This window comes from Streptomyces sp. NPDC033131 (assembly GCF_055578365.1).
The window spans coordinates 168,549-224,477 of the sequence record NZ_JBVIPA010000007.1 but is presented as its reverse complement, the minus strand read 5'-3'; the positions used below and the strand labels follow the sequence as shown (position 1 = coordinate 224,477).

General features: G+C 69.6%; 54 protein-coding genes, 1 tRNA gene and 2 pseudogenes (2 of these 57 running past the window's edge). 34 read left to right on the top strand and 23 right to left on the bottom strand.

Translation table 11 applies throughout. The features are described 5' to 3' along the window. The 4 genes in view from ACZ5XS_RS12855 to ACZ5XS_RS12840 are tightly spaced (at most 5 nt apart) and all read right to left on the bottom strand, a layout consistent with a single transcriptional unit that may run on beyond the window. Positions 1-758, bottom strand: partial view of a hypothetical protein gene (locus ACZ5XS_RS12855; RefSeq protein WP_468650541.1) — the 5' portion only. The gene continues 73 nt to the left of window position 1, outside the view; only the first 758 of its 831 coding nucleotides appear in the window; it begins with the start codon at positions 756-758; its stop codon lies beyond the left edge, outside the window. After that, positions 755-1,786: an ABC transporter permease gene (locus ACZ5XS_RS12850; protein ID WP_468650601.1), complete on the bottom strand. Its 1,032-nt coding sequence runs from the start codon at positions 1,784-1,786 to the stop codon at positions 755-757. The genes ACZ5XS_RS12855 and ACZ5XS_RS12850 overlap by 4 nt, the downstream gene beginning before the upstream one ends. Before the next feature lie 5 nt (positions 1,787-1,791). After that, positions 1,792-2,682 carry an ABC transporter ATP-binding protein gene (locus ACZ5XS_RS12845; protein ID WP_468650539.1) on the bottom strand — a complete coding sequence of 297 codons (891 nt, stop codon included), beginning with the start codon at positions 2,680-2,682 and terminating at the stop codon, positions 1,792-1,794. Next, on the bottom strand, positions 2,679-3,065 hold the full coding sequence (locus tag ACZ5XS_RS12840; RefSeq protein ID WP_217241456.1) for a GntR family transcriptional regulator: 387 nt from the start codon (positions 3,063-3,065) through the stop codon (positions 2,679-2,681). Before ACZ5XS_RS12840 ends, ACZ5XS_RS12845 begins: the two co-directional genes overlap by 4 nt. 111 nt (positions 3,066-3,176) lie before the next feature. On the opposite strand from ACZ5XS_RS12840, the gene ACZ5XS_RS12835 reads away from it, so the two are divergent. Genes ACZ5XS_RS12835 through ACZ5XS_RS12815 form a run of 5 tightly spaced genes read left to right on the top strand, consistent with a single transcriptional unit; the run spans position 3,177 to position 7,722 of the window. Further along, positions 3,177-3,719 carry an RNA polymerase sigma factor gene (locus ACZ5XS_RS12835; RefSeq protein ID WP_468650537.1) on the top strand — a complete coding sequence of 181 codons (543 nt, stop codon included), beginning with the start codon at positions 3,177-3,179 and terminating at the stop codon, positions 3,717-3,719. Positions 3,720-3,750: 31 nt separating this feature from the next. Further along, entirely contained in the window at positions 3,751-4,587 is an 837-nt protein-coding gene (locus tag ACZ5XS_RS12830; protein ID WP_468650535.1) for a cupin domain-containing protein, read from the top strand. Beyond that, entirely contained in the window at positions 4,584-5,447 is an 864-nt protein-coding gene (locus tag ACZ5XS_RS12825) for an ABC transporter ATP-binding protein (protein ID WP_468650532.1), read from the top strand. The genes ACZ5XS_RS12830 and ACZ5XS_RS12825 overlap by 4 nt, the downstream gene beginning before the upstream one ends. Positions 5,448-5,455: 8 nt before the next feature. Further along, positions 5,456-6,976: an ABC transporter permease gene (locus tag ACZ5XS_RS12820; RefSeq protein WP_468650530.1), complete on the top strand. Its 1,521-nt coding sequence runs from the start codon at positions 5,456-5,458 to the stop codon at positions 6,974-6,976. Between the two features lie 41 nt (positions 6,977-7,017). Further along, complete coding sequence (locus ACZ5XS_RS12815) at positions 7,018-7,722, top strand: ABC transporter (RefSeq protein ID WP_468650529.1); 705 nt, start codon at positions 7,018-7,020, stop codon at positions 7,720-7,722. Positions 7,723-8,028: 306 nt separating this feature from the next. Here ACZ5XS_RS12815 and mshD read toward each other — a convergent pair whose 3' ends face one another. Then, complete coding sequence (gene mshD, locus ACZ5XS_RS12810; protein WP_468650527.1) at positions 8,029-8,955, bottom strand: mycothiol synthase; 927 nt, start codon at positions 8,953-8,955, stop codon at positions 8,029-8,031. Between the two features lie 158 nt (positions 8,956-9,113). Between mshD and ACZ5XS_RS12805 the strand changes: the two genes are divergently transcribed. Next, positions 9,114-10,928 (top strand): bifunctional metallophosphatase/5'-nucleotidase, encoded by a 1,815-nt coding sequence (locus ACZ5XS_RS12805; protein ID WP_468650525.1) that lies wholly within the window; start codon positions 9,114-9,116, stop codon positions 10,926-10,928. An 81-nt stretch (positions 10,929-11,009) separates the two neighbouring features. Further along, positions 11,010-12,206, top strand: a complete 1,197-nt coding sequence (locus ACZ5XS_RS12800; RefSeq protein WP_468650523.1) for an LmeA family phospholipid-binding protein — start codon at positions 11,010-11,012, stop codon at positions 12,204-12,206. Here the strand turns inward: ACZ5XS_RS12800 and ACZ5XS_RS12795 are convergent, their stop codons facing one another. Next, positions 12,207-12,638, bottom strand: a complete 432-nt coding sequence (locus ACZ5XS_RS12795; protein ID WP_468650521.1) for a hypothetical protein — start codon at positions 12,636-12,638, stop codon at positions 12,207-12,209. It abuts the gene before it with no gap. Between the two features lie 44 nt (positions 12,639-12,682). Between ACZ5XS_RS12795 and ACZ5XS_RS12790 the strand changes: the two genes are divergently transcribed. The 3 genes and pseudogenes from ACZ5XS_RS12790 to ACZ5XS_RS12780 all read left to right on the top strand — a co-directional run. Continuing rightward, on the top strand, positions 12,683-13,678 hold the full coding sequence (locus tag ACZ5XS_RS12790) for an MFS transporter (RefSeq protein ID WP_468650519.1): 996 nt from the start codon (positions 12,683-12,685) through the stop codon (positions 13,676-13,678). 157 nt (positions 13,679-13,835) lie between these two features. Beyond that, positions 13,836-14,696, top strand: coding sequence for a helix-turn-helix transcriptional regulator (locus ACZ5XS_RS12785; protein WP_468650517.1), 861 nt, complete (start codon positions 13,836-13,838; stop codon positions 14,694-14,696). 36 nt (positions 14,697-14,732) lie between these two features. Next, positions 14,733-15,902 (top strand): annotated as a pseudogene (locus ACZ5XS_RS12780) (beta-ketoacyl-[acyl-carrier-protein] synthase family protein); the annotation flags it as partial. Positions 15,903-16,014: 112 nt separating this feature from the next. Here the strand turns inward: ACZ5XS_RS12780 and ACZ5XS_RS12775 are convergent. After that, positions 16,015-16,131, bottom strand: a pseudogene (locus ACZ5XS_RS12775) (DUF488 family protein, N3 subclade); the annotation flags it as partial. Between the two features lie 1,099 nt (positions 16,132-17,230). Between ACZ5XS_RS12775 and ACZ5XS_RS12770 the strand changes: the two are divergent. Further along, complete coding sequence (locus ACZ5XS_RS12770; RefSeq protein ID WP_468650515.1) at positions 17,231-19,132, top strand: tetratricopeptide repeat protein; 1,902 nt, start codon at positions 17,231-17,233, stop codon at positions 19,130-19,132. Between the two features lie 160 nt (positions 19,133-19,292). On the opposite strand, the gene ACZ5XS_RS12765 is transcribed toward ACZ5XS_RS12770, so the two are convergent. Then, entirely contained in the window at positions 19,293-20,540 is a 1,248-nt protein-coding gene (locus ACZ5XS_RS12765; protein ID WP_468650513.1) for an XRE family transcriptional regulator, read from the bottom strand. Positions 20,541-20,698: 158 nt separating this feature from the next. Continuing rightward, positions 20,699-21,079 (bottom strand): GntR family transcriptional regulator, encoded by a 381-nt coding sequence (locus tag ACZ5XS_RS12760; protein ID WP_468650511.1) that lies wholly within the window; start codon positions 21,077-21,079, stop codon positions 20,699-20,701. A gap of 464 nt (positions 21,080-21,543) precedes the next feature. On the opposite strand from ACZ5XS_RS12760, the gene ACZ5XS_RS12755 reads away from it, so the two are divergent. The 14 genes from ACZ5XS_RS12755 (at position 21,544) to ACZ5XS_RS12690 (ending at position 32,344) form a co-directional block, all read left to right on the top strand. Beyond that, positions 21,544-21,834 carry a hypothetical protein gene (locus ACZ5XS_RS12755; protein WP_468650509.1) on the top strand — a complete coding sequence of 97 codons (291 nt, stop codon included), beginning with the start codon at positions 21,544-21,546 and terminating at the stop codon, positions 21,832-21,834. Then, on the top strand, positions 21,831-22,817 hold the full coding sequence (locus tag ACZ5XS_RS12750) for a DUF2637 domain-containing protein (RefSeq protein WP_468650507.1): 987 nt from the start codon (positions 21,831-21,833) through the stop codon (positions 22,815-22,817). The genes ACZ5XS_RS12755 and ACZ5XS_RS12750 overlap by 4 nt, the downstream gene beginning before the upstream one ends. Next, complete coding sequence (locus ACZ5XS_RS12745) at positions 22,817-23,188, top strand: RRQRL motif-containing zinc-binding protein (protein ID WP_468650505.1); 372 nt, start codon at positions 22,817-22,819, stop codon at positions 23,186-23,188. Before ACZ5XS_RS12750 ends, ACZ5XS_RS12745 begins: the two co-directional genes overlap by 1 nt. Positions 23,189-23,442: 254 nt before the next feature. Continuing rightward, the gene (locus tag ACZ5XS_RS12740) at positions 23,443-25,671 is read left to right on the top strand and encodes a cell division protein FtsK (protein ID WP_468650503.1); all 2,229 of its coding nucleotides are present in this window, start codon (positions 23,443-23,445) and stop codon (positions 25,669-25,671) included. Between the two features lie 140 nt (positions 25,672-25,811). Continuing rightward, positions 25,812-26,072 carry a hypothetical protein gene (locus ACZ5XS_RS12735; protein ID WP_468650501.1) on the top strand — a complete coding sequence of 87 codons (261 nt, stop codon included), beginning with the start codon at positions 25,812-25,814 and terminating at the stop codon, positions 26,070-26,072. Between the two features lie 14 nt (positions 26,073-26,086). Further along, positions 26,087-26,281 (top strand): hypothetical protein, encoded by a 195-nt coding sequence (locus tag ACZ5XS_RS12730; protein ID WP_073492950.1) that lies wholly within the window; start codon positions 26,087-26,089, stop codon positions 26,279-26,281. A gap of 12 nt (positions 26,282-26,293) precedes the next feature. After that, positions 26,294-26,755, top strand: a complete 462-nt coding sequence (locus tag ACZ5XS_RS12725; RefSeq protein ID WP_468650499.1) for a hypothetical protein — start codon at positions 26,294-26,296, stop codon at positions 26,753-26,755. Between the two features lie 138 nt (positions 26,756-26,893). Further along, the gene (locus ACZ5XS_RS12720; protein WP_468650599.1) at positions 26,894-27,601 is read left to right on the top strand and encodes a DNA methylase; all 708 of its coding nucleotides are present in this window, start codon (positions 26,894-26,896) and stop codon (positions 27,599-27,601) included. Then, positions 27,598-28,488 carry a bifunctional DNA primase/polymerase gene (locus ACZ5XS_RS12715; RefSeq protein WP_468650497.1) on the top strand — a complete coding sequence of 297 codons (891 nt, stop codon included), beginning with the start codon at positions 27,598-27,600 and terminating at the stop codon, positions 28,486-28,488. The genes ACZ5XS_RS12720 and ACZ5XS_RS12715 overlap by 4 nt, the downstream gene beginning before the upstream one ends. Next, a complete protein-coding gene (locus ACZ5XS_RS12710) occupies positions 28,485-28,841 on the top strand; it encodes a hypothetical protein (protein ID WP_468650495.1) in 357 nt (118 codons plus the stop codon). The genes ACZ5XS_RS12715 and ACZ5XS_RS12710 overlap by 4 nt, the downstream gene beginning before the upstream one ends. Then, complete coding sequence (locus ACZ5XS_RS12705; RefSeq protein WP_468650493.1) at positions 28,838-30,013, top strand: DUF3631 domain-containing protein; 1,176 nt, start codon at positions 28,838-28,840, stop codon at positions 30,011-30,013. Before ACZ5XS_RS12710 ends, ACZ5XS_RS12705 begins: the two co-directional genes overlap by 4 nt. 216 nt (positions 30,014-30,229) lie before the next feature. Further along, entirely contained in the window at positions 30,230-30,439 is a 210-nt protein-coding gene (locus ACZ5XS_RS12700; RefSeq protein ID WP_468650491.1) for a helix-turn-helix domain-containing protein, read from the top strand. Between the two features lie 74 nt (positions 30,440-30,513). After that, positions 30,514-31,695 (top strand): site-specific integrase, encoded by a 1,182-nt coding sequence (locus tag ACZ5XS_RS12695; RefSeq protein WP_468650489.1) that lies wholly within the window; start codon positions 30,514-30,516, stop codon positions 31,693-31,695. Positions 31,696-31,780: 85 nt separating this feature from the next. Continuing rightward, a complete protein-coding gene (locus ACZ5XS_RS12690) occupies positions 31,781-32,344 on the top strand; it encodes a hypothetical protein (protein WP_468650487.1) in 564 nt (187 codons plus the stop codon). A gap of 119 nt (positions 32,345-32,463) precedes the next feature. Here the strand turns inward: ACZ5XS_RS12690 and ACZ5XS_RS12685 are convergent. From ACZ5XS_RS12685 to ACZ5XS_RS12675, 3 genes are all read right to left on the bottom strand, one after another. Beyond that, positions 32,464-32,537, bottom strand: a tRNA-Pro gene (locus tag ACZ5XS_RS12685). A 34-nt stretch (positions 32,538-32,571) separates the two neighbouring features. Further along, positions 32,572-33,327: a Pr6Pr family membrane protein gene (locus tag ACZ5XS_RS12680; protein WP_468650485.1), complete on the bottom strand. Its 756-nt coding sequence runs from the start codon at positions 33,325-33,327 to the stop codon at positions 32,572-32,574. A 266-nt stretch (positions 33,328-33,593) separates the two neighbouring features. Next, positions 33,594-34,520, bottom strand: a complete 927-nt coding sequence (locus ACZ5XS_RS12675) for a metallophosphoesterase (RefSeq protein WP_468650483.1) — start codon at positions 34,518-34,520, stop codon at positions 33,594-33,596. Between the two features lie 94 nt (positions 34,521-34,614). On the opposite strand from ACZ5XS_RS12675, the gene ACZ5XS_RS12670 reads away from it, so the two are divergent. Continuing rightward, positions 34,615-35,079 (top strand): GatB/YqeY domain-containing protein, encoded by a 465-nt coding sequence (locus ACZ5XS_RS12670; protein WP_217241408.1) that lies wholly within the window; start codon positions 34,615-34,617, stop codon positions 35,077-35,079. Positions 35,080-35,228: 149 nt separating this feature from the next. On the opposite strand, the gene ACZ5XS_RS12665 is transcribed toward ACZ5XS_RS12670, so the two are convergent. Further along, positions 35,229-37,493 carry a transglycosylase domain-containing protein gene (locus ACZ5XS_RS12665; RefSeq protein ID WP_468650481.1) on the bottom strand — a complete coding sequence of 755 codons (2,265 nt, stop codon included), beginning with the start codon at positions 37,491-37,493 and terminating at the stop codon, positions 35,229-35,231. 408 nt (positions 37,494-37,901) lie between these two features. Here ACZ5XS_RS12665 and wblA point away from each other — a divergent pair, with 408 nt between their 5' ends. Next, a complete protein-coding gene (gene wblA, locus ACZ5XS_RS12660) occupies positions 37,902-38,240 on the top strand; it encodes a transcriptional regulator WblA (protein WP_217241406.1) in 339 nt (112 codons plus the stop codon). Between the two features lie 41 nt (positions 38,241-38,281). Here wblA and bagB read toward each other — a convergent pair whose 3' ends face one another. Next, the gene (gene bagB / locus ACZ5XS_RS12655; RefSeq protein WP_468650479.1) at positions 38,282-39,661 is read right to left on the bottom strand and encodes an ATPase BagB; all 1,380 of its coding nucleotides are present in this window, start codon (positions 39,659-39,661) and stop codon (positions 38,282-38,284) included. Positions 39,662-39,743: 82 nt separating this feature from the next. Beyond that, on the bottom strand, positions 39,744-40,721 hold the full coding sequence (locus tag ACZ5XS_RS12650; RefSeq protein WP_217241404.1) for an ATPase BagA: 978 nt from the start codon (positions 40,719-40,721) through the stop codon (positions 39,744-39,746). 106 nt (positions 40,722-40,827) lie between these two features. Between ACZ5XS_RS12650 and ACZ5XS_RS12645 the strand changes: the two genes are divergently transcribed. From ACZ5XS_RS12645 to ACZ5XS_RS12630, 4 genes are all read left to right on the top strand, one after another. Continuing rightward, positions 40,828-40,986, top strand: coding sequence for a DUF4177 domain-containing protein (locus ACZ5XS_RS12645; RefSeq protein ID WP_020129281.1), 159 nt, complete (start codon positions 40,828-40,830; stop codon positions 40,984-40,986). After that, positions 40,983-41,450, top strand: coding sequence for a RidA family protein (locus ACZ5XS_RS12640; RefSeq protein WP_468650477.1), 468 nt, complete (start codon positions 40,983-40,985; stop codon positions 41,448-41,450). Before ACZ5XS_RS12645 ends, ACZ5XS_RS12640 begins: the two co-directional genes overlap by 4 nt. Before the next feature lie 280 nt (positions 41,451-41,730). Next, complete coding sequence (locus ACZ5XS_RS12635; protein ID WP_468650475.1) at positions 41,731-42,612, top strand: NUDIX hydrolase; 882 nt, start codon at positions 41,731-41,733, stop codon at positions 42,610-42,612. Further along, entirely contained in the window at positions 42,609-43,439 is an 831-nt protein-coding gene (locus ACZ5XS_RS12630; protein WP_468650473.1) for an MBL fold metallo-hydrolase, read from the top strand. Before ACZ5XS_RS12635 ends, ACZ5XS_RS12630 begins: the two co-directional genes overlap by 4 nt. Here ACZ5XS_RS12630 and ACZ5XS_RS12625 read toward each other — a convergent pair. Together ACZ5XS_RS12625 and ACZ5XS_RS12620 are read right to left on the bottom strand one after the other, a co-directional pair. After that, positions 43,436-44,275: a nucleotidyltransferase domain-containing protein gene (locus tag ACZ5XS_RS12625; RefSeq protein ID WP_468650471.1), complete on the bottom strand. Its 840-nt coding sequence runs from the start codon at positions 44,273-44,275 to the stop codon at positions 43,436-43,438. The two genes, ACZ5XS_RS12630 and ACZ5XS_RS12625, sit on opposite strands and share 4 nt — an antisense overlap. Positions 44,276-44,401: 126 nt before the next feature. Further along, on the bottom strand, positions 44,402-45,076 hold the full coding sequence (locus ACZ5XS_RS12620) for a Crp/Fnr family transcriptional regulator (RefSeq protein WP_030043265.1): 675 nt from the start codon (positions 45,074-45,076) through the stop codon (positions 44,402-44,404). Between the two features lie 276 nt (positions 45,077-45,352). On the opposite strand from ACZ5XS_RS12620, the gene nth reads away from it, so the two are divergent. The 3 genes from nth to ACZ5XS_RS12605 all read left to right on the top strand — a co-directional run bounded on the left by nth (position 45,353) and on the right by ACZ5XS_RS12605 (position 48,275). Continuing rightward, positions 45,353-46,237: an endonuclease III gene (nth, locus tag ACZ5XS_RS12615; RefSeq protein ID WP_468650468.1), complete on the top strand. Its 885-nt coding sequence runs from the start codon at positions 45,353-45,355 to the stop codon at positions 46,235-46,237. 88 nt (positions 46,238-46,325) lie between these two features. After that, complete coding sequence (locus ACZ5XS_RS12610; protein WP_468650466.1) at positions 46,326-47,027, top strand: NUDIX hydrolase; 702 nt, start codon at positions 46,326-46,328, stop codon at positions 47,025-47,027. A 48-nt stretch (positions 47,028-47,075) separates the two neighbouring features. After that, on the top strand, positions 47,076-48,275 hold the full coding sequence (locus tag ACZ5XS_RS12605; RefSeq protein WP_468650464.1) for a MarP family serine protease: 1,200 nt from the start codon (positions 47,076-47,078) through the stop codon (positions 48,273-48,275). 61 nt (positions 48,276-48,336) lie between these two features. Here ACZ5XS_RS12605 and ACZ5XS_RS12600 read toward each other — a convergent pair whose 3' ends face one another. The 6 genes from ACZ5XS_RS12600 to ACZ5XS_RS12575 all read right to left on the bottom strand — a co-directional run. After that, on the bottom strand, positions 48,337-48,519 hold the full coding sequence (locus tag ACZ5XS_RS12600) for a hypothetical protein (RefSeq protein ID WP_254402370.1): 183 nt from the start codon (positions 48,517-48,519) through the stop codon (positions 48,337-48,339). 141 nt (positions 48,520-48,660) lie between these two features. Beyond that, positions 48,661-49,599, bottom strand: a complete 939-nt coding sequence (locus tag ACZ5XS_RS12595; protein WP_468650462.1) for an alpha/beta fold hydrolase — start codon at positions 49,597-49,599, stop codon at positions 48,661-48,663. After that, on the bottom strand, positions 49,596-50,090 hold the full coding sequence (locus tag ACZ5XS_RS12590) for a phage holin family protein (protein WP_468650460.1): 495 nt from the start codon (positions 50,088-50,090) through the stop codon (positions 49,596-49,598). Before ACZ5XS_RS12590 ends, ACZ5XS_RS12595 begins: the two co-directional genes overlap by 4 nt. A 63-nt stretch (positions 50,091-50,153) precedes the next feature. After that, the gene (nhaA, locus tag ACZ5XS_RS12585) at positions 50,154-51,590 is read right to left on the bottom strand and encodes a Na+/H+ antiporter NhaA (RefSeq protein ID WP_468650458.1); all 1,437 of its coding nucleotides are present in this window, start codon (positions 51,588-51,590) and stop codon (positions 50,154-50,156) included. Positions 51,591-51,764: 174 nt separating this feature from the next. Beyond that, on the bottom strand, positions 51,765-53,726 hold the full coding sequence (gene acs, locus ACZ5XS_RS12580) for an acetate--CoA ligase (RefSeq protein ID WP_468650456.1): 1,962 nt from the start codon (positions 53,724-53,726) through the stop codon (positions 51,765-51,767). A gap of 499 nt (positions 53,727-54,225) precedes the next feature. Further along, positions 54,226-55,929 carry the 3' portion of a bifunctional SulP family inorganic anion transporter/carbonic anhydrase gene (locus tag ACZ5XS_RS12575; protein WP_468650454.1) on the bottom strand. It continues 693 nt past the right edge of the window, so only the last 1,704 of its 2,397 coding nucleotides appear in the window; the start codon falls outside the window, past its right edge; the stop codon is at positions 54,226-54,228.

Sequence of the window (55,929 nt, the reverse complement as noted above, 5' to 3'; positions counted from 1 at the left end):
GTCTCGACGAGGTGCAGCGGCCAGAAGTGCGACGGCGGGTGATAGGTGCCGTCGCGCACCAGCCACCAGTCGTCGTTCACCTCGGACCGGCCGGTGGAGGCGCCGGTCACCGTCGGCCAGAGGTCCTCCCGGTGCCGTTCCAGGTACTGGTTGAGCATGACCATCACGGCGACGGAGACGCCGAGCGCGGGCAGCGAGCGGCGCAGGAGCAGCGCGGTGAGCGTGCCGACGGCGAGGGCGCACAGGCCGTACGCCACCACCGCCGGGCCGCGGGCGGCGAACACGTCGGAGAAGCTCCAGTCGTCGCCCATCAGATCCCGGTTCGCCGACCAGGCCCACCGGTAGACGGGGACGAAGACCGCGCCGCCGAGGACGATCACCAGGGCGGGCAGCGCGAGCTTGACCGCCAGCCAGCGGGTGGGCGTCACGCCCTGCGTCCAGGCGAGCCGCGCGGTGCCGCTCTCCAGTTCGCGGCCGATCAGTGAGCCGCCCGCCCAGGCGGCGACGGCCCAGAAGCTGTAGTACACGAGGGTGCTGATCCAGCCCGTCGGCCCGCTGTAGGCGAGGCCGGCCCGGACGGCGCCGCACAAGCCGGTGCTCCCGGCGCAGCTGTCCAGCGTGGCGCGCACCGAGTCCGCGGTGACCTCGTTCAGCCACACCAGCGAGGCGACGGCGGCGAGGACGAAGACCGCCCACACGATCCCGGCCGTGCGGTGCAGGCGCAGCACCGTGCGCGGCAGGCCCCCGACGGCGGTCATACGGCGGCTGCCTTGCGGCCGGCGGTCCGGTGCCGCAGCACCCGGAACGCCGACACGGTCAGCAGCGCGGTGACGGCGAGGAGGACGGCGGTCGCCATGAGCTGCAGGGGCCAGTAGTGGGACTCGGGGTGGTAGTCCTTGTAGAAGCCGACGGCGTTCAGGCGGTCGAAGAGCGTGGCGCACGACGGGTCGTGGCTGCTGCCGCAGTACCGGGGGATGCCGAGACGGTCGCCGTCGGCGGTGAGCAGGCCCTCCGCGACGCCGAGGCCGGAGCCCGAGGGGCCGTCCCGCAGGCTGCTGACGCGGGTGGCGGTCGGCCAGAGGTGGGGCAGGGCCAGGGACATCGCGATCCACAGGACGCCCGTGGTGCAGGCCGCGCCGATCAGGGCGGCGAGCGACCGGCGCAGCAGCAGGCCCAGGAGGGCGCCGGCGGCCAGGCCCGCCAGGGCGAGGGCGACGATCACGGGGCCGCCCGCGTAGAGGGTTTCGAGGCTGTACCAGGGCTTGGCGGTGTCGACGCGGCCCCGGCCCGCCGACCACGCCAGGTGGTGCAGCAGGGCCGCGAGGGCGGTGCCGGTGGTGATCAGGGCCGCGGGCAGGGCGAGCTTGGCGGCCAGCCAGCGGGTGGGCGTGACGCCCTGCGTCCAGGCGAGCCGGGCGGTGCCGCTCTCCAGTTCGCGGCCGATCAGTGAGGCGCCGGCCCAGGCGGCGACGAGGAACGGCACCGCCAGGAGGGCGAGGCTCGTGTACTGGGAGACGTCCTTGTAGAGGAGGATCGCGTCCTGGTCGTACGTCTTCGCCGCGCTGGTCTGGTAGGCGTTGTACTGCTGCCAGCCGGCCGCCGACGCGTCGGTGAGCGGCCCGCCGAGCCACAGGAGCAGGACGGCGAGGGCGAGGACCAGCCCCGTCCAGACGTACAGGGCCGGGCGGTGCAGGCGCAGCAGCCAGCGGAACTGGCGGGGCGGTGCGGCGGGGGCGGGCGGCGGTGCGGCGGGGCCCGGTACGGCCGCCGGGGTGGGTGCGGTCATCGTGCTCACGCGGCCTTCTCCTCGAACTCGGCCGAGGTCAGGGCCGGCGCCTCGGGGTTGCGCAGATGGGCGAGGAGCAGCTCCTCCAGGGAGAGGCGGCCGTCGACTCGCCAGCCGTCGGGAACCGGGCCCGCCGGGCGGATCAGGGCGGTGAGCTGGCGGCCGGTGGTGCGGGACTCGACGACGGTGTGCGGGGCCAGGCCGGTCTCCGCGGGGGCGGACACACGCGCGTGGGCGGCGAGGAGTTCGTCGATCTCTCCGGCGAGACGCACCCGGCCGCCGCCGATCAGCAGCAGGTGGTCGCAGGAGTCCTCCAGTTCGGCGACCACGTGCGAGGACATCACGATCGTGGTGCCGTGCTCGGCGGCCCGCACCATCAGGACGCCCATCAGCTCGTGCCGGGCCAGCGGGTCGAGGTCGGCCATCGGCTCGTCCAGCAGCAGCAGTTCGGGCCGCTTGGCCAGGGCCAGGGCGAGGGCGACGCGGGTGCGCTGGCCGCCGGAGAGGGAGCGTATGCGGGACGTCGGGTTCAGCTCGCCGTCGGCCACGATCCGCTCGGCGGCGGCCGCGTCCCAGCGGCCGGGGTTGAGATCGGCGCCCATCCGTAGTGTCTCGGCGACGCTGAGCTGCGGGTACAGCGGCTTGTCCTGGCCGACGAAGCCCACGCGTGCGCGTGCCTCGCCAGGGGTCGTCCCGAGGACGGTCACCGTGCCCTCGCTGGGGACCAGCAGGCCGGCGGCGAGGGCGAGCAGGGTGGACTTGCCCGCCCCGTTGGGGCCGACGACCGCGCAGACGCGGCCGGCGGGCAGCCGGAAGGTGCACGACTTCAGTGCCCAGCCTCCTCGGCGGCCGAAGCGCTTGCCCAGCGCGGTCGCGGCCAACGCCGTGTCGGTCATGACGGGTCTCCTTGGAAGTGTTTCTCGAGTACGGCGGTGAACAGCGCGGCCACGTCCTCGCGGCCCAGCCCGGCCTCGCGGGCCCTGGCCGTCCAGGTGTCCAGCTCGCCGTGCAGGGGTGAGTCGGCCGGTGCGGTGCCCAGCGTGCGCCGGACGAAGGTGCCGAGGCCTCGCCGCGCCTCGACCAGGCCCTCCCGTTCCAGTTCGCGGTAGGCCTTGAGCACGGTGTTCGGGTTGATGGCGGTGGCTGCGACGACCTCGCGGGCCGTCGGCAGTCTGTCGCCGGGTTCGAGCAGGCCGAGGCGGAGTGCCTGCTTGGTCTGCTGGACGATCTGGACGTAGGTGGCTACGCCGCTGTGCCGGTCGATGCGGTACTCGACCACGCGCTCCACCACCCTTTCACTAATTGAGTAGTGAAAGGGTGGTGGAAGGGGCGTGGAAAAGTCAAGCGTGATCGCGTGAACCGATCGACCGGGCTCGTCCGATGAGGAGACGTGAGCGAAACGAGAAGCGACGGGGAGCTGCTGCGGGCCATCGCGGCGGACGGGGACCGGCGCGCCTTCGAAGAGCTGTACCGGCGCTTCGCGCCGTGGCTCACCGCACGACTGCGCGGCCGGTGCTCCGACGCCGGGATCGTCGACGACGTCGTCCAGGAGACGTTCCTGGCGGTGTGGCGGGGGACCGCCCGCTACCACGCGGAAGGTGATGCCGCCGGGTGGCTGTGGCGCATCGGCTCCCGGCGGCTGGTCGACGCGCTGCGCGGCGACGGGGCACGGGGGCGGCTGCGGCAGGCGCTGGCGCGGCTGCGGCACCGGGAAGAGGCGTCCGCGGAGGAACGCGTGCTCGCGGGGGTGGAGCACGGGGACCTCGCGGGCGCCCTGGTCCGGCTCTCACCGGAGTTGCGCGCCGTGCTGCAGGCGACGGTCATCGACGGGCTGACCACCCGGGAGGCGGCCGTCCTCCTCGGCATCCCGCCGGGCACGGTCAAGACGCGGGCGATGCGGGCCCGGAAGCAGTTGCGGGAGGCGCTGGCATGAGGACGAACCGACGAGCGCGGGAGGTGGCGGCATGACCTGGCACGTGTCCGAGGAGGATCTGCGGGCCTACGCCCAAGGCGAGTTGGCGCCCCCGGTCCTGTGGTCCGCCGACGCGCATCTCACCGCCTGCGCCCAGTGCCGGGGTGTGCTCGCCGACGTGAGCGACCCGGTCGCCCTCGACGCGGGGTGGGAACGGCTCGACGCCGAACTCGACGCCCCCCGGCCGGGCCTGTTCGAGTCGCTGCTGATCCGGGTCGGGGTCGCCGACCACACCGCGCGGCTGCTCGCGGCCACGCCGGTGCTGCGCGCGTCCTGGCTCGGTTCGGTCGTCGCCGTCCTGGTGATGACCGTGCTCGTGGCGAACACCCGCCCGGACGCCGGCACGCCCACGCTCTTCCTCGTGCTCGCGCCGCTGCTGCCGCTCGCCGGGGTCGCCCTGTCGTACGGACCCGCACTGGACCCGACGTACGAGATGGCCGTCGTCTCGCCGACGCACGGCTTCCGGCTGCTGATGGTCCGTACGGTCGCCGTCCTCGTCACCGGACTCGGCCTCAACGGGCTCGCCACGCTCGCGCTCCCCGGCTACGGGCTGCGCGCCCTCGCCTGGCTGCTGCCCGCGCTCGCCCTCACCGCGACCGGGCTGGCGCTCACGCCGAGGCTGGGACCGGTACTCGCGCCGGCCCTGGTCGGCGGGTCCTGGATCGCCCTGCTGCTGACGGCACACGCACGGCAGGCGGCCGACGGCGACCCGCTCGCACCGTTCACCGCGGCCGGGCAGGGCGCGGCCGCGGCGGTCGCCGCGCTCGCCGCCGGGCTGCTCTTCCTTCTACGTGACCGTTTCGACCTCTTCAACGGGAGTTCCGTATGACCCCCACCGTCTCCGCCTCCGGGCTGAGCCTCCGCTACGGCGGTACCCGCGCCCTCGACGACGTGTCGCTGCGGCTGACCCGGGGCGTCACCGGACTGCTCGGGCCCAACGGGGCCGGGAAGACCACCCTGCTGCGGGTGCTGGCCACGGCCGTGCCGCCGGACCACGGGGCGTTCACCGTGCTCGGGAACGACCCGGGCACCTCACGCGGGCGGCAGGAGGTGCGGCGCTCGCTCGGCTATCTGCCGCAGACTCCCGGCTTCCACCCCGACTTCACGGCCTTCGAGTTCGTCGACTACGTGGCGATCCTGAAGGAGCTGACCGACCGGGGTGCCCGCCACCGCGAGGTGCGGCGCGTCCTCGAAGAGGTCGACCTGGGCGACGTACGCGGCCGGCGCATCAAGAGGCTGTCCGGCGGCATGCGGCAGCGGGTCGCGCTGGCGGCCGCGCTCGTCGGCGACCCCGGCTTCCTCGTCCTCGACGAGCCGACCGTCGGCCTCGACCCCGAACAGCGCATGCGCTTCAGGGAGCTGATCGCGCAGGCGGGCGAGGGGCGGACCGTGCTGCTGTCCACCCACCAGACGGAGGACGTGGCCATGCTCTGCAACCGGGTCGTCGTCCTGGCCGCCGGCCGGGTCCGTTTCGACGGCACCCCGGCCGAACTGACCGCGCGGGCCGCCGGCCGGGTGTGGAGCAGCACGGAACGCGACCCCGGCGCACTGGCCGGCTGGCGCACCGGCACCGGCTCCTTCCGCAACGTGGGCGATCCGCCGCCGGGCGCCGACCTCCTCGAACCCACCCTCGAGGACGGCTACCTGCTCACCCTCGACGGCGCGGACGCGGAGGTGGCGGCAGCGTGAACACGGTCATGGAAGCGACGGTTGCGCCCGTCGCGCACAGCGAGCCACGCCGGCCCTGGGCGGCCGTGGTCGCCCTCGCCCGCTTCGAGGCACGCGACCTCCTGCGGTACATCGCGGTCCTGGTCACCCTCCTCGTCTACGTCGGTTACACCCTCTGGACGCTGCTGTCCGGACGCGAGGGCATGGACGCCTTCCCCGCCCTCCAGGACGCCGACCGGGGAACACAGTCCGCGCCCCTGCTCCTCGGCATCGCGCTGCTCGTCTGCGTCAACCGGGGCGCGCTGCGCTCCCGCCGGCGCGGCACCGACCGGCACTTCGGCGTGCTGGTGATGGAGCCGTGGCGGCGAACGGTCGCGCACGTCCTGTCGGTCCTGCCGTTCGCCGTGCTCACCGCGCTGGTGGTGCTGGGCGAGTTCACCTGGCAGGCCCTCAGGCCGGGCGCGGTGGGCCACGGATCGGTCGCCGAACTCGCCGTCGGGCCGTTGTACGTGCTGCTGTGCGGCGCCCTCGGCGTGCTGATCGCCCGCCTGGTGCCGACCGTGTTCGCCGCGCCGATCCTGGTGCTCGGCCTGTTCACCGTCGCCACGTTCATCTCCGCCGGCACGGGCGGCGCCGAGTGGAGCCGCTGGCTGTCGCCGGTCGTCGGTGAGAACAGCGGCGAGACACTCCCGTCCGACCTGATCGGGCGGCCCGCCGCCTGGCACGCCCTCTACCTGATCGGCCTCGTCCTGCTGGCGGCCACGGCTGCCGTGCTGGCCGGCGGCGGCCGGACCCGGCCCGTCAAGGTGGCCCTCGCGGGCGCCCTCGCCCTCACCCTGACCGGCGCGGTCGCACAGTCCGGTGGCGTCTCGGCGGAGCTGACCGCGGCCCGGGAGCGGGCCACCCTCACCCCGGAGAAGCAGCAGTCGTGCACCCGGCACGGCACCTCGACGTACTGCGCGTTCCCGGAGTGGACCGGCCGGGCGGGCACCTGGGCCGGCATCGTCGACCGGGTCCAGTCCCTCGCGGGCGGCCCGGCGGCCGAGCAGCGGTTGCTGGTACGGCAGCGGATCGACGCCACCTACGGCCTCACCAGCGACAGCACACTCACCCCGTCCGCCACGCCCCACCAGGTCACCGTCGGCACGCGCTGGGGCGGCAACCGCGTCCCGGAGTTCGCGGCGGCCGTCGCCTCCGTGCTGGTCGCGGGCGACGAGACCAAGGGCGGCGGACTGTGCGACGGACGGATGGTGACCGTGATGTGGCTCGCCCTCGGCGGCGCCGCCGACCCGACGGCCGACCTGCGGGACGTCCGCCTCGACGACAGCCTCAGCGGCTCCGCGATCGTCCTGACACCCACCAACCCGCTGTCCATGTCCGCCGGACAGACGTCGGTGGTGGTCGAACTGCTCAAGCGTCCGCGCGGCGAGGTCACCGCCACGGTCAAGAAGCACTGGGCCGAGCTGACGGCCCCGGGAGTGACCACGGCTGAGGCGGCCCGGGTGCTGGGGGCCGAGGTGCCCAAGGAGGACGACGAGTGCGGGGAGTGAGGGGGCGTGGTGGTGCGGGCCGGGGTGCGAGTGGGTGGGGCATGGCTGTGCAGGGCGTCGAGGGGGGCCGTCACGTGCGTGGTGTGAGCGGGGACCTGGTGTGGGCTGTCGGGCGTACCGTGCCCTGGCGGGCGCTGGGCGCGGGGGCCGTCGTGGGGCTGCTGATCGTCGGGCTGCCCCGGCTGTCCGACGGCCCGCCGGACGCATGGCTGGCCCTCAACCTGCTGCGGGCCGCCGCCCTCGCCTTCGCCCTCGGCCTGTCGTTCCTGCTGGACGATCCCGCACGGCACCTCACCGTGCCCGTCACCACCCGGCGCTGGGTGCGGGCGGGACTGCGGGTGGCGTGGGTCGCGCCGGTGGCCGTGCTGTGGTGGACGGCCGTCCTGGCCCTGGTACCGCATGAGGTGCGGCCCCCGGTCGGCGCCCTCACCCTGGAGGCCGCCGCGGCCGCCGCCCTCGCACTCGCCGCCGCCGCGACGGCCGTGCGCTTCGCGAACGACCCCGAGCCGGGACCGTCCGTCGCGGCCGGCCTCCTGACCACGGCGGTCCTGGCCCAACTCCTGCTGCCGGACCGCTGGTCCCTGTTCGTACCGACCGGCGACCCGCAGTGGCAGGCCGCCCACGAACGCTGGGCGCTGGTCCTGGCGGCGGCGACGCTGGTGTGGGGCGCGTGCGGCCCGGAACCGCTTCGGCGGGGCCTGCCGCTGCGTCGCCGGTCCGCGGTGGCGGGCCCGACGAGCGGGTGACGTCCGGGGGTCCTGCGGGCGCCTGAGGCTGGGCGCCGAGTGGAGGGCTTGGCTTGGCCGCTCGCCGAGTCAGGTCCTGGGCCCTGGGGCCTGGGGCCTGGGGCCTGGGTCGAGTCCGGTCCTCGGCGGTCCGTTGAGTCGCCCCGGCCGTCCGACCGAGTCGGCCACCTTTCAGCCGACCGAGTCGGGCGGTGGGTGGGCACAGGCCGGGGGTCTGGGGGCGGAGCCCCCAGCGAGGCCCGCACCGGCGCCGCCCGGCGTCAGGCGTCCGCGCCGCCTGGCGTCAGGCGTCCGCGCCGCCCGGCGTCACGTCTCCGTGCGGTACATCAGGTCCGTCTCGTACGTCACGAACCCCAGCCGCTCGTACACCGACACCGCCGCCTTGTTGTCGGCGTCGACATACAGCATCACCGTCGGCAGCCCCCGCCCCGCGAGGTGCCGCAACCCGATCGCCGTAAGGGCCTTGCCCAGCCCCCCGCCCTGGGCACCGGGCCGTACACCCACCACGTACACCTCGCCGAGCCGTTCGTCCGCGTGGACCTTCGTCCAGTGGAACCCGACCAGTTCGTCGCCGCGGAAGGCGAGGAAGAACCCGGAGGGGTCGAACCACGGTTCGGCCTTGCGGTCGTCGAGGTCCCGCTGCGTGAGCGAACCCTGCTCGGGATGGTGGGCGAAGGCGGCCGCGTTGGCCGCGAGCCAGGCCGCGTCGTCGGCGCCGGGGACGAAGGTGCGGACGGTCACCCCCTCGGGAAGCACCGGGTCCGCGAGGTCGAGGTCCGTCAATGACCGCCGCATCTGGCGCAGTTCGCGGAAGAGGGTGAGTCCGAGGACCTGCGCCAGATGCCGCGCGGCGGAGTGACCACCGTGCGCCCACACCCGCAGCCGCTTGCCGGACGCGGCGAGAAGCGCCGAGCCCAGCGCCCGCCCGTGGCCGTGACCGCGGTGCGCGGGGTGGACGACGAGTTCGGCGGCCGGCGCCTCCACCGGGTCGGTGTCCTCCAACTGCGCGTAGCCGACCAGTTCGGCCCCCACAGACAGCAGCAAATGGGACACGCCCTCGCGCGGACCGCCCCGCAACTGCAGCCGCCCTTGTTCGGAAACTGCCTGCTGCCCGTCGTTACGGGCGGCCTCCGCGAGCAGCCCGAACACGGCCTCGGTCCGGTCCGGGGGAAGCGCGAAGTGGGTTTCGATCGAGCGGGAGCTGCCGGGGAGTGCGGTGTCGTCGCTGGTCATGCGTACGAGGGTAAGGGGAGGTACCGGCAAAGTGGCGGCAAAGAAGCAACCAGGATGTAACCACGAAACCTCTGTCGCGCTACGCGCGTTGACCCTAGGCTGCGCCGGGACGGGGCCACTTCCTCACCCACTTCCTCACCAGAAACCCAGGGGGGCGTATGCCAGCCACATCCCAGTCGCGCGAGCACCGCAGACGTCGTACGTATCGTCTGGTGGCCGCGGCCGCCGGTCTCGCCACGGTCGGCGCGCTGGCGGCGGCGCTGCCGTCGGCGGCGAGCGCGGGCGAGTCCAAGGGCAGGCCCGGCGGTCAGGCGCCGGGCCGCTACCAGGACGTACAGCTGCTGTCGTTCAACGACCTGCACGGCAACCTGGAGCCGCCGTCCGGCTCTTCCGGCCGGGTCACCGAACTCCAGGCGGACGGCACGACCAAGACGATCGACGCCGGTGGTGTCGAGTACCTCGCCACCCACCTGCGCCAGGCCCGCGAGGGCAACAAGTACTCCATCACGGCGGCCGGCGGCGACATGGTCGGTGCCTCCCCGCTGATCTCGGGCCTCTTCCACGACGAGCCCACCATCGAGGCGCTGAACAAGCTCGACCTCGATGTGACGAGCGTCGGCAACCACGAGTTCGACGAGGGCGCCAAGGAGCTGGGCCGCCTGCAGAACGGCGGCTGCCACCCGACCGCCGGCTGCTACTCGGACGAGGAGTTCGAGGGCGCCGACTTCCCGTACCTCGCGGCGAACGTGCTGAACGAGAAGACCGGCAAGCCGATCCTCAAGCCCTACTGGGTGTGGAAGAAGAAGGACGTCAAGGTCGGCTTCATCGGCGTGACCCTGGAGGACACCCCGGGCGTCGTCTCCGCCGAGGGCGTCAAGGGCCTCAAGTTCAAGGACGAGGTCGAGACGATCAACAAGTACGCCAAGGTGCTGCAGAAGCAGGGCGTCAAGTCGATCGTCGCGCTCATCCACGAGGGCGGCCTGCCCGCCTCGACGTCGTACAACTACGACTGCGACTCCCCGGGCGCCGGCGACGGCATCTCCGGCCCGATCGTCGACATCGCCAAGAACATCACCCCGCAGGTCGACGCGCTGGTCACCGGACACACCCACGCCGCGTACGCGTGCACGATCAACGACCCGTCGGGCAAGCCGCGCACGGTCACCTCGGCCGCGTCCTTCGGCCGTCTCTACACGGACACCACGCTCACCTACGACCGTTGGACGGGTGACATCGCCCGTACGGCCGTGCCGTCCGCCAACCACGTGGTCACCCGGACCGTGCCCAAGGCGACGGACATGACCGAGCTGATCAGCAAGTGGAACACCCTCGCGGCGCCCATCGGCAACCAGGCGATCGGCTACATCTCCGCCGACATACCGAGCGCCGGCACCGAGTCCCCGATGGGCGACCTCATCGCCGACGCGCAACTGGCGTACGGCAAGGAGCTCGACCCGGAGACGGACCTCGCGCTGATGAACCCGGGCGGCGTCCGCGCGGGCCTCACCTACGCGGCCAAGGGCACCGAGGGCGACGGCGTGGTGACCTACGCCGAGGGCTTCACGGTGCAGCCGTTCTCCAACACCGTGAACCTGCAGGACTTCACCGGCACCCAGCTGATCCAGATCCTCAAGGAGCAGGTGAGCGGCACGAACACGGCCGCGCCGAAGATCCTGCTGCCGTCGACCGGCCTGACGTACACGCTCGACCTGACGAAGACCGGCGCCGACCGCGTGGTCGCCGACACCGTCAAGCTCAACGGCACGGCCATCGACCCGGCGGCCACCTACCGCGTCGCGACGAACAGCTTCCTCGCGGGCGGCGGCGACGGCATCCTCACCCTGGGGCAGGGCACCAACGACCTCGTCGGCGGAGACGACCTGGCGGCCCTGGAGAAGTACCTGAAGGCCAACTCCTCGGCGGCGAACCCGATCGCGCCGCCGGTGACGAACCGGATCACGGTCGTGCAGTAGTGCGCGTGGTGATCGTGAGCTGAGTCGCATACCTCGGGTTGAGGTTGCGGGTGGGGGGCACACGCGTGGTCGGATGGATCGATGCGCGCCCCCCACCACATATCGACGCAACCCTACGCAGACCCGTATGAAGTACCTGACGTATCTGAAGTGCCTGAAGTGCTTGAAGTGCCTGAAGTGCCTGAAGTGCCGGGCGGGGACGAGTCATGGTCCCCGCCCCAGCACCGCCGGGGCGGCCGACGCCGTCGGCGCGGTCGCCTCGCCGGACTGCCGTTCGCGCTGAAGGCGGTGGCGGGCCTGTCGGTGCTCGCCGCCTTCCTCACCCTCGGTGACCGCTGGGCCGTGCTCTACGCCGAACAGCGGGCGGCGGACGCCCTCAAGGACCGCATGAAGCTGTCCGCGGCACCCGAGGTGCAGATCGGCGGCTTCCCCTTCCTGACCCAACTCGTCGGCGGACGGCTGGAGTCGGTGAAGGTGACCGTCCCGGACGTGGCGGCCGACCGGGTCACGCTGGCCTCGGTGTCGGCGACGGCACGGGATATCACCCTCGAGGGCGACGGGCCGACCTCCGTGCGCGGGGCCCGCGTTCCCGAGCTGCGCGGCGACGTGCTGCTCTCCTTCGCCGACATGAAGCGCGAACTCGGCGCGTCCCAGGTGACGTTCACGGGAACCGGCCGCGACCGCATCCTGGCGCGCGGCACGCTCCCGGTCGCCGGACACGATCTGCGGCTGCGGGCCGACGTACGCATCGGGCGCGACGGCGACCAGGCCATCGCCACGACGATCGGCGGAATGCTCCTGAAGGTGGGCGACCTGGCCACGTACCGGCCCGGCGTCCGCGCCTCGGAGGGCCTGCACCTGACGCCCGAGTCGGCCGCCGGACTGGCCCGTGAGACCCGCAAGGTGCGCGCACTGCTGGCCGTGCCGTCGGTCGTACGGCGCATGGGGGTACCGGACACGACCGTCCGCCAGGCACTGCGCAACGACGGCGAACTCGCCGCGCTGACCGGCTCCCGCGACTTCGTCCACCAGGCCATGCGGGTCAACCTCCTCGACCTGACCCTGGCCCACCCCGAGGTGCTCGACCGCCTCGGCCTCGACCCGGCGCTCGTCGACGCCCTCTCCCGCCTCACCCGCCCGGTCCTCGCCGACCAGCTCTCCCTCGGCTTCCAACTGCCCGAGCCGCCCAGGGGCGAGCTGCGGCTGCGGGACGTACGGGTGGAGAAGGCGGGGATCAGGGTCCGGCTGGCGGGGCAGGGGCTGGCTTTCGGCGACTGATCACGAGCTCACCTTCTTGACGACGATCGTGTCCGGGACCAGCTTCTCCAGGTCGTCGACGTCCGAGGCGAAGACGGTGACCTGTCCCTTCTGCTGCCGCGCGATGACGGCGAGCACGGCGTCGATCGCGTACTTGTGGCCGTGCAACTTGGCGTCAGCCAGCAGCCGGCGTGCCTGGCGGGCCTCGTCCTTCCCGATGTCGACGACCTGGAGCCGGGACAGTACCCAGTCCCAGCGCTGTTCGGTCGTTCTGCCGTCGTACGCCTCGATCAAGGTCATCGGGGACGTCACAACCTCGGCCTCACCCCGGGCCGCGAGGTCGAGCCAGGCGATCATCTTCCGGTCGCCGCGCACTGCCAGGGAGAGGGCTTCACAGCCCAGGACGAAGACACGGAGCGGCCTCTGTCCGTGCTCACCGGCTTGTTTCCTCACGCAGCTTCACCGGCGTCGTGCTTTCCGGTGGTTCGACGCCACTCGTGTTCGGTGTCGAGTTCCTCCAACTCGTCGAGCGCTGCCACACGCTCGTCGTCAGTGACGGGGCCGTGTTCTTCCTCCAGCCGGACGTGTTCTCCTGGCGCTGGGCCTTCTTCATCAACATCCCCGTGGCCATCGCCGCCATCGTCGTCGTGCCGATCGTCGTCGACGAGAGCCGCGCCGAACAGCGCAGCCGGATCGATCTGCCCGGCGCGGTGCTGATCACCCTGGGCCTGTTCGCCGGGATCTACGGCGTCACCCGTGTCGGCGAGGCCGGCCTCGACCTGGCGGCGGGCGTCACCCTCATCGCCTCCGCTGCCCTGCTCGCCGCCTTCTGGGCGGTGGAGAGCCGTACCGCCGACGCTCTGGTCCCGGTGAAGATCCTCAAGAAGCCCGACATCGCCTTCGGCAACGTCGCCGCCCTGTTCATCTTCGGCGGCGAGACCGCGCTGATCTTCTTCACCGGCCTGTACGTCCAGAACGTGCTCGGTCTGTCGTCCCTGGTCGCCGGCCTGGTGCTGCTCGGCATCGGTGTGGGCCAGATCATCGCCGGCACGGTCGGTCCGCGCATCCTCCAGCGGGTCTCGCCGCGCACGATGCTCGGAGTCTCCCTGTTCCTCCAGGGCGCGTTCATGCTGCCGGCGATGTGGGCGACCTCGGACTCGCGTTGGCTGGTCCCGCTGATCATCACCCAGTTCGTGAACGCCTTCTTCTCCATGCTGGCGGCCCTGTGCTTCATGGTCATCGCCACCTCGTCCGTCGACTCCGACGCGCAGGGCATGGCGACCGGTATGGCCACCCAGAGCCAGCAGGTCGGCATCGCGATCGGCATTCCGCTGATCAGCGCGGTCTTCGCCGCCGTCATCGGGCACGGCACCGTGACCGCGGCCGAGGAACTCACCGGCATCCACACGGCGATCGGCGTGGCCGGCTTCGCCCAGGTCGGGGTCGGTCTCCTGCTGTGGCTGGTGCTGCGCCGCAAGGTGGCACAGAGGTAGGCGCCGACGGCACACAACAGCAGGCACCGGCACCAGGCACCGGGGCCGGTACGGCCGGGAGGGCGGCGCGCGACTCGCCCTCCCGGCCGTTGTGGCACCGGTCACCGCGGGTCGAGGCGCCATTGCCCCTGCCATACGGGACTTCATAATGAGAAGGGTGGACCAGATAGTGAACACGGACCTGGGCAGCTACCTGCGACAGATGCGCGAGCGCGTCCGGCCCGAGCAGATGGGCCTGCGGACCAGCGGCTCACGCCGGGTCCCCGGGCTGCGCCGCGAGGAGGTGGCCGCGCTCGCCGGGGTGAGTCAGACGTACTACACGCGTCTCGAACAGTCCCAGACCGCGCATGCCTCCCCGCAGGTGCTGCTCTCCATCGCCCGCGCCCTGGATCTGGGCGCCGACGAGCGGGACTACCTGCTCAAGATCGGTACATCGGTGCAGGATCCGCACCAGTCGGCGCCCCAGGACGACCAGCTCAGCGCCAGTACGAAAATGCTGATGGCCTCGCTCGGCAAGGTGGCGGCGGCCGTGCTGAACTACCGCTGCGACATCCTGGCCTGGAACTCGCTGTACCACCGGCTGTTCGCCCCGCACCTCGATTTCGGCGTCCCCGACGACGCCGGGCGGCGGCCCAACATCATCAAGATGAACTTCCTCGACGACAACGTCCAGGCGCTGTACGCGGACTGGGCGGCGGAGTCCGAGTCGAACGTGACGTACCTGCGGTTCATCTCCGGGAACCACCGCCACGATCCGCGGCTGGCCGAGCTGATCGGGGAACTGACCATCCAGAGCGAGGAGTTCGCGGCACTCTGGTGCCGTCAGCGGGTGTCCAACTGCATCGAGGGGACGAAGCTCTTCGACCATCCGGTCGTCGGTGAGCTGGAGTTGATGTACCAGTCCGCTGATCTTCAGGACGGCAACATCCTGAAGTTCTACCACGCGGAGCCCGACTCCCCGCACGAGGCCGCGCTGCAGCTCCTCACGGTGGATCTGGACTCCGTGCACCATCGCTGAGCAGCACGGACACGACGAACGCCCCCTGGAATTCGCCGGTGCGGCATCCGTCCGCTGGACGCACCTGCCTTCGCCGACCATCCGATCCGCATCGGGGGCACCGTTCCCGACGACCCCGCGAAGCTCCTGCCCAAGCCGCAGGCGCGGCGCATGAACCGGGCCGCCCAGTTCGCGCTGCTCGCGGCCCGCGAGGCCTGGCGGGATGCCGGGTTCGCCCCGGGCGGCACCCAGGACAGCGGTCTGGACCCCGACCGGGTCGGGGTCAGCCTCGGCACCATCATCGGCGGCGCCTCGGTGCTCGTCGACGGGGACAGGCGGCTGCGGGACAAGGGCGTGCGGTATGTCCCACCGCTCACCGCGCCCATGACGGTCCCCTCCCAGGCGGCCTCACAGGTCTCGCTCGACCTGCATGTCACCGGGGAGGCCCGCACCGTGGTCAGTGCCTGCGCGTCCGGCACCGAGGCCATCGGGCAGGCCATCGACCGCATCCGGTACGGCCATGTGGACATCGCGCTCGCCGGCGGAGCGGAGGCCGCCGTGACGCCCGAGGTCATGGCCGCGTTCACCGCGATGCGCGCCCTGTCGGCACGCAACGACGAACCCGGGACCGCGTCCCGCCCGTTCGCCAAGGACCGGGAGGGCTTCGTCAACGGTGAGGGGGCGGGCGTGCTGGTGCTGGAGTCGGAGGAGCACGCGCTGGCCCGGGGCGCCCGGATCTACTGCGAGGCCGCGGGCTGGGGTCTGTCGGCCGACGCGTACCACCTGGCCGCGCCGGATCCGACCGGCCGCGGAATCGCGGCCGCGGTGCGGCGGGCGGTCACGAGCGCAGGCGCCGAAGTCACCGACGTGGCGCACATCAACGCGCACGCCACGGCGACCGTGGAGGGCGACCTGGCGGAGGCGGCCGCGCTGCGCACCGTCTTCGGCATCGAGGACGGCGTCGTACCGGTTCCGGTCACGGCACTCAAGGGGAGCCTGGGGCACCTGCAGGGAGCGGCGGGCGGAGTGGAGGCGGTGGCGACGGTCCTCACCCTGCATCACGCGGTGATTCCGCCGACCATCAGCTGCGACAACCTCGACGACGCGATCCCGCTCGATGTGGTCAGGAACGTCGCCCGCCCCCTGCCCGAACACGGCGACCTGGCCCTGAGCAACTCCTTCGGCTTCGGCGGCCACAACGCGGTGTTGGCGCTGCGCCGGCGCTGAACTCCGATTCCGCACCGTGTGGACGGCGGGCGGGCAGGAAGCACCCTGTCCCCCGCGCGTCCACGGCGAGAGGGCCCTCCGGCAGCCGCCGTCACGCGTGCAGAATGCCCCGGAACGGCGCCCGGTTGTCCTTGGGATTTCCCTGGCCATGCAGGTGCGTGTACTTGATCCCGGCCTCCGCAGGCGCCTCCCCGAGGCGGGTCTTGCTGAAGCCCTTCTTGCGGCTGATCGCTGAGTGATGGCCTGCCATGTGCCGTGATCTTCATGGCCCTTGATCGGTCGCGCATGCTGTTCCCGGTCGAGGCTTCTCCCAGACTTCTCCCAAACGATCACCGAAGACGCAGGAAGGGTCTGATCCTCAGTGAGGATCAGACCCTTGACCTGGTGTTTCAGCTGTCGGGGTGGCGGGATTTGAACCCACGACCTCTTCGTCCCGAACGCGATCGGGCCCCCTCGTGGCCTTGCTTCGAGGTGACTGACCTGATCTTTCAGCTCCGACACGGTCCACTACTGTCCGGGATGGTCCTTGTGGAGCTGCCTTGTTTGGCCCCCTGTTTGGCCCCCTGCGTCGGCCTACAACGGTCAACACGATGAGGCAGATCGGCCGGATCAACCTGAGTGAACCCGGACAACGTGTCCGGGTTCAGGAGTACGTCTCCGGCGGGGGATCGCTGCTGGGAGAAGACTGTGCGCGATCGCCAACACCAGAAGCGGTGACTTCAGCCACCCCGGATGAGAGGGAGGCGCTGCCGGACCGGTACAAAGCATGCGTGCGACTGACCATACGCGATACGCTTCTTGTTAGCTGATCCACAGGTCTCCAGGAGGTGGAGCATGTCGGCAGTCGCGATTCGGGGAGTTCTAGCAGGGGCGTCAGTAGCGATCGCCACCGCAACTGGAATCGTTATAAACATGGCGACCGATAAAGCGAGCCTCGCGTGGTGGGTGGCATTGGGTTCTCTGTTGGTCATTGGCGCAGCCACACAAATCGGGCTGACACTTTTCGAAGGTAGTTCACAAAACGTGACGGCCGCAGGTGCCAGCAGTATCGCAGTGGGCGGCTCAACGCGCGGCTCTGTGGCCACACGCACGCAAGCAGGAGCTGTTACGCCATCCCCCGCCGAACCTAATGGCACATTGGCCCATGGTCCTGGAAGCATTGCCATCGGCAGGGATGCAAGGGGCGACCTTTCGACCGACGTGGTCGACGGGGGACAGGGAAACACTTCGTGACCTCGCGGAAAGTCTCAGCCTCTGGCGAATCCTCCGTGGCTGTAGGCGGTGACGCCAATGCGCCGATTCTAACAAATCCTCAGTTCTATCTGACGGTGAGCGATCACGAAATCCCAGATCCGATTGACTGGCCGAGGGTCCACGAGATGAGCGCTCTCAGCTTGGGCGTTCATCGTACGCGCAACACCCAAAACGGGCCAACGATACCGGAGTATATCGAGCGCGATTCCGATGCCGAAATAGCAAGTCGCGTAGACCTGATTTCCTCTCACGGTGGAATTTTACTAATTACGGGCGACTCGACTTCCGGTAAAAGCCGAACCGCCTACAATGCGATTCAGCGCCTCATGCCGAATCACAGACTGTACGCGCCAACGCCGGGAACAGAGCTCTTCCCAATCCCCCGCATCCTGCACTCGTCACCCGATGGCCCATTCTTGCTTTGGCTAGATGACCTTGAGGGATTCTTGGGCTATCGGGGAATAGACCCGATGCTTACCGAATCACTCGAACGCGAAAAAGTGGCCATTGTAGCCACAATGCGCGATGATCTATTTGACACCTACACAAGTGGCCCCCGCACTGCCGGAGAGATAGGAGAGCATAATACATGGCGGGCTGGCAATCGCCTATTGCGCATGATTGATCCTGTGAGGCTTGAGCGCCTTTGGAGCCCGGAAGAGATCGCAAGAGCTGAGAGGGTTCGCGATGAGCGCATATCCGAAGCCCTCAAGCACACGTCCGACTACGGCATATCAGAGTACCTAGCCGCTGGCCCCTCGCTGTTGCAAGCCTGGAAGAGAGCTAAACGGGTAGGTGGTCATCCCCGGGGCGCCGCCTTGGTGCAAACAAGCGTAGATCTGGCCCGATCTGGTTTCACGGAGGGTGTCGATATAGAAGTCCTCAAGGACCTGCACGTGAACTATCTTTCAAACCCATCTCTGCGGCCCGAGCCGTGGGACGAGGCGCTTTCCTGGGCGACATCAGTCCAATACGGAGCCTCCAGCCTGCTAGTTCCTGGTACTTATGAACAAACATGGCGCGCCTTCGACTATCTTCCGGATGCACTCTCAAAGGACAGGAAAAACACCCCTAATATCCCCAATTTCATCTGGGAAGAGGCTCTCGCTCTGAACCCGGAGGAAGGGGTTCGATGGCTGATAGGCATGCGGGCGTACATGGCCAGGGAAACTCAGTACGCCATATCAGCATGGGAGCCACTGGCAGAGTCTGGAAATACTAAGGCGGCAAATAACCTTGCGGAAGTTTATCTAGAGCTAGGCAACAAGGAAGCGGTTCGCCATTGGCGCCGGATCGCAAATCTTGATGATTTCTATTCAGGCACTCTCAAATACCGTGGACCCGACTACGATCCCGACGAAGGGACGGTGACAATGGGGCGCGCGTGGGACAGAGAGCCGACCAAACTTCAGCTGAGCCGCCCAGGGATTGGCGTTTGCCACGGAATTATCGCGGGAGCGCCAGGGGTGGGAAAGAGCAACGCCCTCCGCGTGCTCTTGGTGGGTGCACTCTCGTCACATAGATACATATTGTGTCTTCTTGACTGGTCTCGCGAACAGAAGCATTTTGAGGAATTTCGCGAAGCTGCACAATGGTACGAGGGTAATGACCTGGATCGATCGATGGCTCTACTGTATGGCATCACGCGGCTGCTTGACTTTCGTATCGAGAAATCGGGTTACGTAAATCCAACTTTGGAAACTCCCGCAATCTTGGTGGCTATCGAAGAAGCGCAAAATATCTTTAACGCGGAGCCGAAATCTGTGGAGCTGGCCCTCCGTATATTGAGAGAGGGAGAGCGTGCTGGTGTCAGCCTCTACCTCACCCTTCCAGATATTACCCTTGCCAGCTTCGGCGGAAGCGAGGAAATGAGGTCAGAATTTGCCAGGGATTCTAATACCGCGATCCTAATGGGAGATGAAGGGCTTCAGATGATCAGAGAATGGAACTCGTTGCGGCCGTTAAATTGGGATTAGACGTAACCAGCTTCCGTCGGTCGCTGGCCCGTCACCCCAGCCTTCTGGGAGAAACCTGGGAGAAGATCTTCCTTCACTCTCCCCAGGTTGCCTGGCGAGGCCAACTCATCCCAACGACCCGACCTGCGCATACAGATTGAGACTCAGGTTTATGGACCGATCACCGAGGGAGGAACCCAGGCTTCTCGTGGCCGAGGGCGTGCAGCCGTGCGAGGTAGGCCTGTGCCGCCGGTTCGGAGCTGTACCGGCGCCGCATCTCGGCAGCGAGTTCGCGGCTGGTCATGATGAGCGACGGCACGGACTGCCGGTCCCCTTCGAGGGCGCGTTCGCCCATGATGAGTGCCTGCTCCAAGTCCCCTTCACGTGCCGCCGTGACGCCCAGCGTGACGCGAGCTTCAGCGTTACGCATCGGCGAGCGGTCGGTGCCGTCGAAGTCCGTTCCTACCCTCAGCACCTCTTCGGCGAGCGTGCGCGCGAGCTTGTCCTCACCGACCAGGCGATAGCAGTCCATCGCGTAGAAGTCGAACTTGGCGGGGTCCACCACGAAGTGGTTGTCCAGGTTCTCGGGGTGCGGCATCGCTTCGAGCATTCGTCGCCCCTTGTCCAAGGTGACCTCGACCTGCCGGCGGTCTCCGAGCCGCGCCCATGCCTTGGCTTCCTGGGCAGCGAGTTGCACGGCCACTCCGTGGTGCGCCGCTGTCTCAGCTCCGGCCCGCGCCGCCGCGATGACGCCGCGGTAGTCACCGGTCGTGAGGGCGAACCATGCCCGCATCTCGTGCGCCCACCCGGCAATCTCCGCATGGTCAGCCTCGGTCGCGAGCGAGAGCGCAGCCTGTCGCGTCGACTCGGCCGCGTGGCGGTCGCCCGTGTCGTACTCGACACATCCGACCAGTAGGGCGAGCCAGCCGGACAGCCCGAGAACCTCGCGGTGTTGCGCGAGCGTGAGGCTCTTCGAGTGCAGTTCGACGACACGGCGAAGCCACTGCCGCCCCTCGATGAGAAGTTGCTCGCTCGGCATGAACGGGTACTCCGAGGCGAGTCGGTCCGTCGTGATCCGCAGCGCGTCAAGGGTGGCGTTGTCGACGTCGGACCGGTTGAGACGGCTCACGATCTCCAGTGTCTCCATGCCGGACGCTGCCAAGATCTCTTTGTCTCCGTCCCGCCGTGAGGGCGCCGGGAAGAGCGCGTGCGTCACGGTGCCAAACGTGGCCGCGATGATCGGTTGGTAGAAGTCGTTCGGTGCCTGGCCGGACTCCCAGCGCTTCCACTGGCGAATCATGCTCTCTTCCGCGGGCAGCTCCGTGGGAGCGTGCGCCCGCAGGGCCCTGACTGCGTCACGCTGCGACCAGTCGCGCGCCATCCGCTCAGCCGCGATGCGCCGCGCCCATGCGGGCCTGTTGTCGGTCATGCGCCCTCCTCCGAGTGCCTGCTCCGAGTCTCGCGCGCGAGCCGGGGGGACAGGGAAGGTGACAGACGGGTGTCACCGAACATGTCCCCTCCTCCGGTTCGCCGTCCCCAGGCTGTCACTTACCTCTCAACTCCCGTTCTGCGCATGCTGGTTGCAGATCACGCACCACCCGGCACGGAGCGGTTTTCGAGCGCTTCGAGCCTGCCGCGGAGTTCCGAGACTTGGGAGGTGAGATGTTCGAGCTGACGCAGGACTTCGGGAAGGCCGACGCCGGCGTCGGCTTCGCTGGCTTCGGTGGCCTGCTCGGGGTCACGGGCGTAGCTGCCGCGCGACGTGGTCAGGATGAGCCCGTCCTCGCGGAGGATCGTAAGGGCGCGCTGCACCGTCATTCCCGAGATCTTGAAGCGCGTAGCCAAGTCTCGCACGGAGCCCACATGGGCCCCCGGCTTGATGTCGCCACGCAGGATCTCTTGCCGCAGGATGTCGGCCGCCTGCTCGGACTCCGGTCTCGGGTCGTCTTTCGAGATTTCAGCGCTCATCACGCCATCGAGCGTACCCACCCCTAGTACGACCTAGCACGAATCTTCGCGGCACTCTTGCGTCGTGGTACGTGCTAGTACATGCTGTTACATGTCAGCACGGCGGGCCTGGAAGGGCTTCGCCGGGCTGTCTCCGTAAGTGCTTGACCTGCAAGACCGCACGACCAGGAGCCCCGCATCGGACGGGGGGAGGCGACCCGGCGCCTTGGCATTTACCGGAGGGCTTAGACCGAAAGGTCACGTCTCCATACGCCTACTTCGAGGCCGGACAGCTCTACCTGATACGGGAGCGCGGTCGCGATGAAGGAGACGCACTACCGCCCCGATGGTCGTAGACAGGGTTCGACTCCCGGTCGGGGCACTTTCCCCTGTCGCACTGCGGCTGGGTTCTTCCGGAGCAGTCGCCGTCTCACCAAACGCCTGCGGCTCTCCGGCTCCGTGTCCCTCCCACTTCAGGAGCTGTCATGCGTACGTACATCGGCCACCAACAGGCCGTCTCTGCCGTGGACTTCGTGGAGCTGGCGCTCGGCACCCCGGTTGAGCTGTGGCTCGGCGTCGAGGGCGAGACGGACGAAGAGCGCGCGGCCCGCGAGGACGCGGCGCGCGACATCCTCGCCGACAACCCCGGCCTTCCCGACGACCTGGTCCGCATCGCCGCGCAGGTTATCGAGGCGAACCCGGACCTGTTCGACGTCGTCCCGCTGGCCCGTCCCGCCCGGCGCCGCCGCGCGGCACGCAAGGGGGTGGCGGCATGACCACCAACCCCGCTCCCGAGGCGCTTGCGTCCGGGGTGCCGCCGCTGACGAAGCCGGAGATGGGGCTTGCCGGAATTGGAGCGCTCGCCGCGGCCGGCGTCGGCGCGCTCGGTCTGATCTCTTCCTTCGACGCCGTGTCGGCCGCCGCTGCCCGATGGGGCTTCCACGTTCCGTGGATGCTGCCGGTCGGGATCGACGTGTCCATCCCGGTCTTCACCGTCGCCAACCTGCTCTTGATCCGCATGGATATGGCGCTCGCATGGGTGCGGTTCGTGCCCTGGGTGCTCACCCTGGTCACCTGCGGGCTGAACATCGCGGCAGGACAGGGCATGTGGGCCAAGGTCGCCCACGGCACCATGCCGCTGCTGTGGGTCGTGTTCTCTGAGATCGGCGCGCACATCTACGCCGTCCGCATCGGCGCCGCCACCGGTCGCCGTATGGAGAAGATCCGGTTCTCCCGCTGGCTGCTCGCCTTCCCCTCCACCTTCGCGCTGTGGCGCCGCATGACGCTGTGGGAGATCACCTCCTACACGGAGGCGCTGGCGCGGGAGAAGGAACGGCAGCTGGCCCGCGCGGACCTGCGCGAGACGTACGGCCGCCAGTGGCGGACGAAGACGCCGCGGCGCGAGCGCGTGATGCTGCGCATGGGCGACCTCGCGCCCGCCACCGAGGAGGGGACACCCACCCCGCCCCCGCCGGCACCCTCGGTCGACCCCAAGCCGCGTCCACGTCGGCAGGCCAACTCGAAGGCCAAGGGCAAGCCGCAGCGCACGTTCGAGGAACTGCTCACCGAATCACGCACGGCCACCGCGCAGTGGGCGGACGCGGAGCTGACTGCGGACCGCATCCGCACCGCCGTGCACGTCTCGCAGGCCAACGCCCGCAAGCTGCGTGACCAGTTGAAGGCCGAGCGCGCCAACGGTCGTCCGCTGCACTCCGTGGACGACTCGGAGGGCGAAGGCACGACGGCTGAGGCTGCCTGATGTTCGGCAAGTACTTCGACCCGACCGGCGCGACGTACGGAGTGCCCACCTACCCGTGGCGCTACGCCCCGGACGGATTGGCCACCCGCCGTCAGCTCCGCGCCCGCGGCTTACGTCCGGGCGGTCAGCCGATCGCCGCTCAGGTCCTGCGCCCGCGCTACCGGCGCGGCCCGCTGGTCGCCTACCTCTACCGCGTCGACCGCGCCAAGCCCGTGCGGCCGATGACGCCCGGCAAGCGGGCCGCGCTCGCCAAGGCGATGCGCGCCCGCCGCACCTGCCCGCAGTGCCGCACCGACGCGGGATACGTCATCCCCACCTCGCTCGGCATGTGCGTGCCCTGCGCCTACCCCGAGGAACAGTGCGCTGCCTGACTTACAGGATGTCGAAGAACTCCGTGACAGCCTCCAGGATTCGGTTCCTGCGACGGTGTGCCTTGCTGCAAAAACGCCGCCTTCGCCAGCGGCTTTCTGGCTGCTGCACCGGCTGGCCGCACCAATTGCACGGCCGCGTCCTGAACTCAGATTTCCCCATGCCACCCCCGTAGCACCGCCGTGCGGGGTCCGTCCGCCCACCTCCTACAGCGACGGCCGGACCCCGCCCTGCCTCCCATTGGAAGGAACCTTCAGTGAAGCACCCCGACGACGAGAACGAACTCTTCCACCGCCTCGAAGCTGACATGGCGGCCGACTCCGGCGGCGAGGTAGTCGACCTCGACAAGGCACGGTCGGCCCGCGACCAGTCGGCCGACCCGACTACCCGACCCGACTCCGACCCGTCGGCCGACCCCGAGACCGGTCGGTCGGGCGCCGAGTCGGGCGACCCGACCGCCCGCCGGTTGGTCGACCTCCCGACCGCCAAGGCGGCCGGTCCGGGCTACCTCGGTCGGCTGCTCGCCGCGCAGCGCCGTCCGGTCGTTCCGTTGTGGCTTCAGTCCGTGGCGGAACTGCGGACCGCCACGGCGTGGGTGGCACGCCACTACGCGCACTCGGTCGGCTATCACGCGCTGCGCTCGCCGGTCTACGCCGTCCGGCTCACGCTTCAGGCGCCGTCCGGTGCCGCGAAGTTCGTGGGCGGCACGCTGCGGTGGATGGCCGACCGCGAGGGCGAGCCGGTCCGACTCGCCGCGGTGCGGCGCGAGGACGCGGCGGAGTACCTGAAGCTGTCGCGGCAGCGCGACGGACGGGTCCGACTGCGCACCCTCGTCGCGGTGCTCGCGATGTTCATCGGGCTCGGTTCCGCGCTCGCCATCTACGTGCTCGCCCCCGACTGGCTTCAGGCCCTGTCGGTCGGCGCGGTCGTGATGGCGCTCGGGTCCGCCGGCCGCCGGGCGGACGCCCCGGTCATCCACCGCGCGGTGGAGTTGCCCACGGCGGTCAAGCTCACGTCGGACATCGTGCTGCGCGCGCTCGGCGCGCTGGGTATCCCCGCCATCAACCAGGCGCAGAGCAAGGGCCGGGACGGGTTCGAGTTCACCGCCCCGATCACCCGCGACGGTCCGGGGTGGCGGGCGGAGGGCAACCTCCCGTACGGCGTGACGGTCACGGACATCATCGAGCGGCGCGAACGCCTGGCGTCCGGCCTGCGCCGCCCGCTGGGCTGCGTGTGGCCGGAGGCGGTGCCGAACGAGCACACCGGCCACCTCGTGCTGTGGGTCGGCGATCAGGACATGTCCCAGGCCAAGAAGCCCGCGTGGCCGCTGCTCAAGTCCGGCAGTACGGACCTGTTCAAGCCGGTCGCATTCGGCACTGACCAGCGCGGACGCTGGGTCGAGATCACGCTCATGTACATCGCGGCCGTCATCGGCGCGATCCCGCGCATGGGCAAGACCTTCCTGCTCCGCCTGCTGCTGCTCATCGCCGCGCTGGACCCGCGGGCAGAGCTGCACACGTACGACCTGAAGGGCACCGGTGACCTTGACCCAGTCGGCGAGCGCGTCGCCCACCGTCACCGTGCCGGGGACGAAGAGGAGGACATCGAATACGCGGTGCGCGACCTGCGCGCGCTGCGCGAGGAACTGCGGCGTAGGGCGAAGATGATCCGCTCTCTGCCGCGGGACATCTGCCCCGAGTCCAAGGTGACGTCCGAGCTGGCGAACAAGAAGTCGCTGGGACTGCACCCGATCGTCGTCGGCGTGGATGAGTGCCAGGTCTGGTTCGAGCACGACAAGTACGGCAAGGAACTCGAAGAGATCTGCACTGACCTGGTCAAACGCGGTCCCGCCACCGGAATCGTGCTGCTGCTCGCCACGCAGCGCCCGGACGCCAAGGCGCTGCCCACGGGCATCTCCGCGAACGCGTCGGCCCGCTTTTGCCTCAAGGTCATGGGGCAGTTGGAAAACGACATGGTGCTCGGCACGTCCGCGTACAAGCGGGGTGTACGCGCGACCATGTTCGCCTGGGGTGACAAGGGCATCCACTACTTCGTCGGTGAAGGGTCGGACGCCCGGATCGTGTCGTCGGTGTACGTGGACGCGCCCAACGCGGAGAGCATCGCGGCCCGCGCCCGCAAGCTCCGGGAAGCGGCCGGCACACTGTCCGGCCACGCGCTGGGGGAGGAGCCGGAGCCGGACGAGGGCAGCGCGTACGACCTGCTGCGCGACATCCTCGCCGTCATCCCCGCCGACGAGCCCAAGGTGTGGTCCGAAACCGTCGTCGCCCGCCTCGCCGAACTGCGCGAGGAGGTCTACGACGGCTGGACGCCGGACGCGCTCGCCGCCGCGCTCAAGCCGTACGGCATCTCCACCATCCAGGTGGGCCGCCGCATCAACGGCAAGGTCGTCAACCGGCGCGGCATCGACCGCTCCCACATCGTCGCCGCGATTGCGGAGCGTGACGGAAACCGGGACGCGGGCTGAGCGTCCGGGGCCGCTAGCGATAGCGGCACACCCCGCTAACGTTAGCGGCCCCGCTAGCGCCCCAAACCCATTCTGATCAGGCCGCTAGAGGATAGCGGCCCACCTGCGGAAACCACTGAACCCGCCTCGAAGGGCCTGTCATGACCTCTGCCCTGCTCGCTATCACCCTGCTTCTTGGCGTAACGCTGTGTTATGTCGCTGTGTGTGCTGCCTCGCCGTTCGGCAACTGCCGCAAGTGCAACGGCTGGGGCTTCGCGATGAAGACCGACCGCAAGGGCCGCATGAAGCGCGGCAATGACTGCCGCCGCTGCAAGGCCACCGGCAAGCGCATACGCGTCGGCCGCTGGCTCTACAACCGCTGGGCCCGCATCTACCGCGCGGGCGCCAACACCACCCCCTGACCGGAAGGCTCCCGATGATCCTGAACATCTCCGCCGTGCTGCTGTTCGGCGCCGCGTCCGCGCTCGCCGTCAAGACCAAGTCGGCCGGAGGCGGCGCGGCCATCGTGTTGTTCCTCTTCGGGTTCTTCGCCGCCGGGACCGGCGCGTACGAGCCCATCCACAACCTCGTGCAGGCGTCCGCCGACGCCTTGTCTGCCCTCGGGAACTGAAGGAGGCTCGCTGTGTACGAGCACGCCAACCTCGTGCCCGGCCGTCGTGAGGCGACCGTGGAAGTCCACCGGCCCACTCCGCTCGCCCCGGTGCCGTCGGCGCCGGTCGTACCGGTGCAGCCGGGCACGATCCCTGCGGTGACGAGTGTCGTCCTGCCGGACGGCCGCGTCGTCACCGGCTACACCCTCGAAGCCGTCAAGCCCGAACCCGTCGCGGCCAAGCCGTCCGTCTCCCGCGCGGCGGTGAACATCGCCCTCGGGGGCATCGGCTTCGGTGCGGTCTGCGGTGGGCTGTTCCTGCTGACCGCGTTCATCACTGCGCTGACCGCGCTCATCACGCAGCTCATCACCCTCGCCGCCGTCGTCTTCGGCGGCTGGGTCGCCGTGCAGGTCTTCAGCGCGAGCGGCCACAGCGGCGGCAACACCTTCAACATCCGCAAGGCCGTCTTCAAGCGCAACCACTTCCACGGCTAGCTACGCCCGAGGCGGGCGCCGTCTCACCACAAGCCTGCGCCCGCCCCGGTTCTCCTGTCCCTCCAACAGAACAAGGAGATCTCCAGCATGACCCAACGTCGTGCATTCGGCGAGGGCCATCCGGCCCATGCCACCCCGATGGGGCGCGGCCGACTCCGGCCGCGCCTGCTGGATTTGTTTTCGTGCGCTGGCGGCGCCGCCATGGGCTACGCCCGTGCCGGATTTGTCGTGGACGGTGTCGACATCGCCGACCGGCCGAACTACCCCTTCCCGCACCACCGGGGCGACGCGCTCGAACGGCTCTCCGCGCTCATCCTCTCTGGGGACATCGAGCGGTACATGCTCGTGCACGCCTCCCCTCCGTGCCAGGACAAGTGCGCCTTGACCGTGGGCACCAACCGGTCCCAGGGGTGGGGCGGAACCCACGAAGACCTCGTGGCGCCCACCCGAGACCTGCTCGACAAAACCGGTCTGCCGTACGTCATCGAGCAGCCCAACGGCCGTGCCGAGATCCGCAAGGACCTCACGCTGTGCGGCGAGATGTTCGGACTCGGGGTGATCCGGCACCGCAACTTCGAGTTGGGCGGCTGGATCATCGAGCAGCCAGCGCACGTCCCGCACCGCGGGCGGGTGCGCGGCTACCGGCACGGCCGCTTTTACGACGGCCCGTACGTGGCTGCGTACGGCAAGGGCGGGGGCAAGCCGTCCATCCCGGAGCTTCAGGCTGCGATGGGCATCACGTGGACCGACGTGCGCGAGGAACTGACTGAGGCCATCCCGCCCGCCTACACGGAGTGGATCGGCCGCGCGTTCCTCGCGACCGCTGCCCTGGGGGTGGCGGCATGAATCGTCACCTCCTGTTCGCCGCCCTGGACGCCGCGGAGCGCGGGTGGGCCGTCCTCCCACTGCGCCCCGGCGACAAACGGCCGGCCCTGCATGGTGAGGACGTCTGCCCCGGCATCGGGGACTGCGCTGGCGGTCACCGCAAGTGGGAAGAGCGCGCCACCATCGACCCGGACCGCATCCGCCGCGCGTGGGGTGACCTGCCGTTCAACATCGGCATCGCGACCGGACCGTCCGGGCTGGTCGTCGTCGACCTCGACATGCCCAAGCGCAAGAGCAGCACGGACACGCCTAGCGGCGTGACGACCTTCACGGCGCTCTGCGAGCGCGCCGAGGAGACCGTGCCCACCACCCGCATGGTGCGAACTGCGAGCGGCGGGGTCCACCTGTACTTCACCGCCCCGCCCGGTGCCCGGCTCGGCAACACGGCCGGACGGCTCGGCAAGCGCATCGACACCCGCGCGTGGGGTGGCTACGTCGTCGCCCCCGGCAGCATCACCCCCACGGGCGCCTACGCGGTCGTCCACGACATGCCGCCCGCACCGCTGCCGGAATGGCTGTACGCCCGCCTGACGGACCGTCAGGCATTGCGGGCGCTGATGGCTGCACCGTCGTCCGTACGGGCGTCCAGCTACGCCGCAGCGGGCTTGAACGCGGAAACCGCGTCCGTACGGCAGGCGCCGGAGGGCGAGCGCAACGCCACGTTACTGCGGGCGGCGCGAGCCCTGGGGCGGTTCATCGCGTGGGGCGACCTTCCCAGGGAGCAGGTTGAGGAGGCTCTTCAGTGGGCGGGGGAGCAGGCCGGTCTGTCGCCGCGGTCGTGTGAAGCGACCATTCGCAGCGGTCTGAACTGGTCGATCACTCGCAACGGTCAGCGGAGGGCGGCATGAGCGCCCTGCCCCGCCATGCACTGAAGAGCCTCCCCGCCACCCCGACCGGCCCGCGCGCCGCCGCACATGCCGCGCTCGGTCCTGCCGTGGGCGAGCCGAAAGGCGCCGCCCGCAAGGGCGTCCGAACTGCTCTTCGTCCTGACCCGCACCGGGGCGACGGCCGGTACCCGATCGCGTGGCTGTGCATCTCCGCACCGCGCGGCGCCGTGCCTACCGCCACCTCGAAGTGCCTGTGCGGCAGGGACCGCAGCGCCGTCGGCCACACGAAGGTGCTCGCCCTGATCGAAGACCACACCGCCCACCGCGACACATGCCCGCTCCGCACCAACCAGGAAGGGAGGCAGGCGGCATGAGCGCCAACCCGCCGGCACCCGCCATGGACGGCTCCGCACTGCTCGATGAGGTGGAAGCCTTCCACCGACGCTTCAACATCTTCCCCCTCGAAGCCGCGTACGTCGCCGTGACGCTGTGGGACGCACACGCGCACCTGCTCGACTACTTCGACTCCACACCGCGGCTCGCGTTCCTGTCGCCGGAGCCGGGTTCGGGCAAGTCCCGCGCGCTGGAGATCGTGGAAACCCTCGTCCCGCAACCCATGGTCGCGGTCAACGCCTCCGCCTCCGCGCTCTTCCGCGCGGTGTCCGGGATGGAGGGACGGCCCACGATTCTCTTCGACGAGATCGACACCGTCTTTGGTCCCAAGGCCGGAGAGAACGAACAGCTCCGTGGCTTCCTGAACGCCGGTCATCGCCGCTCCGGCGTCATGTGGCGCTGCGTGGGCGACGGCTCCAATCAGCAGGTACAGGAGTTCCCGTCGTTCTGCGGAGTCGCGGTCGCCGGTCTCGGCTCGCTGCCGGACACGATCCTGACCCGCTCGGTCATCGTCCGCATGCGCCGCCGTGCGCCGAACGAGCGGGTTGAGCCGTTCCGGCAGCGCATCCATGAGAAGGAGGGCCACGAGCTGCGTGACCGGCTCGCCGCATGGGCGCAGTCCGTGCGTCACCTGGTCGACGGAGTGTTCCCGGCGCTGCCGGAAGGCATCAGCGACCGGCCCGCGGACGTCTGGGAACCCTTGCTCGCCATCGCGGACGCGGCGGGCGGCACGTGGCCGGAGCGGGCCCGCGCCGCCTGCATCGAGCTGGTGAACGCGGCCAAGACCAGCGACAAGGGAAGCATCGGCATCCGCCTGCTCACAGACCTGCGCGACTACGTGTTCAACGGCATCGACCGCCTGCCCACCGTCGCCATCCTCGACAGGCTGCACAGCCTCGAAGAGGCGCCGTGGGCGGACATGAGCGGCAAGCCGCTCGATGCCCGCGGGTTGTCGCGGATGCTGCGGGAGTACATGACCGCGGACAACACCCCCATCGCGGCCCGCAACATCAAGGCAGGCGGGAGCGTCATGAAGGGCTACTACGCGAGCGATCTGCACGACGCGTGGCAGCGCTACTGCCCACCCCCCGCGGAAAGTGCGCTACTTCCGCTACCTCCGCTACCGGGCAGCTCAGAGGCGGTTTCCGGGTAGCGGCAAGCCGCTCCGCATCCGCTACCGCAACTCCCCATCCGCTACCCGCCCCGCGGCCACGAACCCGGGGCCGGTAGCGGCTCCATCCGCTACCGCTACTCATATCCGCTACCTGGTTCATGCCCCTGACCAGGGAGGTAGCGGAGGTAGCGGAAGTAGCGGACCTGACAGGAAGGGGCCACCGCCCCCGGAGCCCTGCCGAGGAGGCACCGCCGCATGGCCACCGTTGCTGAACCTGCCGAACAACTCCTCTACCGCCCCGAAGAGGCGGCCAAGGCTCTCAGGATCGGACGCTCGATGGTCTACGAGGAGATACGCCTCGGACGACTTCAGACCGTTCGCATCGGCCGTCGCCGTCTCGTGCCGCCGGAGTACATCGAGCGGTACGTCGAACTCCTCAAGCGCGAGGCAGAAGGCACTGCCTGAACTTCCCATCACCCGAGCTTCACAGGGCCGCGTCCTTCAGGGCGCGGCCCTGTCCTATGGAGGCATGACAGAGCATGACCGACACCCCAAAGCGCGCCACAAGGGCGGGCCATGGTGCGGACACCATCTATTGGGACCCGGCCAAGAAGAGTTTCGTGGGGGCCGTCTCCCTGGGACACGGCCCGAACGGCAAGCGTCGTCGACCGAAGGTGTACGGCAAGACGAAGACCGAAGTCCGTCAGAAAATCCGGGACTTGAAGAAGGAGGTGCAGACCGGTGTCAAGGCGCCGGCCAACTACACCGTGGCCGACGCGGTGAACGACTGGTTGGAGCGCGGACTGAAGGGGCGCGACGAGAAGGGCACCATCGGCAAGAACCGATCGATGGCGAACAAACATCTCATCCCGTTCATCGGCAAGGCCAAGCTGAAGGAACTCAGCGCGGATGATGTGGACGACTGGTTGGACGACAGGGCTGAATTCCTCGCGACGCGAAGTCTGCGCGACCTGCTCGCCATCCTGCGCCGCTCCATCGCGCACGCTCAGCGCCGAGACAAGGCCGCGCGGAACGTCGCCCTACTCGTCACCGCACCAGAGGGGCGTCCCGGCCGTCCCAGCAAGGCACTCAACTTGGAGCAGGCGAAAGCCGTGCTCATCGCCGCGCGACCATCGAGGCTGTACGCCTACCTCGTCCTCTCGCTCCTTAGCGGCGTTCGTACGGAAGAGGCGCGCCCCCTCACTTGGGATCACGTCTTCCTGGAGCCGAAGGACGGGGCTCCGCCTCACGTCGCGGTGTGGCGCTCGGTCCGTAAGCACGGTGAGACCAAGACCAGGAAGAGCCGCAGGACCATCGCTCTGCCAAAGCAGGTGGTCGACGTCCTCAAAGAGCACATGCGATGGCAGAAACAGGAGCGGGCATCGCGAGGGATGGGGTGGACTCCTACCGGCCGCGTCTTCACGACCCGGAGCGGAGAGCCGCTCGACGCGGCCAACGTTCGGCGCGACTTCAAGGCCATCGTGAAGAAAGCCGGGCTGAAGCCGGAGTGGACACCGCGGGAGCTCCGACACAGCTTCGTGTCCCTGCTCTCCGATCACGGCATTCCGCTGGAGCGCATCGCGCTCCTGGTCGGCCACAGCAGCCAAGCCACGACAGAAGCGGTCTACCGGAAGCAGCTCCGACCCGTGATCACGGAGGGGGCTGAAGCGATGGACGACATCTTCGCCGAAGATCAGGAAGGGGTGGGTGCAGGCGGCTAGCTAGCAGTGTCCGGCTGATCAAAGCAATGAAGCGTCGGGCTTTGCCCACTGTCGGTACCCTCATCAGAGGGCGACTGGGGGTGGCATGGACGATGCCATAGCGGGCCTGGTAGGGGCGTTTGGTGGCGCCGTCATTGGTGCCGGTGCGGCATGGGGGGCTGCACGCATCGCATTCAAGGGTGCTGTATATCAAGCTGATCGGCAGGCCACGGCCGCGCATGAACAGTGGCTCAGGGAACAGCGTCGCGAGACTTACGCCCGAGCTCTTGGAGCGGCCAGGGTTTACTTCGAAACTCTCTTCAACGCCGCACTCGACTACGGAAACTTGAACGATACCGAGCGCAGTGAACTGGCCGAGCTCTGTCGCAGTCAGCGAAGCGAGTTCGACGACGCCTGTAAGGATCTTCAGATCGAGGGTGACCCGGGTGTCGTCTACGAATTTTTTGCGCTGGGCATGGGTTTCCTGCATGTCGGCATGGTGATGGCGCAGTCCCCCTACGACTCGCAGATGGTGATGCACACGATCATGACCATGTGCGACCCGCATCTCACAGCTGCAGAACGCCTCGCAACCGCCGACCTACTGCCTGGGGGAATCCCGCCGGAAGTGCGTAGCCGCCTACCTCCGCCTGGACCTCTACTGCCCTGAGGCAGTCCTCTGGGGAGAGGGCCGCGCGCCGGCCTGATTGAACTCGTTTGGCCCCCTGTTTGGCCCCCGAGCACAACAGAGGGCCAATCGCGATCATGCGATTGGCCCTCTGACCAGCGTCGGGGTGGCGGGATTTGAACCCACGACCTCTTCGTCCCGAACGAAGCGCGCTGCCAAGCTGCGCTACACCCCGATTGTCGCTGCTCGTCGCGGCGACGTCGTTTACTTTAGCCCACCGGTGGCTGGAGACGAAATCCGGTTTTCGCGCGGTGGCGGACGGGGTTCGGGCGGGCGTGGTCGAGCGCCACGAGGAGGACGGCGAGGGCGTAGAAGGAGAGGCCGAGGAGGAGAGCGTTGGCCAGGATGCTCTTGTAGCCGTGGAGGTCGGCGTCCAGGAACGGGTAGAGGTAGCGGCCCGGGGTGCCCGGTGGGATCAGTTCGCCGCGGGTCAGGGAGAAGAGCAGGTAGGCCAGGGGGTAGAGGAGCCACGTGGTGGCCTGGCGCAGGTGGAGGCGGCCGGATGGGGTCAGGAGAAGCCAGTCCAGGAGGGCCGCGAGGGGGACCACGGTGTGCAGGACCTGGTTGGTGATCGCGTGCCAGCCGGAAGGGGTGGCCGCCTCGCCCAGGAGCAGGTGGTACACCAGGCCCGTGATCGTGACGTAGAGGAGGGCCGCGCCCGTCAGGGCGGACGGCAGGGGGTGGCGGGCCGACCACGCCCGGCGGGCGGAGAGCACCATGACCAGCGCCAGCAGGACGCTGCTCTGGGTCGTGAAGTTGCTCAGGATCCGGATCGGGCTGCCGAGGAGCAGGTCGATCGTCACGGCCGTGGCCGCCACCAGGGCGACGAGCAGGCGGTAGACGGCGGCCAGGGGGCGGCGTACGCGGGGCACCACCGCCGTGGCGGGGACGGGCGAGGGCAGCAGCGCGGGCACACCCGGGAGTGCGGGCAGGTCCGGGATGTCCCTGGGTATCGGGGCGGTCATGCCCTCACGCTAGGCAGGGTGGACAAAAGGGGCGATGCGGGCGGTCCGTGTGGGTTAACCTCCGCCGGGCCCCGCATCGGTAACACGACTGAACCCGCGCCCCATCGCCAACAGCGGGATACTCACGCCGCCCCATCGCCAACAGCGGGATACTCACGCCGCCCCATCGCCAGCAACGGGACTACTCACGCCGCGCCATCGCCAGCAACGGGACTACTCACGCCGCCCCATCGCGACAGCGGGGCTACCCCCACCGCCCAGCGGGACTACTCCCGCCCCACCAGCGTCAACAACGTCACCTCCGGCGGGCACGCGAACCGCACCGGCGTGTAGCGGTTCGTGCCGCAGCCCGCTGAGACGTGGAGGTACGAGGTACGGCCCTCCGCCGTGTGCGTGGACAGGCCCTTCACGCGGTCCGTGTCCAGGTCGCAGTTGGTGACGAACGCGCCGTAGAACGGGAGGCAGAGCTGGCCGCCGTGGGTGTGGCCGGCCAGGACCAGCGGGTAGCCGTCGGCCGTGAAGGAGTCGAGCACGCGGAGGTACGGCGCGTGCACCACGCCCATCGAGAAGTCGGCGCCGCCGGACGGGCCGCCCGCCACCTGCGCGTAGCGGTCCCGCTTGATGTGCGGGTCGTCGAGGCCGGTCAGCTCGATCGAGGCGCCCTCGATCTTCAGCGTGCCCCTGGTGTTGGTGAGGTTCAGCCAGCCCGCGCCGTCGAAGGCGTCCCGCAGGTCCTCCCACGGGTTGTGGACCGCGTTGACGGCGGGCGCGTTGCCGTTCAGGCCGTGGCGGCCCTGGGCCTTCTCGAACAAGTACCGGGCCGGGTTGCGGAGCTTGGGGCCGTAGTAGTCGTTGGAGCCGAAGACGTACGCGCCCGGGAACTCCAGCAGTGGGCCGAGAGCGTCCAGCACCTCCGGCACGCCCTCCGGGTCGGAGAGGTTGTCGCCCGTGTTGATCACGAAGTCCGGGCGCAGCCCTGCCAGCGAGCGCAGCCAGCGCTGTTTCTTGCGCTGGCCGCCGACCATGTGGATGTCGGAGACCTGGAGCACGCGCAGTGGGCGCATCCCGGCGGGGAGGACGGGGACGGTCACCCGTCGGAGGCGGAAGGAGCGGGCCTCGAAGCCCGCCGCGTACACCAGACCGGCGGTGCCTGCCGCCACGATTCCCAGGGGTACTCCATATCGCGAGCGCATACGTCCATCGTGTCAGACCCGGCGCGTGCCCCGTGCCCGACCGCCCGCTAAATGAACGGGCGTGCGGGATGCGACACCTGCGACAATCACACTCATGACCACCCTCAAGTCGAAGTTGCAGGAAGACCTCAACGCCGCGATCAAGGGGCGCGACGAGCTCCGCTCCTCGACGCTCCGGCTGACGCTCACCGCGATCACCAAGGAGGAGGTCGCGGGCAAGACCAAGCGCGAGCTCTCCGACGACGAAGTGCAGAAGGTGATCACCCGCGAGGCGAAGAAGCGCCGTGAGGCCGCGGACGCGTTCGCGCAGGGTGGTCGTGCCGAGTCGGCCGAGCGGGAGAAGGCGGAGGGCGAGGTGCTCGCCGCGTACCTGCCCCAGCAGCTCGGCGACGAGGAGCTGGACGCCATCGTCGCCCAGGCCGTCGAGGAGGCGAAGGCGGCGGGCGCCGAGGGGCCGCGGGCCATGGGCGCCGTCATGAAGATCGTGAACCCGAAGGTCGCGGGCCAGGCCGAGGGCGGGCGCGTCGCCGCCGCGGTCAAGAAGCTCCTGGCGGGCTGATCGCCCGGGGGCAGACCGCCGGCGGCCGTGCACGCCGGTCCGAGACGCGGTCCCCCGGCCCCCTCCCACATCGCGAACGGCCCCTTTCTCCTCGTACGACATCAGTCCGTACGGGAGAAAGGGGCCGCGCCCGTTCTCAGGTCACCGCGTCAGTCGCGGCCGCCGTTGCCGTTCCCGTTGCCCTGGAAGAAGCCCTCCGGGATGGAGAAGGTGGGATCCGGGAAGGTGCCGCCGCCGTCGGTGGCTCCTTCGTCGCCGTTGTCCCCGTCGTTGTCGCCGTTGCCGTTTCCGTTGCCGTTTCCGTTGCCATTCCCGTTTCCGTCGCCGTCACCGCGGTCCTTGGGGGGGTCCGGGATGCTGACGAGGTTGAAGGACTCCGTCTTCTTGCCCTCCAGGGCGCCGGCCATGGCGTCCTTCCAGATCGGGCCCGGGACCTCGCCGCCGTAGACGAGCGGGCGGTAGACGCCGCCGATCGTGATGTTCTTCATCTTGACCTTCTGGGTGGCGCTGCCGACCCAGACGGCGCCCGACATGTTCGGCGTGTAGCCGACGAACCAGGCGTTCCGCCGCTCGTCGGTCGTACCCGTCTTACCGGCGCTCTGGCGGTCGGTGAGGCCGGCCTGCTGACCCGTACCGGAGTCGACCACGCCGCGCAGGAGCGTGTTGACCGTGTCCGCGGTCTTCTCGCTCATCGCCCGCGAGCACGTGGACTTCGGCACCTCCATCGACTTCTGCTCGTCGCCGATCTTCTGCGTGATCGACTCGATGGCGATCGGCGTGCAGTACATGCCGCGGGAGGCGAAGGCGGCGTACGCGCTCGCCATCGTCAGCGGGGAGAGGCCGATCGAGCCGAGGGCGATCGAGGGCGTCTGGGGGATCTTGTCGCCGTTGCCCTGCCGGACGTGGAGCTTGTCGGTCACGTTGACCACCGGGCACAGGCCGATGTCGGAGATCATCTGCACGAAGTAGGTGTTGACCGACTTCGCCATGGCCTCCTTCAGCCGGTACGGGCCGACCTCCGACTCGGTCTCGTTCTCGAGCTTCTCGCCGCGCCTGTTGGTCCACGGACTGCTGTCGCACGTCTGGACCGGGCTCGGGTACTCCATCTCGTACGGCGACGAGTACTCCTGCATCGGCGGCCGGCCCTCCTCCAGGGCCGCCGCCGCCACGAACGGCTTGAACGTCGAACCGGTCGGGAAGCCGAAGTTGGAGCCGCCGTAGGCCGCGTCGACCGAGTAGTTGTACTCGGTCTCGTTCTTGCCGTAGCCGTACGGCTTCGACTGGCCCATCCCGACGATCTTGCCGGTGCCCGGCTCGACGAGGGTGGCCGCCGCGGCGACCTTGTCGCTCTGGTTGATGTGGTCCTTGAGTGAATCCTCGACCGAGCTCTGCGCCTGCGGGTCGAGGGTCGTACGGATCGTCAGGCCGCCCTGGTTCCAGACCTTCGCCCGCTCCTCGCGGGACTTGCCGAAGACCGGGTCGCTGAGGAAGACCCGCTCCACGTACTTGCAGAAGAAGCTGGCGCCCTGGACGGCCGTGATGCAGCCGTTCTTGGGCTGGCTGATCTTGAGGCCGAGCGGCTGCTCCATGGCCTTGGAGGCCTCGGCCTGGGAGACGTCGCCGACCTCGGCCATGCGCCGCAGCACGGTGTTGCGGCGCTTGGTGGCCTCGGTCTCGTCGTTGACCGGGTCGTACCGGCTGGGCGACTGGACGATGCCGGCGAGGAGGGCCGACTCCTGGAGGTTCAGGTTCTTGGCGGACTTCGAGAAGTAGCGCTGGGCCGCGGCCTCGACGCCGTAGGCCTGCTGGCCGAAGAACGTGATGTTCAGGTAGTTCTCGAGGATCTTCTTCTTGCCGAGTTCCTCTTCGACCTGGATCGCGTGCTTCAACTCGTTGATCTTGCGGCCGAGGGTCTGCTGGGTGGCCTGCGCGACCTTGGTCGGGTCGTCGCCGGCCTCCTCCACGAAGACGTTCTTCACGTACTGCTGGGTGAGAGTGGACGCGCCCTCCGAGACCTCGCCGCTCTGCGCGTTCTTGTTGAGGGCGCGCAGGACGCCCTTCAGGTCGATCGCGCCGTGCTGGTAGAAGCGCGAGTCCTCGATCGCGACGATCGCCTTCTGCATGTACGGCGAGACGTTCTTGAGGCCGACCACCGTGCGGTCGCGCGAGTAGACGGTGGCGAGCTGGCCGCCGTCGGCGTCGAGGATGGTCGTGCGCTGGCTCAGCGGCGGTGTCTTCAGATTGGCCGGGAGCTCGTCGAAGCTCTCCACCGACCCCTTGGCCGCAAGACCCAGCGCACCGGCCGCGGGCAGCGCGATGCCGGCCATGACAGCTCCCGCGAGCACACTGACACCGAGGAATTTGGCGGCCTGCTGCGTGGAGGACAGACCACCGCCCGAGCGCTTGTTTGGCATAGGGGCAGCCTACGTTCTCATTCGCCGGACACGCGTATATGCCTTGGCCTAAGCTGCTCTCAACTGTCACAGCCGTAGGGCTACGTATCAATACGTCCGGCGACCCCGAATCGTTCCGGAGGTTCCCCGACTTTTTTGACGGGGACGTGTCCGAATCCACCTCGTGTGTCACCTGGTGCCCGTTGTGACGCAATACAACTGTCCTGGTTTGCCGGAACAGTCATGTATGTCGCGGGCTCACTCCCCCGGGTGATCTGCCGCTTACCCATAGTCCGTTCGGGCCATTCAAGATTGGGCCCGAAGGGGGTGTTGCGCTGTGCCCACCTTCCGTAACGTCCTGACCTGGCGGCGGTGAATATGCCGCTGCCGCCGTGGGGGAGCCTCGATTCGGGAGAGGACGGCGCCGGTATGGGCTGGGTAGTCGACTGGAGTGCGCAGGCGGCCTGCCGCACTACCGATCCGGATGAACTGTTCGTTCAAGGAGCAGCGCAGAACAGGGCCAAGGCGGTGTGCACCGGATGCCCGGTGCGCACGGAGTGCCTCGCCGACGCGCTCGACAACCGCGTCGAGTTCGGCGTGTGGGGAGGAATGACGGAGCGGGAGCGCCGCGCACTGCTGCGCAGGCGTCCCACGGTCACTTCATGGCGCCGGCTCCTTGAGACCGCGCGTACGGAATACGAGCGGGGGGTCGGCATCCTGCCCCTCGACGACGACGAGGTGTACGAGAGCTACGCGGCGGTGAGCTGAGGGCAGCGCCCTCGGGCATCGGAATCGCACGCGTCGGTATCTCAGGCACCGGCAGCGGGCTCGGGCAGCTCCTGGTGGGCAGCCGCGAGCCGGTTTCCGATGTCCCGCAGCCCCGTCAGGTCGTGCACGTCGCCGGGCAGCGCGGCCACTTCGGTCACCGCCACCTCGGGATGGAGCGCGGTGAAGCGGTCACGCGTGCGCTGCTCGCGGAAGAGCAGTCGCATACGTTCGGCGTGCAGCCTCAGCAGGCCTGCGGTGAGTTGTTGGACGGACATCTCCTGGTCACTGTCCTGCGTGGGTTCCGTGTCCTGCGGGGTGGCGGGGGAGCCTTCGTCAGGAGCCGGATTTTCCGAGGCGGGAGACTCCGTAGCGGGAGACTCTGAACTGCCGTATGTGTCGGGAGAGTTACGAAGACCAGCTTTCCCGTCCCCCTGATCCACAATGCGAGGCTCTTCAAGATTTTCCGCGGCGGCGAGCGCGCGCTCGGCCGACAGCCGGTCGGCGCCGCTGCCATGGACCCGGTTGAGCACCAGGCCCGCGAGCGGCATGTCCTCGGCCGCCAGCCGCTCCACGAAGTACGCGGCCTCGCGCAGTGCGTCCCGCTCCGGGGCCGCGACCACCAGGAACGCCGTCCCGGGCGCCTGGAGCAGCTTGTACGTCGCGTCCGCGCGCGTGCGGAAGCCGCCGAACATCGAGTCCATCGCCGCCACGAAGGTCTGTACGTCCTTCAGCAGTTGGCCGCCGAGCAGCTTGCCGAGGGCGCCGGTCATCATCGACATGCCGACGTTCAGGAACTTCATCCCCGCGCGGCCGCCGACCTTCGCCGGCGCCAGCAGGACACGGATCAGCTTGCCGTCGAGGAACGATCCGAGCCGCTTCGGCGCGTCCAGGAAGTCGAGCGCGGAGCGGGACGGGGGCGTGTCGACGACGATCAGGTCCCACTCGTCCCTGGCGCGGAGCTGTCCCAGCTTCTCCATCGCCATGTACTCCTGCGTGCCCGCGAAGCCCGCCGAAAGCGACTGGTAGAAGGGGTTGTTGAGGATCGCCGACGCCCGGTCGGCGTCCGCGTGCGCCTCGACGATCTCGTCGAACGTGCGCTTCATGTCGAGCATCATCGCGTGCAGTTCGCCGTCGCCGTCCACGCCCTTCACCCGGCGCGGGGTGTTGTCGAGCGAGTCGATGCCCATCGACTGGGCGAGCCGGCGGGCCGGGTCGATGGTGAGGACGACCACCTTGCGGCCGCGCTCGGCGGCGCGCAGGCCGAGGGCCGCCGCGGTGGTCGTCTTGCCGACGCCGCCCGAGCCGCAGCACACGATGATGCGGGTCTTCGGGTCGTCGAGCAGGGGGTCGACGTCGAGTACGCGCGCGGGGGAGAGCTGGTGACGGGTGCCCTCCTGGGAGAGGGCCGGATCCTTGCTCATGACATCCCCTTGTTCACGACATCCCCTGATTCCGGCTCATGACAGCCCTTGATTCAGGCTCATGACAGCCCTTGATTCCGGCTCATGACAGCCCCTGTTCGCGCAGCTCGGCCGCGAGTTCGTACAGGCCCGCCAGGTCCATGCCCTCGGCGAGCAGCGGCAGTTCGTGCAGCGGCAGGCCCAGCTCGCCCAGTGCGGCCCGCTGTTCGTGCTCGAGCGCGTACCGCTCGCCGTACTCCGCGGCCTGCTGCAGCAGCGGGTCCACGAGCCGCTCGGCGTGCCCGCCGCGGCGCGCCCCGCCGAGTCCGGCCGCCGACAGGGACTGGGCCACGGCCGTACGCGGCACGCTCCGTACGAGTTCCAGTTCGGCCGCGTCCAACACCTCGGGCCGCACCATGTTCACGATGATCCGCCCCACCGGCAGCCGCGCCGACCGCAGCTCGGTGATGCCGTCCGCGGTCTCCTGGACGGGCATCTCCTCGAGCAGCGTCACCAGGTGCACGGACGTCTCCGGCGACTTCAGCACCCGCATCACGGCCTGCGCCTGGTTGTGTATCGGGCCGATCTTGGCGAGGCCCGCGACCTCGTCGTTGACGTTCAGGAAGCGGGTGATGCGGCCGGTGGGCGGGGCGTCCATGACGACGTAGTCGTACGCGAACCGGCCGCTTCTGTCCTTCCGGCGCACCGCCTCGCACGCCTTGCCGGTCAGGAGTACGTCCCTGAGACCGGGCGCGACGGTGGTCGCGAAGTCGATCGCGCCGAGCTTCTTCAGGGCCCTTCCGGCGCTGCCCAGTTTGTAGAACATCTGGAGGTAGTCCAGAAGGGCCAGTTCGGGGTCGATGGCCAGGGCATACACCTCCCCGCCCCCAGGAGCGACGGCGATCTTTCGCTCCTCATAAGGCAGCGTCTCCGTTTCGAAGAGCTGCGCGATGCCCTGCCGGCCCTCGACCTCGACGAGAAGCGTCCGCTTCCCCTCGGTCGCGAGGGCCAGCGCGAGGGCGGCGGCGACCGTCGTCTTTCCGGTCCCGCCCTTGCCGCTGACGACCTGGAGCCTGCTCACGTATTCGAGCGTAACCAGTCCGTGCGCGGGCTAAGCGGGAGGCTGTGGACAACCTGGGTGAGGTCGGCCGTCCGACCGGTGTGTCGCAGCGGCTAAAGTCGGCCACATGACCAAGTGGGAATACGCAACCGTGCCTCTGCTCGTCCACGCCACGAAGCAGATTCTGGACACCTGGGGCGAGGACGGCTGGGAGCTCGTCCAGGTCGTGCCCGGGCCGAACAACCCCGAGCAGCTCGTGGCCTACCTGAAGCGGGCCAAGGCGTGAGCTCGGTCGAGGCGCGGCTGGCCGAGCTGGGGCTGACGCTTCCGGAGGTCGTGCCGCCGCTCGCGGCCTACCAGCCGGCCGTGCAGTCCGGTGTGTACGTCTACACCTCCGGTCAGCTGCCGATGGTGGAGGGCAAGCTTCCGGTCACCGGCAAGGTGGGTGCGGAGGTCACGGCCGAGGAGGCCAAGGAGCTGGCGCGCATCTGCGCGCTGAACGCTCTGGCCGCCGTGAAGTCCGTCGCGGGTGACCTGGACCGGGTGGCGCGTGTGGTGAAGGTGGTCGGCTTCGTGGCGTCCGCCTCCGACTTCACGGGGCAGCCGGGTGTCGTCAACGGCGCGAGTGAGCTGCTGGGCGAGGTGCTGGGCGACAAGGGCGTGCACGCGCGCAGTGCGGTGGGTGTGATGGTGCTGCCGTTGGACGCGCCGGTGGAGGTCGAGGTTCAGGTGGAGCTGACCGGGGTGTAGGCCCGGGGGCGCGGGTAGCGCTTTTGTTGTGGGGTGGTCGGGGCCGTGTCGGGGGGTGTCCGTCCTCGGAACGGCGCGGAATCGGTTGCCTATGAGGTGCCGGTGTTGACGTGGCAACCGCTGCGGGCGGACACCCCCCGACACGGCCCCTTGCCGCCGTACGCGGCTGCCGGTGCGTACCTCCTGTGCATAGGCCCGGTCCGGGGGCGGAGCCCTCAGGGGTGGCGCAGCGGTGCTGGTCGCTCTCGAACATCTGCGCGTCAGGAGATAGCCTCCGGCCATGGGTAACGGGCAGTGGTATCCACCGGAGTGGCCCGAGCGTATCCGTGCCCTGGCGGATGGCACGCTTACGCCGGTCGGTCCCAAGCGTGCGGCCACCGTGATGCTTCTGAAGGACACCGACGCCGGTATCGCCGTGCACATGCTGCGCAGACGGGCCTCCATGGCGTTCGCCGGGGGTGCGTACGCGTATCCGGGCGGCGGTGTGGATCCCCGTGACGACGACCGGCACGTCCGGTGGGCGGGCCCCACGCGCGCGTGGTGGGCGGACAGGCTCGGCGTGGACGAGGCGGCGGCCCAGGCGATCGTCTGTGCGGCCGTGAGGGAGACGTACGAGGAGGCGGGGGTCCTTCTCGCCGGCCCGGCCCCCGAGTCCGTGGTCGGCGACACCACGGGCCCGGACTGGGAGGCGGACCGGGCCGCCCTGGTCGACCGTGAGCTGTCCTTCGCCGAGTTCCTGGACCGGCGGGGATTGGTGCTGCGTTCGGATCTGCTGGGTGCCTGGACGCGCTGGATCACCCCCGAGTTCGAATCCCGCCGCTATGACACGTGGTTCTTCGTCGCCGCCCTTCCGGAGGGCCAGCGCACGCGCAACGCCTCCACGGAGGCCGACCGCACGGTGTGGATCCGGCCCGAGGACGCGGCAGGCTCGTACGACAAGGGCGAGCTGCTGATGATGCCGCCGACGATCGCGACGCTGCGCCAGCTGATGGCGTTCGGCAGCGCCGCCGAGGCGCTCGCCGGGGCGCCGGAGCGTGATCTGGCGCCCGTCCTGGCGCGGGCACGCCTCGAGGAGGGCGAGATCGTGCTGTCCTGGCCGGGGCACGACGAGTTCACCAAGCGCATCCCGACCGACCTCCCGACCGGTGGAGCCCTCGCATGACGGACGCAGCAGCCCTTCCCGGCCGGCCACGGGGCGCGGTCCTGTCCGGTCCCGCCACCGCGCGCGCCGTCAACGTCCTCGCGCCGAACCCCTCCGCGATGACCCTGGACGGGACGAATACCTGGATCGTGGCCGAGCCCGACTCCGAGCTGGCCGTCGTGATCGACCCGGGTCCGCTGGACGACGGCCATCTGCGCAACGTCGTCGACCTGGCGGACAGGGCCGGCAAGCGCGTCGCCCTCACCCTCCTCACCCACGGCCACCCCGACCACGCGGCCGGCGCCGCCTGCTTCGCCGAGCTGACCGGGACGAACGTGCGCGCGCTGGACCCGGCGCTGCGGCTGGGGGAGGAAGGGCTGGGCGCCGGGGACGTGATCCGGGTCGGTGGCCTGGAGCTGAGGGTCGTACCGACTCCCGGGCATACCGCGGACTCGCTGTGCTTCCATCTCCCGGCCGATCAGGCGGTCCTGACCGGTGACACCATCCTGGGCCGCGGTACGACCGTCGTGGCGCACCCGGACGGCCGTCTCGGCGACTACCTGGACACCCTGCGGCGCCTCAGGTCGCTCACGGTCGACGACGGGGTCCACACGGTGCTTCCCGGGCACGGGCCCGTCCTGGAGGACGCCCAGGGCGCCGTCGAGTTCTACCTCGCCCACCGCGCCCACCGTCTCGCCCAGGTCGAGACGGCCGTGGAGGACGGCTACCGGACCCCGTCCGAGGTCGTCGCCCACGTGTACGCCGACGTGGAGCGCTCGCTGTGGCCGGCGGCGGAGCTGTCGGTGCGGGCGCAGATGGAGTATCTGGAGGAGCACGGGCTCATCTAGGGCCGGGGAGCTTTGACGCCGTGCACGCGCGCGTACTCCCCGGTGAGCCACGGCCCCAGGTCGTCCACGTACGTACGCAGGGCGGCCGGGTCGCCGCTCGGCTCGTACCCGAGGACGGCCGCCGAGCGCATCTGTGCGGCCCGCTCGGGGTAGTACGCGCCGAACACCTCCGCCATCTCCCGCAGGTCGCTCGTCCAGCCGTTCCAGCGGGGCATGACGAGTGTGAAGCCGGTGCGGACGAGGTGCCGGGACATGAAGCGTACGAGGGGGCGGCGCGCCTCGTCGGTGTCGGCCGTGGCGGCGATCCGCTCGCGCCAGCGAGCGAGGAACAGTGCCAGGTCTCCGTTGGTCTCGCGGGCCAGCAGGGAGTCCGGCCGGTAGCGCGGCAGGTACTCGGCGAGGTCGTCGCCGAGCAGCGGGGTGCACAGGCAGGCGATGAACCACCCCAGGTCGTACCTCTCCAGGTCGCTCAATGCCTGCTCCTGGCCGACCAGTAGCGTCCCGCCCCCGTCGATCTGCGGGAAGTCCTTGTCCAGCTTCTCGTCGATGGTGCGGGCGTCGGCCCGGTCGGTGTCGGTGGGCTCCGCGCGCAGCGCGATCAGCAGGTCGAGGTCACTGCGTCCCACGCGTGCGGTGCCGCGCGGGATCGACCCGTAGAGGTACGCGCTGTGCAGCCGGGCCCCGAAGGCGTCCAGCAGACGGTCGCGGGCGGCGGCGACCACGGGGCGGAAGGCGTGCGGGACGCGTCCGAGGGAGCCCTCGCGGGCGATGAAGCCCCGTGCGTCGAGCCCTCGGGAGGGTTGCCCTTCGGCGGGGAGCGGGGCGGTTTCGGCCATGGGGCCACTGTGCCGTGAAGGGGGCGGCCCGAGCCGCTCATTTACGGGGCGCGGCTTCAGGCGGTCGTGACGATGGCCCCGCCTCACCAGAGAGGAGACGGGGCCCGTCGTCGTATGCCTTGGGGTCTAGCGCGAGCGCTTGGCGAGCCGCTCCACGTCCAGGAGGATCACGGCCCGTGCCTCCAGGCGGAGCCAGCCGCGGCCGGCGAAGTCGGCCAGCGCCTTGTTCACGGTCTCGCGGGACGCGCCGACCAGCTGGGCCAGCTCCTCCTGCGTGAGGTCGTGGACGACGTGGATGCCCTCCTCGGACTGCACGCCGAAGCGGCGGGAGAGGTCCAGGAGGGCGCGGGCCACGCGACCGGGGACGTCCGAGAAGACCAGGTCGGACATGGCGTCGTTGGTGCGCCGCAGGCGGCGGGCGACGGCGCGCAGGAGGGCGGTGGCCACCTCGGGCCGGACGTTCAGCCAGGGCTGGAGGTCGCCGTGGCCGAGGCCCAGCAGCTTGACCTCGGTCAGCGCGGTGGCGGTCGCCGTGCGCGGGCCCGGGTCGAAGAGGGACAGCTCCCCGATGAGCTCACCGGGGCCGACGACGGCCAGCATGTTCTCGCGGCCGTCGGGGGAGGTGCGGTGGAGCTTCACCTTGCCCTCGGTGACGACGTAGAGCCGATCTCCCGGGTCGCCCTCGTGGAACAGGGAGTCACCACGCGCGAGGGTCACCTCACTCATGGAGGCGCGCAGTTCCGCGGACTGCTCGTCATCGAGCGCCGCGAAGAGCGGGTTGCGCCGCAGAACGTCGTCCACGAGTTCTCTCCTTGTCGACCTGCTCAGGGGATCTTGCTCCCCTGTGTACCAGGGGTCCGTGTTCCCCATTTTGCCGGACGTTCCAAACAGTGTGATCTGTCACAAGGATGCCGCACAGGCGTCCCGGGGTAAGCGGCAGGGGTCCAATTGGGGGCTGATCCTCAGGGTCCGGGGCGGGATGTCAGTGCCGGGCTCTAGGCTGGCCGGGTGTCCAAATCGCCGGTGAGAGCACAGGCCAAGGGGGCTGGACGGGTGGTTGTACGTCGAGATTCCGCCGTGGGCGAACAGGACCTCGCCGGTGGAAAGAAAACGGCAAAAGCGACAAAGAAGGTTGCGGTGAAAGCGGTGGCTCCGACCGGCCCGGTGCAGGCGAATCCCGTGAAGAAGAGCGAGTCGCGTACCGCCCTGGTCCGCCGGGCCCGCCGAATCAACCGCGAGCTCGCCGAGGTCTATCCGTACGCCCATCCCGAGCTGGACTTCGAGAACCCCTTCCAACTGGTCCTCGCCACGGTTCTGTCCGCCCAGACCACCGACCTCCGGGTCAACCAGACCACCCCCGCCCTCTTCGCCAAATACCCCACTCCGGAGGACCTGGCCGCGGCCAACCCGGAGGAGGTCGAGGAGATCCTGCGCCCGACCGGTTTCTTCCGGGCCAAGACCAGGTCGGTGATAGGGCTGTCCAAGGCCCTGGTGGAGCAGTTCGGGGGAGAGGTTCCCGGGCGGCTCGAAGACCTCGTCAAGCTGCCCGGCGTAGGCCGCAAGACCGCCTTCGTCGTCCTGGGCAACGCGTTCGGGCGGCCCGGCATCACCGTGGACACGCACTTCCAGCGGCTGGTGCGGCGTTGGCAGTGGACCGAGCAGACCGAGCCCGAGAAGATCGAGGCCGCCGTCGGCGCGCTCTTTCCCAAGAGCGACTGGACGATGCTCTCGCACCACGTGATCTTCCACGGCCGCCGCATCTGCCACGCCCGCAAGCCGGCCTGCGGTGCCTGCCCGATCGCCCCGCTCTGCCCGGCGTACGGCGAGGGCGAGACAGATCCGGAGAAGGCGAAGAAGCTCCTCAAGTACGAGAAGGGCGGCTTCCCCGGCCAGCGCCTGAAGCCCCCGCAGGCATATCTGGACGCGGGCGGGAAACCCGCGCCGCCGCTGGAGGCAGGGTGACACGCCCTCGGGCTTGCCTGTGGGCACGTTCCCAGGAACGATCTCGGGGTCGCCGGGCGTTGGGTCCAGCAGGACGACGGGGGTGGCGATGACGCGGGCGAGCAACACACAGGGCGGTTCGGTGACGCTCAGCAAGGAGGGCCTGCCGACCTGGCTCGACCCGGTGGTGCACGCGGTGGAGACGGTCGAGCCGCTGCAGCTCAGCCGCTTCCTGCCGCCCAAGGACGGCGCGGGACGGCAGTCCGCCGTCCTGGTCCTCTTCGGTGACGGGGACGGCGAGCGCGGCCCCGAGCTGCTGCTCATGGAGCGGGCGAGCTCACTGCGCTCCCATGCGGGCCAGCCCTCCTTCCCCGGCGGCGCGCTCGATCCGGAGGACGGCGACCCGAAGGGCGACGGGCCCCTGCGGGCCGCCCTGCGCGAGGCCGAGGAGGAGACCGGGCTCGACCCGGCCGGCGTCCAGCTCTTCGGCGTGCTGCCCAAGCTGTACATCCCGGTCAGCGGCTTCGTCGTGACCCCGGTGCTGGGCTGGTGGCGCGAGCCGAGCCCGGTGGGGGTGGTGGATCCGAACGAGACCGCGCGGGTCTTCACCGTCCCCGTGGCGGATCTCACGGATCCCGGCAACCGCGCGACCGCCGTGCACCCCAGCGGCCACCGGGGCCCGGCATTCCTGGTCGAATCAGCCCTGGTGTGGGGCTTCACGGCGGGAATCATCGACCGGCTGCTCCACTACTCGGGCTGGGAACGGCCGTGGGACCGCGAGAAGCAGGTCCCTCTCGACTGGCGCGCATGACAGGGTGTCTGCCGTGCTGTGCAAAGTGATGAGGCGAGGCTCGAACCGGTGAACGTGCTGGACATCCTGTTGTTGCTCGCCGCCGTCTGGTTCGCGATCGTCGGCTACCGCCAAGGCTTCGTCGTCGGCATCCTGTCGGTGATCGGCTTCCTCGGTGGCGGTCTCGTGGCCGTGTACCTGCTGCCCGTCGTCTGGGACGCGCTCACCGACAACGCGGAGGTCAGTACGACCGCCGCCGTCGTCGCGGTCGTCGTCGTCATCGTCTGCGCCTCCGTGGGCCAGGCCCTGACCACTCACCTCGGCAACAAGCTGCGCCGGTACATCACCTGGTCCCCGGCCCGTGCGCTGGACGCGACGGGCGGGGCCCTCGTCAACGTCGTCGCGATGCTCCTGGTCGCCTGGCTGATCGGCTCCGCCCTCGCGCAGACCACGCTGCCGACGCTGGGCAAGGAGGTCCGCAGTTCCAAGGTGCTGCTGGGCGTGTCGGAGGCGCTGCCCCGTCAGGCGGACACCTGGTTCAAGGACTTCACCTCGGTCCTCGCGCAGAACGGCTTCCCGCAGGTCTTCAGCCCGTTCTCCAACGAGCCGATCAAGGAGGTCCGGCCCCCGGACCCGGCCCTCGCCAACAGCGCCGTCGCCACCCGCGCCCAGCGCTCCATCGTCAAGGTCATGGGCACCGCCCAGAGTTGCGGCAAGGTCCTGGAGGGCACCGGCTTCGTCTTCGGCAGCCGCCGCGTCATGACCAACGCGCATGTCGTCGGAGGCATCGACGAGCCCACCGTCCAGATAGGCGGCGAGGGCAGGAAGTACGACGCGACGGTCGTCCTCTACGACTGGGAGCGCGACATCGCCGTACTCGACGTACCGGACCTGAGCGCACCCGCGCTGAAGTTCACGACCGAGGACGCGAGCAGCGGGGACGGCGCGATCGTCGCCGGGTTCCCGGAGAACGGGGCGTACGACGTCCGTGCCGCGCGCGTGCGCGGGCGCCTCACGGCCAGCGGCCCGGACATCTACCACCGCAGCACCGTGCGCCGCGACGTGTACTCGCTGTTCGCGACCGTCCGCCAGGGCAACTCCGGAGGCCCGCTGCTCACCCCCGAAGGGAAGGTGTACGGCGTGGTCTTCGCGAAGTCCCTCGACGACGCCGACACCGGGTACGCGCTCACCGCGGACGAGATCCAGGAGGACATCGCCAAGGGGCGCGCCGCGAACCAGCAGGTGGACAGCGACAGCTGCGCGCTCTGAGCCCGGGATTGCGGGAAGGCCCGAGTCCCGGGTTCAGAAGGGGTGCAGAAAAAGGGGAGCGTCAGCCTCGCGGATGACGCAGGCGTACCGAGACCCAGCGGGCTCGGCGGCGCAGAATGCGCGGAATGCCCACCCTGAGGTCCGTGCCCGCCATATGCGGGGGACCGCCTCGCTGGTGGGAGCCCAGGCCGCTGCCCGAGCGTCGATTGCGTGCTGCGTCACTGTAGTCGTGCGTCCAGCCCATACCCGGACGTCTGCCCCTGCCCCAAGGTCGATAACCGCCCCCAGGCCCCCCAATTGGCCTATGCGCCGGGCAAGTGGCCGTTCGTAGGACACGTGTTCAGGCCCGGACGCCCAGGTCCGGATACCGGGCGCATCGGCACGGTCACCGATCGGGTTCGGGGTCCTTCAGCCAGTTGATGAGTTCGGTGGAAAAGGCCGTCGGGTCCTCTTCGTGCGGGAAGTGTCCCAGGCCGTCGAACAGCCGCCAACGGTACGGCGCTTCGACGTACTCACCGGAGCCGGCCGCGCTCCGCGTCCGCATCACCGGGTCGAGCGAGCCGTGCAGGTGCAGGGTCGGCACCCGCACCGGCCGCTTCATCCGCCGGTTGAACTGGATGCCGTCGGGACGCGCCATCGACCGCACCATCCAGCGGTACGGCTCGATCGAGCAGTGCGCGGTCGAGGGGATGCAGATCGCACGGCGGTACGCGTCCACCGCGTCGTCGTCCGGCAGGCGCGGGCCCGACCAGTCCCGGATGAGACGGGCGACGAGCGCGCCGTCGTCGGCGGTGAGCTGCCGCTCGGGGATCCACGGCCGCTGGAACCCCCAGATGTAGGAGCCCGCGGACGTCTGCTTGACGTCCGACAGCATCGCCGAGCGCCAGCGCCTGGGGTGCGGCATCGAGGCGACCGCGAGCCGCCTCACGAGCTTCGGGCGCATCGCGGCCGCCGTCCACGCCAGGTAGCCGCCCAGGTCGTGGCCGACCAGCGCGGCGTCCGGCTCGCCCAGTGAGCGGATCACGCCGGTGATGTCGAGGGCGAGGTTGGCCGGGTCGTAGCCGCGCGGGGTGCGGTCGCTGCCGCCGACACCGCGCAGGTCCATGGCGACGGCCCGGAAGCCTGCGTCGGCGAGCGCGGGCAACTGGTGCCGCCAGGTCCACCAGAACTGGGGGAAGCCGTGCAGCAGCAGCACCAGCGGCCCGTCACCCATCTCCGCGATGTGGAAGCGCGCGCCGTTGGCGGCGACCTCCCGGTGCGTCCAGGGGCCGTCCGGTCGTACGACCGAGGCCGGCTGGGACGAGGGTGTCGCGGGATCCGTCATGAGGATGAGCGTGCCACAGCCTCGATGGCCTTGGCGTCCGGGAGCCCGTCCTCCAGGGCCGCCGGGCGCGGGTGCGGCTTGGCGTTCTGCAGGACGCCCGCCGACTCCTTCATCGAGGCGGCGACCTTCTGCGGGCCCTTGCTCTTCTTGGCCTTCTTCGCGAAGACCACGCCGATCAGTGCGAGGACGAGCGCGACGAGCACGTTCGCCGCGAAGGAGAGCAGGAAGCAGACCGCGAGGTTCCAGTCGCTCCACGTGCGGATGCCGTACGCGAGCGCGAAGTTCAGCATCGGCAGCGAGAAGAGCAGGATCGCCCCGGCCACCGTGAACGCGCCGCCGCTCGTCGCCCCGCGTTTGACGTCGCGCTTGAGCTGAGACTTGGCCAGCGCGATCTCGTCGTGCACCAGCGCGGACATCTCGGTCGTCGCCGAGGCGAACAGCTGGCCGATGCTGCGTTCGGCGCCGACCGGGCTGCCGTCGGGTGCGCTCATCGCGTTCTCCCTTTTCTGCTGTGTGCCTGACTGGGAACGGTTCTTCTGTGCCGTCCCGTCAGATCATGCCGGACGACCGTCCTGATCGCCTGCCCCGCCCGTCACTTCGGCAAGCGCGTGGCGTTCGGCGGCCTTCACCTCGGCGAGCCGGCGGTGCTCGGCGGCCTTGCGGTCGTGGATCGCGGCCATCCGCAGGTGGTACTCCGGCTCGTCCTCCTCGTAGATGTCCGGGATCCCGTCGAGGTCCTCGTCGCGCTCCTCGGCCTCGTACAGGCGCCGGTACTTGGCGTTCCGCATCTTCAGCAGCACGGTCGCCAGCAGGGCCGCGATGACGGACCCCATGAGTACGGCGGCCTTGACCTCGTCCGTCAGCGCCCCGTTGCCGTCGAAGGCCAGCTCGCCGATGAGCAGCGACACGGTGAACCCGATGCCGGCCAGGGTGGCCACCGCGAGCACGTCGGCCCACTCCAGGTCGTCGCTGAGCGAGGCCCGGGTGAAGCGGGCCGTCAGCCAGGTCCCGCCGAAGATGCCGACCGCCTTGCCGACCACAAGACCGAGGACCACCCCGAGCGTCTCCGGCTTGGTGAACACGTCGCCCAGTACGCCCCCGGAGAGCGAGACACCCGCGCTGAACAGGGCGAACAGCGGTACGGCCAACCCGGCCGAGAGCGGACGTACGAGATGTTCGATGTGCTCGCCGGGGGAGTGCTCCTCACCCTCGCGGGTCGTGCAGCGCAGCATCAGGCCCATCGCGACGCCCGCGATCGTGGCGTGGATGCCGCTGTTGTACATCAGCGCCCAGATGACGAGCGCGAGCGGGATGTACACGTACCAGCCGCGTACGCCCTTGCGCAGCAGCAGCCAGAAGACGGCGAGGCCGACGACCGCGCCGGCGAGCGCGGCGAAGTCGAGGCTGTCGGTGAAGAAGACCGCGATGATCAGGATCGCGAAGAGGTCGTCGACCACGGCGAGGGTGAGCAGGAACGCGCGCAGGGCGCTCGGCAGGGACGTGCCGATGACGGCGAGCACGGCGAGTGCGAAGGCGATGTCGGTGGCGGTGGGCACGGCCCAGCCCTGTAGTGAGCCGCCGCCGGTGACGTTGGTGAGCGTGTAGACGAGCGCCGGTACGGCCATCCCGCACAGGGCCGCCACCACGGGCAGCGCGGCCGCCCTGGGGTCCTTGAGGTCGCCGGCGACCAGTTCCCGCTTGAGCTCGATGCCGGCGACGAAGAAGAAGACCGCGAGGAGTCCGTCGGCCGCCCAGTGCGCGATCGACAGGTTCAGGCCGAGGGCCGCGGGGCCGAGGTGGAAGTGGCTGACGCTCTCGTAGCTGTCGTGGATCGCCGGCACGTTCGCCCACACCAGCGCGGTGACCGCGGAGACGAGCAGCAGGACACCGCCGACGGTCTCGGTACGCAGCGCGTTCGCGACGAAGGTCCGCTCGGGCAGGGAGAGCCGGCCGAAGGCCTTGCGGGGGGTGGTGGGGCGGGGCGCGGTCACGAGGGAGGCCTCCGGTCGGTGGGCAGCGTTGAGCACGTTGCCGACCAGACTTCCCGGCGCACCTATTTGGTTGGTTTACCTAAAATACACGGGGAGGAACCCGGTGAATCTCCATGTTAGGCGGGTCAGGGGCACTCGGCGCGCTTGTCGCCGGGTGCCCCCTGACGGCCGTCCTCAGCCCTCGCTGGGGGCCGCGGGCAGCTTCGCCTGGATGAGGTCCATGACGGTGGAGTCCGTCAGAGTCGTCACGTCACCGAGCTTGCGGTTCTCGGCGACGTCCCGCAGCAGACGCCGCATGATCTTGCCGGAACGGGTCTTCGGCAGCTCGGCCACCGGCAGGACCCGCTTCGGCTTGGCGATCGGGCCGAGGGTGGCGCCGACGTGGTTGCGCAGGTCGGCGACGAGGTTCTCGTCCTCGGCGTTCGCCGTGCCGCGCAGGATCACGAAGGCCACGATCGCCTGACCGGTCGTCTCGTCCGCCGCGCCGACGACGGCCGCCTCGGCGACCGACGGGTGGGAGACGAGGGCCGACTCGACCTCGGTGGTGGAGATGTTGTGGCCCGACACGAGCATCACGTCGTCCACCCGGCCCAGCAGCCAGATGTCGCCGTCGTCGTCCTTCTTCGCGCCGTCGCCGGCGAAGTACCTGCTCTCGAAACGTGACCAGTACGTGTCGAGGAACCGCTGGTCGTCGCCCCAGATGGTGCGCAGCATCGACGGCCAAGGCTCGGTGAGGACGAGGTAACCGCCCCCGCCGTTGGGCACTTCCCGGGCCTCGTCGTCGACGACGGTCGCGGAGATGCCGGGCAGCGGCGTCTGCGCGGAACCGGGCTTGGTCGCGGTGACACCGGGCAGCGGCGAGATCATCATCGCGCCGGTCTCGGTCTGCCACCAGGTGTCGACGACGGGCGTCCTGTCGGCCCCGATGTGCTTGCGGTACCACATCCAGGCCTCGGGGTTGATGGGCTCGCCCACGGAGCCGAGGATCCGCAGGGAGGACAGATCGAACTTCGCGGGGATGTCGTCGCCCCACTTCATGAACGTGCGGATTGCCGTGGGCGCGGTGTACAGGATGGTCACCCCGTACTTCTGCACGATCTCCCAGAACCGGCCCTGGTGCGGAGTGTCCGGCGTGCCCTCGTACATGACCTGTGTGGCGCCGTTCGCGAGCGGGCCGTAGACGATGTAGGAGTGCCCGGTGACCCAGCCGACGTCGGCGGTGCACCAGTAGACGTCGGTCTCCGGCTTGAGGTCGAAGACGGCGTGGTGGGTGTACGCGGTCTGCGTGAGGTAGCCGCCGGAGGTGTGCAGGATGCCCTTCGGCTTACCCGTCGTGCCGGACGTGTACAGGATGAACAGCGGGTGCTCGGCGTCGAACGCCTCCGGCGTGTGCTCGGTGGACTGCCGGTCGACGATCTCGTGCCACCACACGTCGTGCGCGTCGTTCCAGGCGACCTCCTGGCCGGTACGGCGGACCACGAGGACGTGCTCGACGTTGTCCACGCGGGCGACCGCGTCGTCGACGGCCGGCTTGAGGGCCGACGGCTTGCCGCGCCGCCAGCCGCCGTCGGTCGTGATGACGACCTTGGCGTCGGCGTCCTGGATGCGGGTCGCGAGCGCGTCCGCCGAGAAGCCGCCGAAGACGACGGAGTGCGCGGCGCCGATCCGGGCGCACGCGAGCATCGCGATCGCCGTCTCGGGAATCATCGGCATGTAGACGGCGACCCTGTCGCCCTTCTGAACGCCCAGCTCCAGCAGGGCGTTCGCGGCCTTGGAGACCTCGTCCTTGAGCTCGGCGTAGGTGATGGCGCGGCTGTCGCCGGGCTCGCCCTCGAAGTGGATGGCGACCCGCTCGCCGTTCCCGGCCTCCACATGGCGGTCCACGCAGTTGTACGCCACATTGAGCTCGCCGTCCTTGAACCACTTGGCGAACGGCGGGTTCGACCAGTCCAGCGTCTCGGTCGGCTCGGTGGCCCAGGTCAGTCGGCGGGCCTGCTCGGCCCAGAAGCCGAGCCTGTCAGCCTTGGCCTGCTCATACGCCTCCGCGGTGACGTTGGCGTTGGCCGCCAGATCCGCGGGGGGTGCGAACCTGCGCTCCTCACGAAGCAGGTTGGAGAGGGAGGAATTCTCGCTCACTGTCCCATCTCCTCCCTCAGCAGGTTGGCCAGGCTTTCGTTGCTCACGACATCTCCCATTCTCAGGATTGTCCGCTGTGTCCCAGGCCACAGCTCATCAGACCCGGGGGCCCGGTGACAAGGGTCGACGGAAAATTGGTTTAGACCTGTGTGTGTGGTGGTGTACGTCGGTTTCGGCGGCCGGGCTCATTCGTACCCACGGACGACGACCGGGCAGAGTTCAGCACCTGTAACGCCTTTCACACTCCGGCCCGAGTACAGGGGAAGCGCCGGGGAGAAGAGGGGAGGAAGGGGCGAGTGCGCGCGGTGACCTCTTTTTGTGGCCCTCGTGTCGCCGACGCCCATACCGCCGCCGATGTGACGGCGAGGTGTCCCCCGCGGCTCTGAAGCAGCACCGCCGTCAGGGGTGAGACCAGGCTCTGCGAACCGGAGACCCTGCCCCAGGGCGCGCCGCGGGCGGGCGGATCAGCACGGCCGCCCGCAACGCGCCTTCCCGCGCGTCACACCGGCACATCCGCCGCCCGCACATGGTCGAACACCTCGTCCGCGCCCGTTCCGGTGAGCAGGTACGCCTGGGCCTCTCCCACGTGGAAGTACATTCCGTGCAGTTCCAGCGCCCCTTCTCGCCGGGCCCGCACCACCGACTCGTGGGCGGACAGATGCTCCAACTGCTGGACCACGTTGGTCAGACAGAGCTGCTCGGCCGCGTCGGCGGGTTCCCGTCCGGACAGCCGGGCCCACGGCCGGTCGTCGGCGGCCATGCGTTCCAGGCTCGGCAGCCCGTGCCGCAGCCACCGCTTGAGCGGCGTCTGGGCGCCGCCGGGCTCGGAGTTGAGCAGCGCCTGCATCGCCCCGCATCCAGAGTGCCCGCACACCGTGATGGAGCGCACCTTCAGCACGTCCACCGCGTACTCGATCGCGGCCGCCACCGAGTCGTCGCCGCTCTCCTGGCCGGGCAGCGGAACGAGGTTGCCCACGTTGCGCACCACGAAGAGGTCGCCCGGACCACTGGAGGTGATCATCGAGGTGACGAGGCGCGAGTCGGCGCAGGTGAGGAAGAGCTGGGACGGCCGCTGACCCTCACGCGCCAGCCGGGCCAGCTCACCCCGCACGTGGGGTGCGGTGTGGCGCTGGAACGCGCTGATGCCACGCGCCAGATCGTGACCGCTCGCCCCACCGGGCGTACCGGCTCTGCCCGCATGCCCCTCGTGGGGTGGCGAGGGCTGCGGGCGGTCGCACCGGTGGTTGCGCCACGGTGTCCAGGGGCGACAGCGGCAGCCGGCTGCGCCGGTGGCCGACTCGGCGTCCGCGGCCTCGGTCGTGAGGTCGGCCGCGTTTCCCGGCTCGGCGGTCCGGACCCCGGCGCGGCGGCCGATGAGCTCGACGGAGCCGCCTCGCGCGGTGTGCGTGTTCTGCCAGTCCTGCAGCGACTCGTACGCCGCGTGGTCCATGAACGACCCGCCCAACTCCACCACGACCTGGGCGCCCTGGGGCACGAGATGCAGGGCCCGGCTGAGCCGGGGAACCGCGAGGAACGTCAGCTGTCCTCGTACGTGTACGTGATGGACTCCTTCCCTCTCTTCGTGCGTGATGTGGGTGCGCGTGAGGCGGTGCAGGGCGACGGCGACGGCCACGGCGATGCCGAGCGTGACGCCCTCCAGGACGCCGAGGAGGACCACACCGAGTGTGGTGACGGCGTACACCGGCACTTCTCGGTGGCGGGTCACCGTGCGGATGTGGTGCAGGGACACCATCTGGATGCCGACGGCCATCACCAGGGCGGCGAGTGAGGCGAGCGGGATGAGCTCCAGGATCGGGACCATCAGCAGCGCGGCGACTACTACGAGAACGCCGTGCAACATCGTGGAGTTCCGGCTGACGGCACCGGCGTGGACGTTCGCCGAACTGCGCACGGCGACGCCCGCGACGGGAAGTCCGCCGAGCGAACCGGAGACGATGTTGGCGGCGCCCTGCCCGAGCAGTTCGCGGTCAAGGTTGGAGCGGCCGACGCCGGCGGGCAGGGCGGGGCGGCCGGCCACCAGCTTGTCCACGGCGACCGCGCCGAGCAACGACTGCACACTGCACACCAGCGTGGTGGTGAGCACGGCGGCGACCAGACCGAGCACCGGCCCCTCGGGAAGTCCGGCCAGGGCGTGGCTGCGCCAGGACGGCAGGTCGACCTTGGGCAGGGTGAGCCCGGCCAG

Coding starts and splice junctions, on each gene's coding strand:
- ACZ5XS_RS12595 (WP_468650462.1), bottom strand. CDS start 49,599: ATGACGGATCCCGCGACACCCTCGTCCCAGCCGGCCTCGGTCGTACGA.
- ACZ5XS_RS12665 (WP_468650481.1), bottom strand. CDS start 37,493: ATGCCAAACAAGCGCTCGGGCGGTGGTCTGTCCTCCACGCAGCAGGCC.
- ACZ5XS_RS12765 (WP_468650513.1), bottom strand. CDS start 20,540: ATGACCGACAACAGGCCCGCATGGGCGCGGCGCATCGCGGCTGAGCGG.
- ACZ5XS_RS12745 (WP_468650505.1), top strand. CDS start 22,817: ATGTTCGGCAAGTACTTCGACCCGACCGGCGCGACGTACGGAGTGCCC.
- ACZ5XS_RS12830 (WP_468650535.1), top strand. CDS start 3,751: ATGACCTGGCACGTGTCCGAGGAGGATCTGCGGGCCTACGCCCAAGGC.
- ACZ5XS_RS12715 (WP_468650497.1), top strand. CDS start 27,598: ATGAATCGTCACCTCCTGTTCGCCGCCCTGGACGCCGCGGAGCGCGGG.
- ACZ5XS_RS12720 (WP_468650599.1), top strand. CDS start 26,894: ATGGGGCGCGGCCGACTCCGGCCGCGCCTGCTGGATTTGTTTTCGTGC.
- ACZ5XS_RS12730 (WP_073492950.1), top strand. CDS start 26,087: ATGATCCTGAACATCTCCGCCGTGCTGCTGTTCGGCGCCGCGTCCGCG.
- ACZ5XS_RS12850 (WP_468650601.1), bottom strand. CDS start 1,786: ATGACCGCACCCACCCCGGCGGCCGTACCGGGCCCCGCCGCACCGCCG.
- ACZ5XS_RS12750 (WP_468650507.1), top strand. CDS start 21,831: ATGACCACCAACCCCGCTCCCGAGGCGCTTGCGTCCGGGGTGCCGCCG.
- ACZ5XS_RS12760 (WP_468650511.1), bottom strand. CDS start 21,079: ATGAGCGCTGAAATCTCGAAAGACGACCCGAGACCGGAGTCCGAGCAG.
- ACZ5XS_RS12680 (WP_468650485.1), bottom strand. CDS start 33,327: ATGACCGCCCCGATACCCAGGGACATCCCGGACCTGCCCGCACTCCCG.
- ACZ5XS_RS12675 (WP_468650483.1), bottom strand. CDS start 34,520: ATGCGCTCGCGATATGGAGTACCCCTGGGAATCGTGGCGGCAGGCACC.
- ACZ5XS_RS12700 (WP_468650491.1), top strand. CDS start 30,230: ATGGCCACCGTTGCTGAACCTGCCGAACAACTCCTCTACCGCCCCGAA.
- ACZ5XS_RS12590 (WP_468650460.1), bottom strand. CDS start 50,090: ATGAGCGCACCCGACGGCAGCCCGGTCGGCGCCGAACGCAGCATCGGC.
- mshD (WP_468650527.1), bottom strand. CDS start 8,955: ATGACCAGCGACGACACCGCACTCCCCGGCAGCTCCCGCTCGATCGAA.
- wblA (WP_217241406.1), top strand. CDS start 37,902: ATGGGCTGGGTAGTCGACTGGAGTGCGCAGGCGGCCTGCCGCACTACC.
- ACZ5XS_RS12645 (WP_020129281.1), top strand. CDS start 40,828: ATGACCAAGTGGGAATACGCAACCGTGCCTCTGCTCGTCCACGCCACG.
- ACZ5XS_RS12695 (WP_468650489.1), top strand. CDS start 30,514: ATGACCGACACCCCAAAGCGCGCCACAAGGGCGGGCCATGGTGCGGAC.
- ACZ5XS_RS12815 (WP_468650529.1), top strand. CDS start 7,018: ATGGCTGTGCAGGGCGTCGAGGGGGGCCGTCACGTGCGTGGTGTGAGC.
- ACZ5XS_RS12705 (WP_468650493.1), top strand. CDS start 28,838: ATGAGCGCCAACCCGCCGGCACCCGCCATGGACGGCTCCGCACTGCTC.
- ACZ5XS_RS12845 (WP_468650539.1), bottom strand. CDS start 2,682: ATGACCGACACGGCGTTGGCCGCGACCGCGCTGGGCAAGCGCTTCGGC.
- ACZ5XS_RS12800 (WP_468650523.1), top strand. CDS start 11,010: ATGCGCGCCCCCCACCACATATCGACGCAACCCTACGCAGACCCGTAT.
- ACZ5XS_RS12690 (WP_468650487.1), top strand. CDS start 31,781: ATGGACGATGCCATAGCGGGCCTGGTAGGGGCGTTTGGTGGCGCCGTC.
- ACZ5XS_RS12600 (WP_254402370.1), bottom strand. CDS start 48,519: ATGGGCTGGACGCACGACTACAGTGACGCAGCACGCAATCGACGCTCG.
- ACZ5XS_RS12825 (WP_468650532.1), top strand. CDS start 4,584: ATGACCCCCACCGTCTCCGCCTCCGGGCTGAGCCTCCGCTACGGCGGT.
- ACZ5XS_RS12805 (WP_468650525.1), top strand. CDS start 9,114: ATGCCAGCCACATCCCAGTCGCGCGAGCACCGCAGACGTCGTACGTAT.
- ACZ5XS_RS12820 (WP_468650530.1), top strand. CDS start 5,456: ATGGAAGCGACGGTTGCGCCCGTCGCGCACAGCGAGCCACGCCGGCCC.
- ACZ5XS_RS12625 (WP_468650471.1), bottom strand. CDS start 44,275: ATGGCCGAAACCGCCCCGCTCCCCGCCGAAGGGCAACCCTCCCGAGGG.
- ACZ5XS_RS12670 (WP_217241408.1), top strand. CDS start 34,615: ATGACCACCCTCAAGTCGAAGTTGCAGGAAGACCTCAACGCCGCGATC.
- bagB (WP_468650479.1), bottom strand. CDS start 39,661: ATGAGCAAGGATCCGGCCCTCTCCCAGGAGGGCACCCGTCACCAGCTC.
- ACZ5XS_RS12755 (WP_468650509.1), top strand. CDS start 21,544: ATGCGTACGTACATCGGCCACCAACAGGCCGTCTCTGCCGTGGACTTC.
- ACZ5XS_RS12610 (WP_468650466.1), top strand. CDS start 46,326: ATGACGCGGGCGAGCAACACACAGGGCGGTTCGGTGACGCTCAGCAAG.
- ACZ5XS_RS12735 (WP_468650501.1), top strand. CDS start 25,812: ATGACCTCTGCCCTGCTCGCTATCACCCTGCTTCTTGGCGTAACGCTG.
- ACZ5XS_RS12630 (WP_468650473.1), top strand. CDS start 42,609: ATGACGGACGCAGCAGCCCTTCCCGGCCGGCCACGGGGCGCGGTCCTG.
- ACZ5XS_RS12710 (WP_468650495.1), top strand. CDS start 28,485: ATGAGCGCCCTGCCCCGCCATGCACTGAAGAGCCTCCCCGCCACCCCG.
- ACZ5XS_RS12635 (WP_468650475.1), top strand. CDS start 41,731: ATGGGTAACGGGCAGTGGTATCCACCGGAGTGGCCCGAGCGTATCCGT.